50 protein-coding genes, 3 tRNA genes and 2 pseudogenes (1 of these 55 only partly in view) are annotated in these 56,412 nt (G+C 69.9%); 31 read left to right on the plus strand and 24 right to left on the minus strand.

Annotated elements, in window-relative coordinates:
• Positions 1 to 90 precede the first annotated feature (90 nt).
• A complete protein-coding gene (locus ACPEH2_RS04380) occupies positions 91 to 1,143 on the minus strand; it encodes a glycosyltransferase (protein WP_359920737.1) in 1,053 nt (350 codons plus the stop codon).
• Between the two features lie 233 nt (positions 1,144 to 1,376).
• Here ACPEH2_RS04380 and ACPEH2_RS04385 point away from each other — a divergent pair, with 233 nt between their 5' ends.
• From ACPEH2_RS04385 to ACPEH2_RS04405, 5 genes are all read left to right on the plus strand, one after another.
• Positions 1,377 to 1,925 carry a hypothetical protein gene (locus ACPEH2_RS04385; protein WP_423718309.1) on the plus strand — a complete coding sequence of 183 codons (549 nt, stop codon included), beginning with the start codon at positions 1,377 to 1,379 and terminating at the stop codon, positions 1,923 to 1,925.
• On the plus strand, positions 1,925 to 7,339 hold the full coding sequence (locus ACPEH2_RS04390; RefSeq protein ID WP_359920733.1) for a PKD domain-containing protein: 5,415 nt from the start codon (positions 1,925 to 1,927) through the stop codon (positions 7,337 to 7,339). The genes ACPEH2_RS04385 and ACPEH2_RS04390 overlap by 1 nt, the downstream gene beginning before the upstream one ends.
• 70 nt (positions 7,340 to 7,409) lie before the next feature.
• A complete protein-coding gene (locus tag ACPEH2_RS04395) occupies positions 7,410 to 8,726 on the plus strand; it encodes a hypothetical protein (protein ID WP_359920730.1) in 1,317 nt (438 codons plus the stop codon).
• 16 nt (positions 8,727 to 8,742) lie between these two features.
• On the plus strand, positions 8,743 to 10,536 hold the full coding sequence (locus ACPEH2_RS04400; protein ID WP_359920727.1) for an ABC transporter ATP-binding protein: 1,794 nt from the start codon (positions 8,743 to 8,745) through the stop codon (positions 10,534 to 10,536).
• A gap of 63 nt (positions 10,537 to 10,599) precedes the next feature.
• Positions 10,600 to 11,259 (plus strand): hypothetical protein, encoded by a 660-nt coding sequence (locus ACPEH2_RS04405; RefSeq protein ID WP_359920725.1) that lies wholly within the window; start codon positions 10,600 to 10,602, stop codon positions 11,257 to 11,259.
• Positions 11,260 to 11,292: 33 nt separating this feature from the next.
• On the opposite strand, the gene ACPEH2_RS04410 is transcribed toward ACPEH2_RS04405, so the two are convergent.
• Positions 11,293 to 13,071 carry a polysaccharide biosynthesis tyrosine autokinase gene (locus tag ACPEH2_RS04410; protein WP_359920722.1) on the minus strand — a complete coding sequence of 593 codons (1,779 nt, stop codon included), beginning with the start codon at positions 13,069 to 13,071 and terminating at the stop codon, positions 11,293 to 11,295.
• A gap of 1,345 nt (positions 13,072 to 14,416) precedes the next feature.
• On the opposite strand from ACPEH2_RS04410, the gene ACPEH2_RS04415 reads away from it, so the two are divergent.
• Positions 14,417 to 15,397 carry a right-handed parallel beta-helix repeat-containing protein gene (locus tag ACPEH2_RS04415; RefSeq protein WP_363492363.1) on the plus strand — a complete coding sequence of 327 codons (981 nt, stop codon included), beginning with the start codon at positions 14,417 to 14,419 and terminating at the stop codon, positions 15,395 to 15,397.
• Here ACPEH2_RS04415 and ACPEH2_RS04420 read toward each other — a convergent pair.
• The 7 genes from ACPEH2_RS04420 to ACPEH2_RS04450 all read right to left on the minus strand — a co-directional run bounded on the left by ACPEH2_RS04420 (position 15,334) and on the right by ACPEH2_RS04450 (position 23,635).
• Entirely contained in the window at positions 15,334 to 16,362 is a 1,029-nt protein-coding gene (locus ACPEH2_RS04420) for a DUF6492 family protein (protein ID WP_359920717.1), read from the minus strand. The two genes, ACPEH2_RS04415 and ACPEH2_RS04420, sit on opposite strands and share 64 nt — an antisense overlap.
• Positions 16,359 to 17,432 carry a polysaccharide pyruvyl transferase family protein gene (locus tag ACPEH2_RS04425; protein ID WP_311286470.1) on the minus strand — a complete coding sequence of 358 codons (1,074 nt, stop codon included), beginning with the start codon at positions 17,430 to 17,432 and terminating at the stop codon, positions 16,359 to 16,361. Before ACPEH2_RS04425 ends, ACPEH2_RS04420 begins: the two co-directional genes overlap by 4 nt.
• 66 nt (positions 17,433 to 17,498) lie before the next feature.
• Positions 17,499 to 18,731, minus strand: coding sequence for a DUF1972 domain-containing protein (locus ACPEH2_RS04430; protein WP_359920714.1), 1,233 nt, complete (start codon positions 18,729 to 18,731; stop codon positions 17,499 to 17,501).
• The gene (locus tag ACPEH2_RS04435) at positions 18,731 to 20,257 is read right to left on the minus strand and encodes a sugar transferase (protein WP_359920711.1); all 1,527 of its coding nucleotides are present in this window, start codon (positions 20,255 to 20,257) and stop codon (positions 18,731 to 18,733) included. Before ACPEH2_RS04435 ends, ACPEH2_RS04430 begins: the two co-directional genes overlap by 1 nt.
• A 270-nt stretch (positions 20,258 to 20,527) precedes the next feature.
• Positions 20,528 to 22,222, minus strand: coding sequence for an aldehyde dehydrogenase family protein (locus tag ACPEH2_RS04440; protein WP_359920709.1), 1,695 nt, complete (start codon positions 22,220 to 22,222; stop codon positions 20,528 to 20,530).
• Positions 22,223 to 22,241: 19 nt separating this feature from the next.
• Positions 22,242 to 22,502, minus strand: a complete 261-nt coding sequence (locus ACPEH2_RS04445; RefSeq protein WP_311860608.1) for a glutaredoxin family protein — start codon at positions 22,500 to 22,502, stop codon at positions 22,242 to 22,244.
• Positions 22,502 to 23,635: a glycosyltransferase gene (locus ACPEH2_RS04450; RefSeq protein ID WP_359920706.1), complete on the minus strand. Its 1,134-nt coding sequence runs from the start codon at positions 23,633 to 23,635 to the stop codon at positions 22,502 to 22,504. Before ACPEH2_RS04450 ends, ACPEH2_RS04445 begins: the two co-directional genes overlap by 1 nt.
• 169 nt (positions 23,636 to 23,804) lie before the next feature.
• Here ACPEH2_RS04450 and ACPEH2_RS04455 point away from each other — a divergent pair, with 169 nt between their 5' ends.
• On the plus strand, positions 23,805 to 24,356 hold the full coding sequence (locus ACPEH2_RS04455) for an HdeD family acid-resistance protein (RefSeq protein ID WP_359920704.1): 552 nt from the start codon (positions 23,805 to 23,807) through the stop codon (positions 24,354 to 24,356).
• Between the two features lie 21 nt (positions 24,357 to 24,377).
• On the plus strand, positions 24,378 to 25,229 hold the full coding sequence (locus tag ACPEH2_RS04460; RefSeq protein ID WP_359920701.1) for a hypothetical protein: 852 nt from the start codon (positions 24,378 to 24,380) through the stop codon (positions 25,227 to 25,229).
• A gap of 4 nt (positions 25,230 to 25,233) precedes the next feature.
• Here the strand turns inward: ACPEH2_RS04460 and ACPEH2_RS04465 are convergent, their stop codons facing one another.
• The 6 genes from ACPEH2_RS04465 to ACPEH2_RS04490 all read right to left on the minus strand — a co-directional run bounded on the left by ACPEH2_RS04465 (position 25,234) and on the right by ACPEH2_RS04490 (position 31,738).
• Entirely contained in the window at positions 25,234 to 26,082 is an 849-nt protein-coding gene (locus ACPEH2_RS04465; RefSeq protein ID WP_217529866.1) for an NAD-dependent epimerase/dehydratase family protein, read from the minus strand.
• A 37-nt stretch (positions 26,083 to 26,119) separates the two neighbouring features.
• Positions 26,120 to 26,443, minus strand: coding sequence for a hypothetical protein (locus ACPEH2_RS04470; protein WP_359920698.1), 324 nt, complete (start codon positions 26,441 to 26,443; stop codon positions 26,120 to 26,122).
• Between the two features lie 71 nt (positions 26,444 to 26,514).
• Entirely contained in the window at positions 26,515 to 27,510 is a 996-nt protein-coding gene (locus ACPEH2_RS04475; RefSeq protein WP_359920696.1) for a hypothetical protein, read from the minus strand.
• Between the two features lie 84 nt (positions 27,511 to 27,594).
• Positions 27,595 to 28,839 (minus strand): alpha-hydroxy acid oxidase, encoded by a 1,245-nt coding sequence (locus ACPEH2_RS04480; RefSeq protein ID WP_217529860.1) that lies wholly within the window; start codon positions 28,837 to 28,839, stop codon positions 27,595 to 27,597.
• A 42-nt stretch (positions 28,840 to 28,881) separates the two neighbouring features.
• Complete coding sequence (locus ACPEH2_RS04485; RefSeq protein WP_423718310.1) at positions 28,882 to 30,924, minus strand: bifunctional aldolase/short-chain dehydrogenase; 2,043 nt, start codon at positions 30,922 to 30,924, stop codon at positions 28,882 to 28,884.
• Positions 30,925 to 30,985: 61 nt separating this feature from the next.
• Complete coding sequence (locus ACPEH2_RS04490) at positions 30,986 to 31,738, minus strand: DeoR/GlpR family DNA-binding transcription regulator (protein ID WP_359920692.1); 753 nt, start codon at positions 31,736 to 31,738, stop codon at positions 30,986 to 30,988.
• Positions 31,739 to 31,789: 51 nt separating this feature from the next.
• Between ACPEH2_RS04490 and ACPEH2_RS04495 the strand changes: the two genes are divergently transcribed.
• From ACPEH2_RS04495 to ACPEH2_RS04505, 3 genes are all read left to right on the plus strand, one after another.
• Positions 31,790 to 31,924, plus strand: a complete 135-nt coding sequence (locus tag ACPEH2_RS04495; RefSeq protein WP_311860590.1) for a hypothetical protein — start codon at positions 31,790 to 31,792, stop codon at positions 31,922 to 31,924.
• A gap of 389 nt (positions 31,925 to 32,313) precedes the next feature.
• The gene (locus ACPEH2_RS04500) at positions 32,314 to 32,991 is read left to right on the plus strand and encodes a hypothetical protein (protein ID WP_359920689.1); all 678 of its coding nucleotides are present in this window, start codon (positions 32,314 to 32,316) and stop codon (positions 32,989 to 32,991) included.
• Positions 32,967 to 33,638, plus strand: coding sequence for a hypothetical protein (locus tag ACPEH2_RS04505; protein ID WP_423718313.1), 672 nt, complete (start codon positions 32,967 to 32,969; stop codon positions 33,636 to 33,638). Before ACPEH2_RS04500 ends, ACPEH2_RS04505 begins: the two co-directional genes overlap by 25 nt.
• 86 nt (positions 33,639 to 33,724) lie before the next feature.
• Here ACPEH2_RS04505 and ACPEH2_RS04510 read toward each other — a convergent pair.
• The 3 genes from ACPEH2_RS04510 to ACPEH2_RS04520 form a co-directional block, all read right to left on the minus strand.
• Positions 33,725 to 33,797, minus strand: a tRNA-Phe gene (locus ACPEH2_RS04510).
• 68 nt (positions 33,798 to 33,865) lie between these two features.
• Positions 33,866 to 33,939: transfer RNA gene (locus tag ACPEH2_RS04515), tRNA-Asp, on the minus strand.
• A 21-nt stretch (positions 33,940 to 33,960) separates the two neighbouring features.
• A tRNA-Glu gene (locus ACPEH2_RS04520) sits at positions 33,961 to 34,033 on the minus strand.
• Positions 34,034 to 34,243: 210 nt separating this feature from the next.
• Here ACPEH2_RS04520 and ACPEH2_RS04525 point away from each other — a divergent pair.
• Positions 34,244 to 35,704, plus strand: coding sequence for a peptidoglycan DD-metalloendopeptidase family protein (locus ACPEH2_RS04525; RefSeq protein ID WP_423718314.1), 1,461 nt, complete (start codon positions 34,244 to 34,246; stop codon positions 35,702 to 35,704).
• 63 nt (positions 35,705 to 35,767) lie between these two features.
• On the opposite strand, the gene ACPEH2_RS04530 is transcribed toward ACPEH2_RS04525, so the two are convergent.
• Entirely contained in the window at positions 35,768 to 36,301 is a 534-nt protein-coding gene (locus ACPEH2_RS04530; RefSeq protein ID WP_217529849.1) for an inorganic diphosphatase, read from the minus strand.
• A 265-nt stretch (positions 36,302 to 36,566) separates the two neighbouring features.
• On the opposite strand from ACPEH2_RS04530, the gene tilS reads away from it, so the two are divergent.
• The 12 genes and pseudogenes from tilS to ACPEH2_RS04590 form a co-directional block, all read left to right on the plus strand.
• Positions 36,567 to 37,595, plus strand: a complete 1,029-nt coding sequence (tilS, locus tag ACPEH2_RS04535) for a tRNA lysidine(34) synthetase TilS (RefSeq protein WP_253035016.1) — start codon at positions 36,567 to 36,569, stop codon at positions 37,593 to 37,595.
• 9 nt (positions 37,596 to 37,604) lie between these two features.
• A complete protein-coding gene (gene hpt / locus ACPEH2_RS04540) occupies positions 37,605 to 38,156 on the plus strand; it encodes a hypoxanthine phosphoribosyltransferase (RefSeq protein WP_253035017.1) in 552 nt (183 codons plus the stop codon).
• 69 nt (positions 38,157 to 38,225) lie between these two features.
• A complete protein-coding gene (gene ftsH / locus ACPEH2_RS04545) occupies positions 38,226 to 40,229 on the plus strand; it encodes an ATP-dependent zinc metalloprotease FtsH (RefSeq protein ID WP_311285104.1) in 2,004 nt (667 codons plus the stop codon).
• A 10-nt stretch (positions 40,230 to 40,239) separates the two neighbouring features.
• Entirely contained in the window at positions 40,240 to 40,830 is a 591-nt protein-coding gene (gene folE, locus ACPEH2_RS04550; protein ID WP_253035019.1) for a GTP cyclohydrolase I, read from the plus strand.
• Entirely contained in the window at positions 40,827 to 41,633 is an 807-nt protein-coding gene (gene folP / locus ACPEH2_RS04555; protein WP_359920679.1) for a dihydropteroate synthase, read from the plus strand. The genes folE and folP overlap by 4 nt, the downstream gene beginning before the upstream one ends.
• Positions 41,633 to 41,998 carry a dihydroneopterin aldolase gene (gene folB / locus ACPEH2_RS04560; protein ID WP_359920676.1) on the plus strand — a complete coding sequence of 122 codons (366 nt, stop codon included), beginning with the start codon at positions 41,633 to 41,635 and terminating at the stop codon, positions 41,996 to 41,998. The genes folP and folB overlap by 1 nt, the downstream gene beginning before the upstream one ends.
• The gene (gene folK, locus ACPEH2_RS04565) at positions 41,995 to 42,531 is read left to right on the plus strand and encodes a 2-amino-4-hydroxy-6-hydroxymethyldihydropteridine diphosphokinase (RefSeq protein WP_217529836.1); all 537 of its coding nucleotides are present in this window, start codon (positions 41,995 to 41,997) and stop codon (positions 42,529 to 42,531) included. The genes folB and folK overlap by 4 nt, the downstream gene beginning before the upstream one ends.
• Positions 42,528 to 43,019, plus strand: a complete 492-nt coding sequence (locus tag ACPEH2_RS04570) for a DUF3180 domain-containing protein (protein ID WP_359920673.1) — start codon at positions 42,528 to 42,530, stop codon at positions 43,017 to 43,019. The genes folK and ACPEH2_RS04570 overlap by 4 nt, the downstream gene beginning before the upstream one ends.
• A complete protein-coding gene (locus tag ACPEH2_RS04575; protein WP_359920670.1) occupies positions 42,964 to 43,539 on the plus strand; it encodes a PH domain-containing protein in 576 nt (191 codons plus the stop codon). The genes ACPEH2_RS04570 and ACPEH2_RS04575 overlap by 56 nt, the downstream gene beginning before the upstream one ends.
• On the plus strand, positions 43,536 to 45,227 hold the full coding sequence (locus ACPEH2_RS04580; RefSeq protein WP_359920667.1) for a PH domain-containing protein: 1,692 nt from the start codon (positions 43,536 to 43,538) through the stop codon (positions 45,225 to 45,227). The genes ACPEH2_RS04575 and ACPEH2_RS04580 overlap by 4 nt, the downstream gene beginning before the upstream one ends.
• Positions 45,224 to 45,931: a DUF2520 domain-containing protein gene (locus tag ACPEH2_RS04585; RefSeq protein ID WP_359920666.1), complete on the plus strand. Its 708-nt coding sequence runs from the start codon at positions 45,224 to 45,226 to the stop codon at positions 45,929 to 45,931. The genes ACPEH2_RS04580 and ACPEH2_RS04585 overlap by 4 nt, the downstream gene beginning before the upstream one ends.
• A pseudogene (locus tag ACPEH2_RS04590) lies at positions 45,928 to 46,137 on the plus strand (formylglycine-generating enzyme family protein); the annotation flags it as partial. The gene ACPEH2_RS04585 and the pseudogene ACPEH2_RS04590, both read left to right, overlap by 4 nt.
• A 9-nt stretch (positions 46,138 to 46,146) precedes the next feature.
• Here ACPEH2_RS04590 and ACPEH2_RS04595 read toward each other — a convergent pair.
• Positions 46,147 to 47,544, minus strand: coding sequence for an IS30 family transposase (locus ACPEH2_RS04595; RefSeq protein ID WP_359920663.1), 1,398 nt, complete (start codon positions 47,542 to 47,544; stop codon positions 46,147 to 46,149).
• Between the two features lie 44 nt (positions 47,545 to 47,588).
• Between ACPEH2_RS04595 and ACPEH2_RS04600 the strand changes: the two are divergent.
• From ACPEH2_RS04600 to ACPEH2_RS04610, 3 genes and pseudogenes are all read left to right on the plus strand, one after another.
• Positions 47,589 to 48,128: pseudogene (locus tag ACPEH2_RS04600) on the plus strand (formylglycine-generating enzyme family protein); the annotation flags it as partial.
• A gap of 120 nt (positions 48,129 to 48,248) precedes the next feature.
• Entirely contained in the window at positions 48,249 to 49,772 is a 1,524-nt protein-coding gene (gene lysS / locus ACPEH2_RS04605; RefSeq protein WP_363380818.1) for a lysine--tRNA ligase, read from the plus strand.
• A 94-nt stretch (positions 49,773 to 49,866) separates the two neighbouring features.
• Positions 49,867 to 50,583, plus strand: coding sequence for a hypothetical protein (locus tag ACPEH2_RS04610; RefSeq protein ID WP_423718317.1), 717 nt, complete (start codon positions 49,867 to 49,869; stop codon positions 50,581 to 50,583).
• Positions 50,584 to 50,590: 7 nt separating this feature from the next.
• On the opposite strand, the gene ACPEH2_RS04615 is transcribed toward ACPEH2_RS04610, so the two are convergent.
• Positions 50,591 to 51,679, minus strand: a complete 1,089-nt coding sequence (locus ACPEH2_RS04615; RefSeq protein ID WP_423718318.1) for a DUF4192 family protein — start codon at positions 51,677 to 51,679, stop codon at positions 50,591 to 50,593.
• Between the two features lie 129 nt (positions 51,680 to 51,808).
• Here ACPEH2_RS04615 and ACPEH2_RS04620 point away from each other — a divergent pair, with 129 nt between their 5' ends.
• Genes ACPEH2_RS04620 through ACPEH2_RS04630 form a run of 3 tightly spaced genes read left to right on the plus strand, consistent with a single transcriptional unit; the run spans position 51,809 to position 54,250 of the window.
• Positions 51,809 to 51,994, plus strand: a complete 186-nt coding sequence (locus ACPEH2_RS04620) for a hypothetical protein (RefSeq protein WP_217529810.1) — start codon at positions 51,809 to 51,811, stop codon at positions 51,992 to 51,994.
• Between the two features lie 42 nt (positions 51,995 to 52,036).
• Positions 52,037 to 53,506: a cardiolipin synthase gene (gene cls, locus ACPEH2_RS04625; protein ID WP_423718319.1), complete on the plus strand. Its 1,470-nt coding sequence runs from the start codon at positions 52,037 to 52,039 to the stop codon at positions 53,504 to 53,506.
• 57 nt (positions 53,507 to 53,563) lie between these two features.
• Entirely contained in the window at positions 53,564 to 54,250 is a 687-nt protein-coding gene (locus tag ACPEH2_RS04630; RefSeq protein ID WP_423718320.1) for a hypothetical protein, read from the plus strand.
• Positions 54,251 to 54,257: 7 nt separating this feature from the next.
• On the opposite strand, the gene ACPEH2_RS04635 is transcribed toward ACPEH2_RS04630, so the two are convergent.
• Genes ACPEH2_RS04635 through ACPEH2_RS04645 form a run of 3 tightly spaced genes read right to left on the minus strand, consistent with a single transcriptional unit; the run spans position 54,258 to position 55,986 of the window.
• Complete coding sequence (locus ACPEH2_RS04635; protein WP_217529804.1) at positions 54,258 to 54,488, minus strand: helix-turn-helix domain-containing protein; 231 nt, start codon at positions 54,486 to 54,488, stop codon at positions 54,258 to 54,260.
• Complete coding sequence (locus tag ACPEH2_RS04640; RefSeq protein ID WP_359920644.1) at positions 54,485 to 55,069, minus strand: hypothetical protein; 585 nt, start codon at positions 55,067 to 55,069, stop codon at positions 54,485 to 54,487. Before ACPEH2_RS04640 ends, ACPEH2_RS04635 begins: the two co-directional genes overlap by 4 nt.
• A complete protein-coding gene (locus tag ACPEH2_RS04645) occupies positions 55,069 to 55,986 on the minus strand; it encodes a hypothetical protein (protein WP_359920641.1) in 918 nt (305 codons plus the stop codon). The genes ACPEH2_RS04640 and ACPEH2_RS04645 overlap by 1 nt, the downstream gene beginning before the upstream one ends.
• A gap of 65 nt (positions 55,987 to 56,051) precedes the next feature.
• Between ACPEH2_RS04645 and ACPEH2_RS04650 the strand changes: the two genes are divergently transcribed.
• Positions 56,052 to 56,412, plus strand: the start of a protein-coding gene (locus ACPEH2_RS04650; protein WP_359920639.1) for an ATP-dependent Clp protease ATP-binding subunit. It continues 2,165 nt past the right edge of the window; only the first 361 of its 2,526 coding nucleotides appear in the window; it begins with the start codon at positions 56,052 to 56,054; its stop codon lies off the right edge, out of view.

The following is a 56,412-nucleotide window of genomic DNA, read 5'->3' on the forward strand; positions in this document are numbered from 1 at the left end:
AGCCTCCGTGTGTTCGAGCTGCAGAACTAGACAGCTCCAACTCGACACCGGAGGCTTCTCCTACGTCAACAACGATCCGGGTCAGTACAGCTAGCGGCTGCGGGCCGCGCCGCGCAGGCGCTCCACGGCCGACCGCCACGTGTGTCGCGCGACGACCGCGTCGCGGGCCGCGGCATCCGCTCGTCCTCCCCAGGCGCCGTCGATCGCGGCCGCGACGTCCCCGGCGGTCGCCGCCGGCGACACGAAGCGGGCGTAGGTGCCGACGGTCTCGCGGAAGACGGGGATGTCGCTGACGAGGAGCGGCGCACCGAACCACGCCGCCTCCACGGCGGGAAGCCCGAACCCCTCGTCGAGGCTCAGATTGATCGCCAGGGCCGCGTGCGTGTAGAGCCAGGCGACCTCATCGTCGTCGAGGGAGCCGAGGAACACGACGCGTCCCTCGGCGACGGCTGTGCGGAGCCCCTCGGGCAGTTCCGTGCTCACCCCGGAGTGGGCGGAGCCGCCGACGATGTACAGCGGCGTCCGCGGCGTGACCGACGCGGCGAGACGGGCGCCGTCGATGACCGCGGCGAGGTTCTTGCGGACGTTCAACCGCCCGACCGTGACGGCGAACTCCGCGCCCTCCGGGACGGCGCGCGGGCGGCGCGGAGCGGCATCCGTCAGAGCCGTGGGCACCCCCAGCCCCACCGCGACCGGCGCGAGGCGCGGCGCGAGGCGCGCGATCCGGCGGGCCTCGGTCTCGGTCGACGTCGACACCACCGCGGCGCGGCGGGCCCACGGCAGCATGGGGGCGAAATACAGCCGCTCGCGGCGCGAGAACCACTCGGGGTTGTCGTGGAACATCGCGTCGTGGACGAACACGACGGAGCGTCCCGACCGGGGAGCGTAGTTGTGCACGACGCTCACGTCGGCGCGCGCGGCGCGGGACAGCCGCGGGAGCTCCCAGCGGTTCGAGACGGCGTGCGGCCAGAGCCTCGTGCGCACGACCTCGGCGCCCGCGGGGACGTCCGAGGCCTCGGCATCCCGCCGCAGCGCGAGGACGAGCTCGTCGCCGGGGAACACCGCGGCCCAGGTGCGGATGAACTCCCGCTGCACGGTCCGGTTCGCCCCGGGTCCCCGGCTCCACCAGAACGCATCGAACATGACTCGCATCGTCGCCCCCCGGGGTCATCATACGAGGCCGCCGCGGAGCGCCCGCGAAGATCGCACTTGCGCTGAAGAGCGGGGGGACGTATGTTGTGCACGATCCTGCTGGGGGCGGGATCTCTCGTTGGGGAACGAGAAACGACTTTGGGGGTCGGATCCGCGTGGGGACGATTGATGCTGGGCGTGGCATACGCCGGCTGCGATGGGGGACGCTTATCGCGCTCTCGGGGATGGTGCTGCTCGCCGGCTGCAGCGCCGTAGAGGCGGCGGCACGGCCGATCGCCGTACAGGAGTCGGAGAGTCCTTCTCCCACGCCGATCGACCCGGATGCGCCGGCACCGACGCCGTCCGTCGAGGCGGATGCGCCGACGAAGGCTCCCGCCGCCGAGGTCGAGACCGGCCCGATCGACGAGCCGATCGAACTGTCGACGGGTCTGGTGATCGAACTGGACTCGGTCTCGGCCACCTCTGTGACGGCGGCGACCCCGGGCGAGGTGTCCGGCCCCGCTGTGGTCGTGAAGCTCACCGCGCGCAACGACTCGCGCGAGACGGCCGACCTCGACTCCGCGGTCGTCACCCTCACCGCCGCCGACGGCGAGTACGGCATCGGCACCACCGCCGGGCCCAACACACCTCTCGCCGGCGACCTCGAGCCGGGCGACTCCGCCTCCGGTTCGTATGTCTTCATGCTCGACCCGGCGGCGGATCGCTCCGTGACCGTGAGCGTCAACTACTCGGCCGGGGAGCCCGTCGCCGAATTCTCGGGAAAGACGGACTGATGATCCACAACGCAACGACTCGGAAGCCGTCGAAGCTGACGCGCGCCGTGAGCATCCTCGCGGCTGCGGTGCTGATCGGTACCGGGATGCTGGCAGTGTCGCCGGCCGCCCACGCCGCGGAACCCCTCTCGCCCGACCCGGCTCCGCTCCTGCAGCGCGACGCCGACGTCGCCACCGCCGACGCGCTCCCGACGGTGCAGATCGACGACGGTTACGTGTGGGCGCAGACGATGGTCGGCAACACGGTCTACGCCGCGGGTTCGTTCACGAACGCCCGGGCACCGCTCGCCGCTCCCGGCACGAGCCTGACGCCGCGGTCCAACATCCTCGCCTACGACATCACCACGGGCGCCTTGAAGCCGTTCGCCCCGCAGGTCAACGGTGTCATCAAGGCCATCACCGCCTCGCCCGACGGCAGCCGGATCTACATCGGCGGGTCCTTCAACTCCGTCAACGGCTCGACCCGCTTCAACTTCGCCGCCCTCGACGCCACGACAGGCGCTCTCGTGCCCGGATTCGCTCCGTCGGTCGGCGGGACCGGCGTCTACGCCGTCGCCGCGACGGGCAGCACCGTCTACGTCGGCGGCCGCTTCACGCAGGGCAACGGCGTCGCGCGCGCCAACCTCGCCGCCTTCAGCGCGAGCAACGGCGCATTGATGTCCTGGGCGCCCACCACCGACCTCCAGGTCGACGCGATGGTCATGGAGCCGGGCAACCAGAAAGTGATCATCGGCGGTCGCTTCTACACCGTCAACGGCGTCGGTGGCGAGCAGCGCGGCATCGGCGCGCTCGACCCCGCGACGGGTGCGACCGTACCCTGGGCCGTGACGTCTGTCATCAAGAACGGGTGGGCTGAGGGCGGCAACGCCGGGAAGAGCGGCATCTTCACGCTCGCCACGGATGCTGGTGGTGTCTACGGCACCGGCTGGACCTACGCTGACGTGGCCACCGGCAACATCGAAGGCACCTTCGCGGTTGACGCCGGCGCGGGAAACCTCCGCTGGCTCGCGGACTGCCACGGTGACCACTACGGTGTCTGGTCGACGGGCAAGGTCGTCTACTCGACGAGCCACACCCACGAGTGCGACACGGTGGGCCTCTGGCCCGAGCAGCCCAAGCGGCAGTACCGCTACATCGAGGCCTACACCGCCGATGCCCGCGGCACGCTGCCTCGGACACCGAGCGAGAGCTCGATCTACAAGAACTGGGCGGGAACGCCGTCCCCGTCCGCGTACGCCTGGTACCCCGACTTCACCGTGGGCAGCACCTCCGGGCTCGGGCAGGCGGGCCTCTCGATCACGGGAACCGGCGACTACATCTCCGTCGCCGGTGAGTTCGGCAGCGTCAACAACCAGCGGTACCAGGGCATCGTGCGCTTCTCGACGAAGCCGTCGACGGGCGCCAAGCAGGGTCCGCGCATCGCGACTGCGAGCTGGACGCCGAGCGCGCGATCGATCGCGGCTGGCGAGGCCCGCGTGCAGATCCAGGCGAACTGGGACCGCGACGACATGAACCTCACCTACGAGCTCCGCCGCAGCGGACGCTCCACCCCCGTCGCGACGACCACCGTCGCCTCGACGTGGTGGCAGCGACCGGGCATCGTGATGAAGGACACCGACGTCGTCGCCGGGCAGACCTACACCTACACGGTGGTGGCTCGCGACGGCAACGGCAACACCGTCCAGAGCTCTCCCGCGACCGTCACGATCACGTCCGCATCCGCGTCGGCGTACGCCACGACGGTCATCGAGGACAGCGCGACCCACTACTGGCCCCTGGGCGAGGACTCCGGCACCGCCGGCTTCGACTGGGCCGGGAGCGACGACCTCACCGTGAACGGCGCGACGCGCGGCGTCACGGGACAGAACCAGGCCACGCCCACGAAGGCGACGCAGTTCGCCGGCGGGGACAGCTCCTTCGCCTCGACCGCCACGTCCGAGGCGGGCCCGAACACCTTCTCCGTGGAGGCTTGGTTCAAGACCACCAGCACGTCCGGCGGCAAGATCGTCGGATTCGGGAACAACGCCGGCGGGACCTCCGGCAGCTACGACCGGCAGGTCTACCTCAGCAACGATGGTCGGTTGACGTTCGGCGTGTACCCGAACAGCGTCCAGACGCTCGAGAGCGGGCCCGGCTACAACGACGGCGCCTGGCACCACGTGGTGGCCAGCCTGTCGCCCGCCGGGATGCGGCTCTACGTCGATGGCGCCCTCGTCGGCGGCCGATCGGACATCACGTCCGCGCAGGGGTACAACGGCTACTGGAAGGTCGGTGGCGACAACACCGGCGGGTGGCCCAACCGTGGCAGCAGCAACTACCTGTCGGGCACCATCGCCGACGTCGCGGTCTACCCGACGGCGCTGAGCCTCGACGCCGTGGCTCGCCACTACGCCGCGAGCGGCCGCGGGACGACGCCCGCTGCGGCACCGTCCGACACGTACGGCAAGTCCGTCTACGCGCTCAACCCGTCGGTCTACTGGCGCCTCGATGAGACGTCCGGTTCCGCCGCGGCGGATTCGAGCGGTGCGGGTTACATCTACCCGGGTACTTACTTCGGTGGGGTGACCAAGGGAGCTCCGAGCGCGCTCGCCACCGGCGCGGGCTCCTCGATCACGCTGAGTCCCAACGGGCAGACCGGCGTCACGGGCGACAAGCAGGTCTTCAACCCGACCACGTACTCGATGGAGACGTGGTTCAAGACGACGAGCACCGACGGTGGCAAGCTGATCGGCTTCGGCAGCAGCCGCACGGGCGAAAGCGGAAGTTACGACCGCCACGTCTACATGAGCGGTAACGGAGCGATCAAGTTCGGCGTGTGGAACGGATGGGCCGGCATCATCCAGAGCGGTCCGGGGTTCAACGACGGCGAGTGGCACCACGTCGTGGCCACGCAGTCGTCCGCCGGTATGCGTCTCTACCTGGACGGCCAGCTGGTCGACCAGAACGACATCGCGACTGCCCAGAATTACAGCGGATACTGGCGCATCGGTGGCGACTCGGGCTGGGAGGGTGCGACCTACTGGACGGGTTCGCTCGACGAGGCCGCCGTGTACCCGACCGCGCTCACTGCGGCCCAGGTGTCGGATCACTTCCGCACCGGCTCCGGGCAGCAGCCCCCGAACGGAGAGCCGCGGGATGCGGCGTTCACCGCCGACGCGACAGGTCTGACCGTCGCCTTCGCCGGTACGGCGACCGATCCCGACGGGGACCCTCTGACCTACCAGTGGAATTTCGGGGACGACACATCCGATTCCGGTGCGACGGTCTCGCATCGCTTCGCTGCCGCCGGCACGTACCGGGTGACGCTCACTGTGACCGACGAGCGTGGCGGCTCCACGCAGCGCGCCGAAGACGTCACGGTCACCCACGCGGCGCCGGTCGCGAAGTTCACGTCCGCGTCCGCCGAACTCGAAGTGACGACGGATGCCTCTACGACTTCGGCATCCGACGACGCAACCCTCATCTACGACTGGAATTGGGGGGATGGGTCCGCGCACTCGACCGGCGTGACCGCGTCGCACGTCTATGAGGAGGACGGTGATTACACGATCACCCTCACGGTGACCGACAGCCTCGGAGGTACGTCGACGTCGGAGCGTTCCGTCTCGGTCGCCAAGGTTCCGGCGGCTGCGTTCGTGGCAGCGGACGCCTTCGGTCGGACCGCCTCGTCCGGATGGGGAACCGCTGATGTCGGCGGCACATGGTCGCTCCTCAGCGGCAGCGCATCGGTAGCCTCGGTCCAGGACGGCAAGGGACAGCTGACCCTGCCGGCCGGCCAGACACGCACTCTGGCGCTGACGTCGACGGTGCGCGACTCCGAGAGCAGGGTCGACTACACGCTGGTCAATGCCCCCTCCGCGGGCGCCGGCTACGTCGGCCTCGGCGCTCGTCGTATCGGATCGAACTTCTACAACCTCCGGGTGTGGCATCGAGACACAGGGGCGGTGTGGCTCGTTGCACAACGCGGCACCACAGTCATCACGTCGAAGCTGATCAGTGGTCTCACCTGGAAGGCAGGAGACAGCTTCTCGCTCCGAGTCGATGTCACCGGCACCAATCCCACGTCCATCCGCGCGAAGGTATGGAAGCAGGACGCTTCTGAGCCGACGGCGTGGCAGTTGGAGACGACTGACTCCACGGCGGGCATGCAAGAGGCCGGTGCGCCCCTCCTGCACTATGCGATGGCGGGAACGGCGACCGTCCCCGGGACGGTGAAGTTCGACAACCTGACGGTCCGCGACACTCAGAGTGAGCCTGCACCCAATCAAGCACCGGTCGCCGCCTTCTCGTCTTCGGTCGCGAATCTGACGGCTTCTGTGGACGCATCGTCGTCGTCGGATGCCGACGGATCGATCGCTTCGTACTCGTGGAACTGGGGAGATGGCTCCCCGGCTTCGACGGGAAAGACAGCGTCGCACATCTACGAGTCGGCGGGTGACCGGGTGATCACTCTGACGGTCGTCGACGACGACGGTGCGTCCCACACCGCCACAAAGACGGTGACCACCAGCTCGCCCGCACCGAATCAGGCACCGGTCGCGAGTTTCTCTTCGTCCGCCTCGGATCTGACCCTGTCTGTCGACGCTTCAGCATCGTCGGATCCGGATGGTTCGATCGCCACATATTCCTGGGCGTGGGGTGACGCGTCCGAGGACGGACTCGGCGCGAAGACCTCGCACTCCTTCTCGGCAGCGGGAAGCTACGAGGTGACCCTGACCGTCACCGATGACGACGGGGCGACTCACTCGGTGAAGAGGACCGTGACGGTCACTGCCCCTGCTCCGGCCGACGTACTCGCGCGCGACGCGTTCGAACGGACGGCGTCGAACGGATGGGGATCGTCCGACCTCGGCGGCAGCTGGACGATCAGCGACGGCGCAGTGAGCGCGGCAAGCGTGGGCGGCGGAGTCGGGAGGTTCGCTCTCAACGCCGGGAGTACGCGCACCGCGCTGCTGTCCCAGACACCGGTCCGCAACTTCACAGCCACTGCCGACTTCACGGTCGACGTGTCGTCTGCGAGCGGATCGGGTTACGCCGGGATCGTTCCGCGGCGGTCCGGCAGCAACTTCTACGCGGTGAGCGCGTGGCTCCGATCGGACGGCAAGATCTGGCTCGTCGCTCAGCGCGGCTCGACCGTCCTCCAGACGACGACGACCACCGGTCTCACCTACAAGGCGGGGGACAGCTTCTCGCTCAAGGTGGAGGCCTCCGGAGCGTCGGGCACAACCGGGCTCCGGGCGAAGCTGTGGCAGAAGGGGGCGACGGAGCCCACCGCGTGGCAGCTCGTCGCTTCAGATACGGACGCAGCGCTGCAGGCGGCGGCACCAGCCGGTCTGCGTGCCTCGCGTGCGTCGTCATCGACCAGTGCGATGACCGTCTCCTTCGATGAGTTCCGCATCTCGCCGATCGACTGACGCAACGGAGGCCGGCCGGGCTGCGGAAGCCCGCTCGGCAGGCAGGATCGAACACGGGAGAGGGGAGCACATGCCGAGCGCGATAGTCATCTCCGCGGGGCTGGCGGCGTGCATCGCCGCGGGCCTCGCCGCCGTTTTCCTCATCCGCGCGCCGCGACTGAGCTTCGTCGTGTGGATCCTCTCTGTGTTCTTCCTGCCCGTGTGGGTGGGTGTGAACGTCGGCTTCTTCATGTCCGCGATCACCCTCCTGACAGTCCTGTTCGTCGCCCTCCACAGCGGACGATTCCGGTTGTCGGGGCCCGACGCTTTCATGCTCCTCTTCACCGGGCTCGTCGTGCTGCTCTTCGCGGCGAAGCAGGTGGAACTGACGTATGCGGTCTCGGGGATCCTGGAGCTGGTCCTGCCCTATTTCTGGGGGCGGATCGTCTACGAGCGTGTCGGTTCGGCTACCGTCACCGCGTGGGTGGCTGGGGTAGCGGTGGGCGTGGCGGCGCTGGCCATCGTCGAATTTGTGACGGGGACGAATCTGTTCGTGGCCATCCCCGGTTCCGAGCCGCTCAAGGAGACATGGGCAGAGCTTCAGCCACGCGCGGGATTCGTGCGCGTCGAGGGCGCTTTCGGACACTCCATCGCGTTGGGTGGCGCACTCGCCATGTCAGCGGCGTTCGTGCTGGCGTCGCGGGCGAAGGCATGGATGAAGGCGTTGGGTCTGGCGATCGTCGGCCTCGCGGTCGTCCTGACCTTCAGCAGGATCGGCATCGTCACCTTCGTCCTGACGGTGGTTCTCTCGCTCATCCTCCTTCGTACCGTGAGCGCATCGACGCGGTGGGCGGTGGGCGGTCTCCTCATCGTCGCGGCGGCGATCCTGGTTCCGTTCCTCGACACCGTCTTCGCCGACGCGGGCGGTGAGGCGGGGGGGAGCGCGGACTATCGCGGTGGTCTGACGGTTCTGCTGAGTCAGGTGCGACTCATCGGCGGTGCTTCCGAGTGGGAGAGCCTCGTCGTCGGCGATGTCTATCTGGGCAACTTCCGGGCATCCATCGACAATGCGTTCATCGCTCTCCTGCTGCGATACGGCTATCTGCCGACGGCGGCTCTCTTCGCGGTCTACGCCGCCGCCGTCGTCCTCGCGGTGCGGTCCAGAGCTCTGTCGCCGGGGCTCGTGGCGATCGTCGCGCAGGTTCCGGGTCTGTTCGCGGTCGCGTTCATCACTCAGTACGGGATCCTGCTCTGGTTCATCGTCGGTGTGACCGTCGGGCAAATCACGGCGAGTGGACGGCCCACATCATCAGACGAAGCGCCGCGTCCGAAGTTCATGATCATGGATGGTGCCGCTCTCGGCACGTCCGCAAAGGGGAGAAGAAGTGTCGCGACGTCCGGAAAGTAAATCCAGAAGGTCCCCGATGGCGACCGCGAGGGAATCGCTGGCGGCGTGGCGACGCATCGCCCCGTTCTTCTCGAAATCTCGGGGAAAGATCGCCCTCATCTCCGTCGCCTCCGTCGTCGCGGGGCTCCTCGAGGCTGTGCTGCTCACGCTGATAGCGGCCCTCGCCCTCGCTCTCGCCGACGGTCGCGACGTGCGCGTGGGCCTCGGTGGAATCACCTGGGATTTGGCGACTCCTGTGGCGCTGGGACTGGGCATCGCCCTGGCGGTTCTGCGCGGCATCCTGCAGCTCTGGGTCGTCTACTTGCCCGCCGTCATGGGCGGGCAGGCGATGGTGGACCTGCGGACTCGGCTCTTCGATGCCTTCGTCGGCGCTGCGTGGCCGTCGAAGGCGTCCGAGCGCGACGGTGGCTTCCAATCCGTCATGCTGAACCAGGTGCGCGCGACGTCCGAAACGATCGTCCTCATCGCCGGCATCATCTCCGCTGCGTTGATGTTCGCCAGTCTGCTCGTGTCTGCGGTCGTGATGAGCCCCGTCGCGGCTGTGGTGATCACCGTCGTGTCGTTGGTGCTCTTCGCCGCCCTCCGCCCGCTTTCGAACTCCTTGCGCAAAAGCGCGACCGTCCTGAGCTCGGAGAACATCGAGTACGCGAAGACCACGCAAGAAGCCGCAGCGCTTGCCGAAGAGACGGAGGTGTTCGGAGCCGGCGCCGCTTACCGCGGTCGGTTCTACGCCCAGCTGCGAGCGGTGCAGATCCCGTCCCAGCGCGTGCGCTTCCTCTCAGCAGCGGTTCCGTCCTTGTACCAGAGCGTGGCGCTTCTGGTCCTGGTCCTGGCGCTCGGTGTGGTCGCACTCGTCGGAGCCGGCAACGTCGCGACGCTGGGAGCCGTCGTTCTGATCCTGGTCCGCGCCGTCACTTATGGACAGCGAGTACAGACGGTGATCTCCTCCGTCGACGAGAAGCTGCCCTTCGTGCATCACCTGGCTGATGCGATCGAGCGTTACGAGTCACAGCCGCAGATTCCTGGTCGACGGGGCGCAGATCACATCGGTGACTTGACGATGAGCGGCGTCGGGTTCCACTACGAGGGGGGCGCGGATGTGCTCCGTGACGTCTCCTTCTCTGTGAGGCGCGGTGAGACGATCGGCATCGTGGGTCCCTCGGGTTCCGGAAAGTCGACCTTGGTGCAGCTCCTCCTCCGGCTCCGGGAGCCCACAGAGGGGACATTCTCGGTCAACGGTATCGATGCGTCTGACATCGATCGCGAGGACTGGCGACGGATGGTGACGTACGTCCCGCAGTCGCCTCAGCTCTTCTACGGGACGGTGCGCGAGAACATCCGGTTCTTCCGTGAGGACGTCGACGACGCGGCCGTCGAGGATGCCGCGCGCCGCGCTCACCTTCACGAGGACATCCTCCGACTTCCCCAGGGTTACGACACCATCGTCGGAGCCAGGGCGTCCCTGGTCTCCGGTGGTCAGAAGCAGCGGATCTGCCTCGCGCGTGCCCTGGCCGCTCGCCCGGCGGTCATGATCCTCGATGAGCCGACGAGCGCTCTGGACGTCAAGTCGGAGGAATCCGTCCAAAGATCGCTGCAGGACCTGGCGGGGGACACCGTGGTGTTCTTGGTCGCTCATCGTCTGTCGACGCTCGCGATCTGCGATCGGGTCATGGTGATCGCGGACGGCACGATCGTCGGGCTGGACATCGCAGAGAACCTCATGGACGACAACACCTACTTCAGAGAGGTCAGCGAGATCTCGAGCCGCGCCGCCGTTCAGGGCCCTGCGCGTCAGTCGAAACGGGGGTGACCTCGTGAGCCGCATGTCTCACGAGCAGTCGCGATGCGACCGAGGGCTCACGAGGAGGGCCGGATGAGCGCAGAAGTACTTTTCGTCTGCCACGCCAACGTCTGCCGATCGCGACTGATGGAGCATGAGTTCCGAGCTGCACAGAAGGAAGTCGGCCCGGAGCGGTGGCGATCATCGAGCGCGGGTGTGGCTGCCGTGGAGGAACATCCCCCCTGTGAGGCGGTGCTTCAGCTGGGCCTTGCCTCGCCCCTTGGTGCGCGGTCGCGACGGGCGGACCGAGGCGCCGTGCAGCTCGACGGCGACGCTCTGCAGACGGCCGGACTCGTGATCACTGCCACTCGAGCGGAGCGCGCGGAGGTTGCGCTCCTCGACCCGACGATGCGGTCTCGTACCTTCACACTCCGTGAGGCCGTCGCACTCGCTCGCATCGAGCCCCTCTCAGCCCCGGTTCAGACAGGGGTGAACGCCGACGATGTTCTGGCTGCCTTCGCCGAGTCACTCGACCGACATCGCGGCAGCGTCCGTGCAGAGCAGATTTCGCCTCGCCGCCGCTGGTCGCGCCGGCGCGGGGGTGCGACCAACTTCGATCTCGACATCGCTGATGCGCACAACCGGCGTCCTCGTGATCATCACAAGGTGCTGAGCATCGTTCAGGCTCAGGCCAGAGCGCTGCACGGGCAGCTGTCGCAGTTCGCAGCACACCACGAACACCTCGCCACCTGACCGCGCGCATCAGCCGGTCGGCGCGACTGGTCCTCAGCCGGACTTCTCGACGCCTGCGGCGCGGACCGGGCTGACCGGACCGTAGTACTCGCCGGCCTTCTTGTCGTGCCGGGCGCGGTTCAGAATGCTTCCGAGGACGCGGGCTCCGGCGCCCTCGAGCAGTTTGATCGCTTTCGCCGCATTCGGCCTGCGGGTCTTCGTCGCGTCGGCGACGAACAGCACGCCATCGACGGAGGGGGCGAGGAGGCTCGCGTCCGCCACGTTCAGTACCGGAGGGGCGTCCACGACGACGAAGTCGTAGCGACTGGCCGACTGTTCCAGGAGATTCGCCAGCGCTTCAGAGGCGAGGATCTCCGCAGGATTCGGGGGAGTGCCGCCTGACGGAAGGACGTCGAGGGTCGATGACCGGAAGGGGTATTTCGCGGTGTCGAAGTCGTGCACCTTCAACAGGACGGACGTCAATCCGACCGCATCTTCGATGCCGAAGAACGTGTGCACTTGCGGGCGTCGGAGATCGGCGTCGATGAGCAGGACCCGATGATTGAGGTCAGCGAGAGTCAACGCGAGGTTCACGGCGACTGTCGACTTGCCCTCTCCGGGAGAACTGGACGTGACGAGAAGTGTCGAGACGCGAGAGCCGACATTGGCATAGGTGAGCGCAGACCTCAGGCGGCGGAACTCCTCCGCTGATCGGCCCAAGGGCTCCTGAGCGATGCCGGCGGCGCGATGAGAGAGAAGAGGGGCTCGGGTGATGACGCCGAGGACGGGTGTGCCGCTCACGCGCGCCAGGATGTCCTCGTTACGGACGCGTGTGTCGGCTGCGCTGATGATCAGGGAGACGGCGATCCCGAGGATGCCACCGACGAGCAGCCCGACCAATGCGTCGCGCGGCTTGTTCGGCGACGACTGCGAGGTGGGCACGACAGCCTCGTCGATGGTTTCGGCCACGATCGTGGGGGCGCCCGCGGCCCCCTTCGGGGAGATCTCCAGCACAACGTCGGCGAGTTCGGCGGCGATCGCGTTCGAGAGAGCCGCCGCCCGCTCGGCGTTCGTGGTGGTGGAAGTGATGCGCAGGATCACGGTGTCCTGCGGGATCGTCACGTCGATGGAGCGAGCCAGGTCACGTGGAGTCGTGTCGATTCCGAGCTCTTGGATGACCGGCTCGAGGACCCGCGACGTCGTCGCGAGCTGAGCGATCGACAGCATCTGATTCTGCGTGTACGTCGAACCCTGATTGAGATCGGACGCGCTCGCCCCCTGGTTGAGCGCGAAGTAGAGCGAGGACGTCGACTGGTACTGAGGGGTTTCGAGCGCGGACACGCCGAACGCCGATACGCCGCCGACGACGGCGAAGACGGCGATCCCCCACCAGAACTTCCGCAGCGCGTTCAGCAGCCAATGACCGGACCAAGGCGTTGTGTCCGCCATGGCTCCCCCTCCCCCAGAGTCCTCCCACTCTACCGGCGCAGAGCCCTTCACGACAGCGAACGCCGGTCTCGAGACGCCGGTGCGCTGGCGTATCGGTCGGTGCCGGAACCCCTCGAGTGATGATCCCCTGATGAGGGAGTTCTCATGCGGAGAGAGTCGGTCTAAGTGCCCTGATACCGTCAGCGGATTCTCCCCAGCAGGTTCACCCGACCTGCCCTGCTGACGGCCCCGACACCCCTGCTCGAAGAGAGACCTCATGTCCCGACGCTCCCGGCCCACAAGAACGGGTGCACTGCTCCTGGCTCTCCTCCTCGGCATGGCTGTCGCGAGTGGGTCCGGTGAGCCCGCCGCGGCCGCGACCGCGGTGTACGTGAAGGACGCCATGGCGCGATCCGTCGGGAAGGGATGGGGCATCTCCGACCTCGGGGGTTCCTGGACGACGGGGCCCGGAGCCGTGGCATCCGTTCGTGATGGCCGGGGGTGGATCTCGAGCCCGCAACCCGGACGCACAGCACGAATGTCCCTCGGCGGCACGATGCGGGATGTCGACTCCACCTTCTCGCTTTCGGTTCCCAGCGTGCCGACATCGGGCACCGGTCTGTACCTCTCCCACGGTGTTCGCGCGACGTCAGGCGGCGCTTACGTCGTCGGGGTCCGCATCATGGTGGGGGGTGTCGTCGAACTGAGCGTCCAAAAGCGGTCCGGAGTCACAGTCGGTACCTTCTCGTCGGGGCGCTTGCGGGAGAGGGTCCGGCCAGGCGGAACTGTCGATGTCCGTATCCAGGCGATCGGGTCGACGACAGTCGCCCTCGTCGCCTCCGCCCGGGTGGCAGGCTCCGCGGACGCTGCGGGGCGAACCCTGACGTACTCCGACTCATCCGCGAAGCGGATCGCAGGCGCCGGAGGGGCGGACTTCTCGTTGTATACGTCGTCATCGAGCGCGACGCTCCCGCTGGGAGTGGACGATCTGAAGATCTCGGCGCCCGGGGTCGTGCCGCCGAGGCCGGCCCCTGCGCCGGAGCCCATCCCTGCACCGGGGCCCGTGCCTGGGGCCGGACAAGTGATCGCCGGCGCGCGGTCAGCAGCCGGGGCGAGCGCTCCAGGCTCCGTCGCTTACGAGGTGCCGGCGAACGCGGTAATCGTCTCGCCCAAGGGGAACGACTCCGCGGTCGGTACGGCTGCGGCACCGGTCCGTACGATAACCGCTGCTCTGCGGAAGGTTCGCAATGGAGGAACCGTCGCACTCCGCGGCGGCGTTTACCACGAGAGCGTCATCGTCCCGCCTCAAAAGCGCGTCACCCTTCAGCCCTACGGCTCCGAAGCAGTCTGGCTGGACGGCGCGGAGACAGTGACAGGCTTCCGCGCATCCGGCGATGTGTGGGTTCGCTCCGGATGGACCCAGCAGCTGGATGCCAGCCCGACGTTCGTTCGAGGGGCACCTGATGGTGCTGCGGAGGGATGGAAGTTCATCGACCCCGCTCATCCGATGGCGGCTCATCCGGATCAACTGTGGATCGACGGTAAGCAGCTGGCACAGGTGCCATCGCGATCCAAAGTGACTCCGGGCAGCTTCTTCGTCGACGCTGCGGCGGATGAGCTCGTCGTGGGGTCGGACCCGAACGGGAGAAGGGCGGAGGCGAGCACCCTCGTCAGTGCTCTTTCCGTCCGCTCCGAAGGTTCGGTCGTCCGAGGGATCGGGGTTCGCAGGTACGCCACGAGCGTTCCGGACATGGGCACCGTCATCATCGCGGCGAAGGGTGTCACGCTGTCGAACGTCACCATCCGGGACAATTCGACCACGGGGCTTTACACCTGGTCCGAGGAGACCACGCTCTCGCGTGTGTCGGTCATCGCCAATGGGCTCCTCGGTGCAGGCGCAGCCCACGCCGACGGGCTCGAGATCCGCGGGATGCTGTCGTCGGGGAACAACCGAGAACGGTTCAATAGGGCGCCCGTCTCGGGTGCGTTGAAAATCCACAGCTCCTCGGGTGTGAGTGTGGCCGACAGCGTGTTCGCGGACAACAACGGACAAGGACCGTGGTTCGATGAATCGAACGACGGCGTGGTCTTCGCAGGCAACGACAGTCTCCGGAACACGGGCAACGGCCTCGTCTTCGAGCTCTCCGAGCGCGCCGTCATCGCGGACAACCTCGTGGCGGACAACGCGATCAACGGGATCTACATCGTGAACGCGGGTTCCGCGTCGATCTGGAACAACACAGCGGTCGGGAACGAACGGAACATCGCCGTCACTCAGGACGCGCGTCGCTCGAAGAATCCAACCATCCCGTGGATGAGCAAGAACATCGTGATCGCCAACAACGTCTCCGCTGAACCAGAAGGAACGTGCCTGGTATGCGTCGACGACTTCTCACGGGCGCTCGTGGGCGGTCAGATGGTGACGCGGGCCGAGGGCAACTTCTACCACCGCGCCTCACCCACCGCGACCCGCTGGTTCGCGATCTACTCGCGCGGCGCGGCGGGACCCTCCGAGGGCTTCTCGACGCTCGCCGACTTCACGTCCGCCACCGGGCGGGAGAAGCGGTCGGTGCTGGTCGAGCAAGCGGCATCCCCGGTTCACGACGACTACTCGCTGCGATCGGCGACGGCTTCGCGGCAGACCTCGATCGCGGTACCCGTCCCCGCTCAGATCGCGGGCGTCTCCGACCTGACGACGGGTGAGGTGAGCCTCGGCGCGCGCTTCCGGTGACCCACGGCGCGACGGACGCGCTCCATTCCGCGGGTCCACACGATCGCCGGGAGATACCGTCGGCGGAAGCGCCGGATGAACGTGCCTGCGGCGGCGGCATCCGGGAACAGGCCGAAGGTGGTCCACGCCTCGGCGATGCGGGCGAGGGTGGCGGGGTCTGCTGCGGCGAGCACCTGGCGGTGCACGGCGAACACGGCCGCGTCCTCTCGGCGGTGCTCCGCGATCGCGGCGCGGACGCCGTCGACGGATGCCGCCTTCGGCCACACTGCGGGTGCCGGGAGCGACCGGTTGTTGCGCAGCGCGGCCAGGCCCGGACCCCGCGTATCGATCCAGCCCGCGTAGAGGAAGAACTCGAGCAGCTTGCGGCGCTCGAACTCCTCCGGGAACGTGCGGCCCGACCGCCGCTCGATGTCGTCCATGACAGCGCGGACGGTGTCGGTGTCGAAGACGAAGGGCGTGGCGGTGGGCGGGAACGCGGCGACCGCCCGTTCGGTCTGGTGCGCATCTGCGCCGAGGTAGGTGAGGGTCCTCACGAGTGACTCGCGGAGCGGATGCGTCGTGTACGGGTGCGAGCGTCCGAACGCGCGACCGGTGAGGTCGACGAAATCCGCGGCGCTCGCCGCGCGCGTGAAGTGGTTCTTCGCATCGAGGACCACGTAATGAGGAGTCCGGATCCGCCGGGCGATCGCGAGTTTGGCTGCCTGTTGGCTCCGCCAGCCCCCGGTGGCGCCGGGGTCGATCAGCTCCCGCGTGCGCACGATGCGCACCCTGTCCTGCAGAGCTCCGTACTCCCGCAGGAGGCGGCGACGGGAGGGCCCGCTCAGTCCGAGGACGCTGTTGTCGAGGATGAGCATCTCCTCGACGCTGGCGGGGTCGAGATAGCGGGCCATCGAGCGGGCCTGTAGTTCGAGAAGCGGGACCTCGGCCTCGAAGACGACGGTCACGAAGGTGAGGGGCGACATCATCGGGTCGCCTCGACGAGGTGCTGTACGTCGGCGAGGAGCCGCTGCCCCCGCTGCTGCGCCTGCCGTGCCTGGTCGGCCAGGGACGGGTCGTCGACGGCGGCGAGGATCCGGTCGGCGACCTCCTCGGAGCCGCTCGCGTCCACGACGTGCGGCCAGCCGAGCTCACCCATGAGGGGCGCGAACTTGCGGGAGTAGGCCATCGCGATCGCGGGGGTTCCCGTCGACAGGGCGTTCAGGCAGGCGTGCATGCGCGCCCCGATGACGAGGGATGCCCCGGCGATGACCGCCCGGGCGTGCTCGAGGTCGCGCGGCACGACCAGCCCCAGGCGCCCTTCGTACTCCGCGTGCAGCTCGGTCGCCACCGGGACGTCGTTGTCGGGGTCGGCGGAGTCGAGGACGTGGGGGAACAGGGTGACGGAGCGGCCGCGGACGAGAAGTCCGTCGATCACCGCGCGGATCTGGCGTCGGTACGCCTCGGGGTCTCCGTGACGGGTCGACCGCCAGAGCAGTCCCGAGACGTTGAGCAGGACGTCGTGACCCCGCTCGGCCACGGGCTGGTCGATGCCGAACACGAGGTCCGTCGTCGTGAGGTCGACGGGTCGCCCGAGCGTCGCCGACGCTGCGGCGCTCAAGGGATCGCGGGCGAGCACGAGCCGGGAGCGGTGCACGTCCCGCCGAGCGAGCAGCCGCGACCGGCGCGAACCGAAGGGGCCGATCGTCTGCGGCGCCAGGACCGTCGGGACGTGTCGACGCGCCGCGAACTCGTGGATCATCGACATCGTCGTGTGCCGCGGGAGGCCGTAGATGTCCGAGAAGCTGTCGCCGGACCGGGTGTCCCAGTAGAGGTCGAACCCGTCGAGCCAGTCGCGCATGCCGCGGCGGCCGGTCACCCACTCGCGGACGAGACCACGCGGGGACCACGTGACGGCCTCGGGCTTCGAGCCGTAGTTCATGTACACGAACTCCGCCTGCGGCCAGATGCGGCGGAGCAGGTCTTTCGACCCGCGCCCGAGGGCGCGGACGCCGAGGTTCGGTGAGGTCTCATCCGTCCAGGCGAGGAGGATGCGCATGGGGTGTCCTTTCCAACCGTCGGGCCGCGGTGCCGCACACCGCGGCCCGACGCCGGGGGGTTCGGGTCAGCGGGTCGAGTCCGGCCGCCGGCGCGCGGGACGCCCGAGCAGGTGCATCGACTCGCCGCGGGCGAGTCGGACGGCGAGGTCCTCGTAGTCGGTCGCGATGTCGTCCCAACGGAACGCCTCGCGGGCGCGCTCGCGGACGATCCGCCCCATCACGGTCGCGCCGGCGGGGTCGCCCTCGAGGGTCGCGAAGTGCCGGCCGGCTTCGGCGGCATCCGCGAAGAACAGGCCCTGCTCGGCCAGCGTCTCGTGGTTGAAGCCGACGTCGTACGCGAGGACGGCCGTGCCGGCCCCCATCGCCCGCAGGAGCGACGGGTTGGTCCCGCCCACGGAGTGCCCGTGCACGTAGGTGAGAGCGTGGAAGTAGAGCGCGTCCAGCAGGTCCTGGTCGAAGACCCCGCCGAGAAAGTGGATGCGGGGATCGCCGCCCGCGGCGGCACGGATCTGCTGCGTGTACTCGGCGGCGTAGGGCGCGGAGCCGACGACGACGAGGGGCCGGGTCGCGGAGCTCCTGCGGTAGCCCTCGACGATCTCGAGCACGTGGTTCTCGGGTTCGAACCGGGCGACCACGAGGTGGTATCCGCCCGGTGTCAGGCCGAGGGAGCGGATGCCGTCGGCCGGGGCGTCCTCGAGGATCGGGGCGCCGTAGCGGATGAGCTCGGTCGGCACGCCGAACTCGCGGTCGTAGTAGTCGCGGATGCCGGGGGCGTCGGCGATGAGCGCGTCGGCGGTGCGGACGCCGAACTCCTCCGCCCAGCGGTAGTACGCCTTGCCGCGCCGGCCCCACTTCGACCGCTTCCATTCCAGGCCGTCCATGTGCAGGGCGGTCGGGATGCCGCGGGCGCGGAGCGCCGGCAGGAACGGCGAGTTCGCCGCGTTGAAGACGAAGGCGGCATCCGGTCGGCGGCCGAACACGGCGTGCACGGCCGAGAGCCCGGTGTGGCTCAGCGTTTCGAGCTGCTTCACCCGGAGGGCAGGCAGGTGGATGACCTTCATGCCGAGGTACTCGCGGGCGCGGCTCTCGGAGCCCCGTGTGTACACGGTGACGCCGTGTCCGCGCTCGACGAGCCGACGACCGATCTCCTCGACCGCGGTCTCGAAGCCGCCGTACGAGGCCGGGACCCCGCGGGTGCCGATCATCGCGATCTCGAGCGTCCGCGTGGCGCGGGGCCGCTCGTCCTGGGTGAGGCGGACCGGCTCGCTGTCGAGCCGCCGCGGGATTTCGATGACCATCAGTACGCTCCCTCGGTGGTGACCATGACCTTGGCTGTCCGCCACATCAGGACCAGGTCCGTCATGACGGTCCAGTTCTCGACGTAGCGGAGATCGAGCCGGACGCTCTCCTCCCAGGAGAGGTCGCTGCGTCCGCCGACCTGCCAGGGGCCGGTGATGCCCGGCTTGATGTAGAGGCGGCGCGACACGGTGCCGTCGTAGGCGATGACCTCGGACGGCAGCGGCGGCCGCGGACCGACGACGCTCATGTCGCCGCGCAGCACGTTCCAGAACTGCGGCACCTCGTCGAGCGAGAACGACCGCAGGAACCGGCCGACCCGCGTCACCCGCGGGTCGCGCCGGAGCTTGAAGAGGGGCCCCGAGCCCTCGTTGTGGGCGAGGAGCGCCGCGAGCTCGGCCTCGGCATCCACCCGCATCGTGCGGAACTTCAGCATCGCGAACTCGCGTCCGTCGCGCCCGACGCGCGCCTGGCGGAAGAAGACGGGACCGCCGTCGTCGGCCGTGATCGTGATCGCGATCACGAGCGCGATCGGTGCGAACAGGACGAGGGCGGCGAGCGACACGAGGATGTCGAGCGCCCGCTTCACGTAGTAGGCGGCTCCCTCGAAGCTCGGGATCTTGACGTGGATGAGCGGCATCCCCTCGACGGGCCGCAGCGACATGCGCGGCCCGGCGACGTCGGTGAGGCGGCTCGAGATCACGAGCTCAGCGGCGGTGCCCTCCAGCGCCCACGCGAGCCGCTTCACGTACGCCGGGTCGCCGGCGGGCTGGCTCGCGACCACGATCGTGTCGCTCTCGTGGATCGCAGCGGCACGCAGGACGGCGTCGTCGCCGCGCGTGACCGGGTACACGACGTCGTCGACGGTGAGCGAGTCCCGGTCGTCGTCGAGCAGGGCCACACCGACGACGAGGTATCCCAGCTGGCCGGCCGGTCCGAGCGACCGGATCGCGTACTCCACGTCGTCCCGCGAGCCGACGACGACGGTGCGCGAGGCGTACCGGCCCTCGGCGCGCTGGGCGATGAGCCATCGTCGCCATGCCCACCGCGAGGCGAGGAGCGCCAGGGTGCCGAGCGGCAGCGCGGTGAACAGCTGCGCACGGATGCCGTGCCACTCGAACACCACGAAGACGATCGCGAGCAGGCCGAACGCGAGCCCGGTCGCGTGGGCGACGCGCGCGTACTCCGTGGGCCCGGTCCCGACGACCGTCGTCGACCGGGTGTTGAAGAGGCCGAGCGAGATGAGCCAGATCATCGCGGTCGCGACCGCGATGATGACCCGGTTCCGGACGGCGATGTCGGAGGGCGCAGCGGCGGTGAGCGAGACGATGGTCGCGAAGGTGCAGGACACCGCCACGACGACGGCGTCGTTCACGCGGAGCCGCGTGCGGAACCGGCGCTCCCACTGCAGGCGGCCGACGAGCGCCGCCGAGGCACGGGGCGCCTCAGCGGTCGAGGTGCGCGGCGCCGTCTTCGGGCCGAGCCCGGGCAGCGTGAGACCCGGCGCGATGCCGTCGACCGCGGTCACCGAGCGTCCCCACACACATCGGTCAGCTGCCGCATCATGCCCCCAAGCAATGTGCGTCACTGCATCCGCCCCCAAGGCGGCTGCATGTTCCCCAAGCGAGCTTCGCGGTCCCCCAAAGACCTCCGCGCGACCCCCCGGCCGCGCGATCCACTCGGAGGCAACTGTAGCGCGCACCGGGCGAGCGTGCGAGTGCGATTCGTAAACTCGGCGTCAGCCGATGTTCATCCGCCCCGCCGTCGCCGCCCGCCGCGGCCGGTCACGCGGCGGGGGTCAGGCGCCGAACGCCCGCACGAGGGTGAGGAGCAGCGGTCCGACCCGGCCGTCCATGCGGAAGCGCGCGAACCCCTCCGACACGGCCCGCCCGGTGCGTGAGGTGACGAACCACGGCGGTGTCGGCAGGACCGAGAACCGGCCGCGTCCGAGCGAGCGCGGGAAGGGCCGGAACGGTCCGCGGACGACCGTCCGCTCGACCCCGTCCAGCAGTAGCGCGTTGTGCACCACGCCGATCCCGCTGGGCGCGTCGTCGATCGTGCCGTCCGGGTACGCGCCCCAGGTGGCGGTGGGGGTGAGGAATCCGAAGGCGGTCCACGCGTTCACGGCCACGGTGCCGTAGCGCAGGCGCGCGAGGGCGTCCTCGAAGCCGGCGCCGAGATCCCGCAGGGTCGCCGGGTCGATGAGGACATTGGCGCCGAGGGTGCCGGTGAGCCGGTCGTTCGCGTGGGCGACCGCCGCGTCGAGGAACGCGGCCCCGGTGCCCGGGAGGTCGATGACGCCGAGCACGGGCGCGAAGTACTCCGTCGTCTCGATCTCGCCGCCGCCCGCCGCGATGGCGCGGGTGTCGCCGGCGAACCACGCGGCATCCGGGTACACGTCCCTCACGCGCTGCAGTCGGTCGGCGGCGTTCGGGTACCAGACGGGACGCTGCGGCGTCCGCCCGAAGGCCCGGTGCAGCTCGCGCACGAACTCCTCGCGCTGGTCCCAGTCGCGGCTGAGCAGCACGACCTGCCCGGCGATGCAGTTGTGCCCGCTGTTGTGCAGCCGCATCGTCGCGACGTGCTCCGCCTGGAACCGCAGGTCGGCCTTCGACCAGCGCCCCGGCACGACGATGATCGGCGACACCCCGCCGAGCTCGGCGGTGATCGGCACCCGCAGCCGGTCCTCGCCCGTTCCGACGATGGCGCGGAAGGTGGTCTCGGATCCCGTGATGTGGACGTGGTCGATCCCGGGATGCCGCGTGAGGTACGCCCCGACGTCGCCGCCGCCGCTCGCCACGGCGACGAGGCCCGCGCGGATCAGCGGTGCGAACGCCCGCTCGAACACGGGCACCAGCGCGTCCTGCGTGGGGTTCACCTTCAGGAGTGCGACGCGCCCTTCGGCCAGCAGTTCGTACAGCACGTCGAGGAACGGGATCGAGGTGACGTTGCCGGCCCCGAGGACGAGACCGACGCCGCCGGCGCGGTGCGGATGCCGCGACGCGAGGCCCGCGGCATCCCTCGCCTCGTGCGGGGTGACGCCGGGCTGCAGCCACACCTCGGTGGTGTACCCCGACAGCAGCAGGCGGTCCGAGGCGTTCAAGGGCGAGGAGTGCACGACGGTGCGTCCGCCGGGGCCGGTGCCGAGGCGGACGCCGGCGAGCGGGCTGCGACCGCGCGCGAGGGCGTCGAGGCTGGCGGCGTACGCGTCGAGCGCGACGAGCGCCGCGTAGGGACCGGCGAGCCACTCCTCACCGGCGAGCGGATGCCGTGGGTCGAGTCCCTTGCTCTCAGCGGCGACGCGCGCCCACTCCTCCGCGACCGCGCCGACGGCCGCGCGCACCTCGCGGAGCAGGTCGCGCCGGGCGGCGGCGGGGAGCGCGCGCCAGTCCGCGGAGCCGGTGCGCAGGCGCGCGAGCGCCGCGTCGAGGGCGGCGCGGGTGTCGGCGTCGGGGGAGCGGTCCCGGGGCGCGGCCGGTGACGTCGTCGTCATCGTCACGGCGCGGGTGGGCTCAGATGAGCGAGAGTTCGCGGAGCTTCGCGGCGACGTCGTCGTTGCTCGGCTCGACGTGGTGCGTCGCGTCGGGGTAGACCACGACGGGGATGTTGGTGCGACCGGAGATCTCGCGGGCGACATCGGCGGCGTCGGGCTCGGCCTCGAGGTCGATGTAGCGGTAGTCGACTCCGAGGCCGTCGAGCTGCGCCTTCGTGCGGCGGCAGTCGCGGCACCAGTCGGCGCCGAACATCGTGATCTGAGCGGACGTGTCGGTCATCACTCCAGCGTACGCCCGCCCACCGCCGTGGGCGCGGCGTCGGGTTGCGCCGCGCGGCGCCCGGATCTGCGGGGGGCGTAGACGACGAGGGCGTGGAAGACGAAGCGCAGCACGAAGGCGGCGACGAGGGTGAGGGCCGCGGCGAGGACCGCCGGGATGTGCGCTCCCTCGACGAGGATCGACAGCACCGGGATGCGGACGATCGCCTCGAGCCCGTTGAAGCTGAACGACTTCAGGAACCGGGTGAGCATGCGCCCGGATTCGGAGCGCATGTCGGCGAAGACGAGGTACTCGAGCAGCAGGAAGTTCGTGATGATCGTCACGACGCTCGCCACGACGGCGGCGGGGACGTAGTCCATCCCGAGGCGGATGAGGCCCCACATGATCACGAGGTTCGCGATGGCCCCGAACCCGCCGACGAGCGCGAACGCCGACATCCGGCCGAAGCGCAGCATCGCGAGCTGGGTGAGGAAGCGGACGCCCTGCGTGAACGTCGCCTTCGAGGTGCCGGCGTGGCGCTGCGCGAAGTCGAAGGGCACCTCGTCGACGCGCAGCTGACGACGGGCGAGCACCTCGAGCAGGATCTTGAAGCCGCGCGGGCGCAGGGCGTCGACGTCGACGGCGTGCGTGTCGAGCAGGAAGAACCCCGTCATCGGGTCGGTGCAGTTCGCGAGCTTGCGCGGGAACATCGCCTTCGTCAGCGCGGTCGAGGCGCGCGAGACGGCGGTGCGGGTCGCGTCGGCGAGTCCCTTCGAGGTGCCGCCCGACGCGTACCGCGAAGCGACGACGACGTCCACGTCGCCGCGTTCGGCGCGCTCGATGAGGCGGGGGATGTCCTCGGGGGGATGCTGCAGGTCGCCGTCCATGACGAGGCACCAGCGGGAGCTCGCCGCCTGGAACCCGGCGACGACGGCGCCGCCGAGGCCGGCGACCGGCTGCTCGCGGTGGAGGAGGCGGACGGGGAAGCGCGACGTGCGGGCCGCTGCCGCGATGATGTCGGCCGTGTCGTCGGTCGAGTCGTCGACGAAGACGACCTCGAAGACGCGGCCGTCGAGCGTGTCACCGATGCGCCGCAGCAGCTCGACGACGTTCGGACCCTCGTTGAAGGTCGGAACGATGATCGACAGATCCATGGCGGGGCTCGCGATGCTCGGCGGGCACGGGACGTCTCAGCCTAATGGCGCCTGCCCGGGCGGGACTGAGGATGTCCCCGGCGAACCTCCTGTGAGGGCTGGGGGCGGGCGTCTTCCGACTGACGGGTGCGGCCGATAGCCTGGCCGCATCCGGCGAGGGGAGTGCGCGATGAGCACGGAGGGAACAGCAAGGGCGGTGGTGAGCGGCATCCGCGGTGCCCTCCTGATCGGGGGTGTGCTGGCGGTCGTCGTCGGCATCCTGATCCTCGTCTGGCCGGGCAAGACGGCGATGGTCGTCGCCGGGATCATCGCGGCGTGGGCGGTCGTCGCCGGCATCGTGAACGTCGCCATCGGGCTGCTGTCGCGCACGGCGGGCTCGTGGGCGCGTGTGGGCCACATCGCCCTCGGCCTGATCTTCGTGATCGGCGGTGTCGTCGCCTTCTCGAACCTCGGGATCGCGGCCGAAACGCTCGCGACGTTCCTGGGTGCGTTGGTCGGCATTTTGTGGATCGTCGAGGGTGTCGTCGCGTTGACGACCCTCCGCGGCGCCCGGTCGCGCGGCTGGACGATCGCGTTCGCGGTTCTCAGCCTCGTCGCGGGGGTGGCCATCCTCTTCGCGCCCGTCTGGGGCGCGCTCGTGCTCTGGCTGTGGATGGGCGTCTCGCTCATCCTGCTCGGCGTCATCCAGATCGTCCGGGCCTCGCGGCTGCGCACGATCTGACCCCTCTGCTAGACAGGGGGGATGATCTGGGGGGATGCCGGTGACACCCGAGCGCGCCGGGTGCGGAGCGGTCTCGTCCTCACCGTCGCGGCGCTGGTCCTGACGACGGGGTGCGTCGCGACCGCGACGGAGGCCCGGAGCGTCGCGGAGGCGGCGATCGAGCCGACCCCCGAGGCGAGCCCCGACCCGACCCCGGTGGCGACCCCCGTGGTGATCCCCGGCGACGGGCCGATCATCGTCGGCGAGCAGATCGTGTCGGGCGTCGGCCCTCGGACCGAGGAGCGGGTGCCGCTGGCCGTGCCCGCGGCCGCGCGTTCCGTACTCGTCGACCTCTCCTGCGACGCCCCGTCGCACTTCATCGCCGAGCTGGGCGACGCGATGATGCTCGGCCAGGCGCAGCTGTCGGGCGAGTGCGACGGTTCCCGCACCCTGGCCTGGCCCTGGACGTACGGATCGTCGGGGATGCTGTGGCTGTCGATCGGGCCGGAGGTCGGGTGGACCCTCGCCGTCACCTACTCGTCCGAGCCGTTCGTGCAGGATGCCGACCTGGTCGAGGAGTGCGAGGCGTACTCGCAGGTTTACAGCCAGGTCTCGAACGCCGACGACGGCTACGGCTTCTACGCCGCGTTCGGAGCCGACGAATGGAACACGCGGGTGGATGCCGCGGCACGGGCGGCCGCCGCGCTCGCCGACGCGTCGGACACGTCGCTCGCCGACGGCTTCGCCGCCATGCGCGACGTGCTCGCGGAGCGCTCGCCGATCCCGGGTGGGATGACGGAGGTGCAGGAGTTCTGGGAGGTGCACCGGCCGATCGCCGAGACCTGCGCGTGGAACCACACCGAGATCGCGGTCTACGCCGAGTTCGGCGGCTGACCTCTCAGCTCACGTGGTCGCGCCAGGAGTGCTGCGGCCGGTAGCCGAGCAGGCGCTGCGCCTTCGCGGTCGAGAACAGCGAATCGTGCGTGCCGAGGTCGCCGCGCGTCTCGGCATCCGGGAACACCTCGGCGACCAGCTCGTCGTTCGGGCGGCTCATGACGGTGTCGGCGGCGGCGATGAGGAAGTGGTCGAACCCGGCGGGCGCGACCTCGAGGGCCCGCGCGACCGCCTGCGCACCGTCGCGCGCGTCGATGTAGCTCCACAGGTTCCACTTGCGGCCGCGGGCGTCGGCGTCGAAGGAGGGGAATTCCGCGTAGTCCTCCGGCACCATCACGTTCGAGAACCGCAGGGCGGTGATGGATGCCGCCGGGTACCAGCGCGTCAGCTGGATCGCCATCTGCTCCTCGAGGTGCTTCACGAGCGAGTACACCGACTCGGGGCGCGCGGGGTAGTCCTCGTCGACCGGGATGTAGGGCGGCGGGACGTCGAACGGCAGCCCCTGCACGGTCTCGCTCGAGGCGTAGACAATCTTCGTGATGCCGATCCGCAGCGCCGCCCAGAACACGTTGAACGTGCTCGCGATGTTGTTGTGGAAGGTCGCGACGTCCGAGCGGATGCCGGGGGCCGGGATCGCCGCGAGGTGCACGAGCGCGTCGATGCCGTCGTGCTGGTCGCCGACCCCGGTCAGCGCGTCGATGACCTGGCCGTAGTCGGTCAGGTCGACCTGGACGAAGCCGGGTCCGCGCCGGCCGCTGGCGTCGAAGCCGATGACCTCGTGACCGGCGGCCCGGAGTTCGCGGACGACGACCGTGCCGAGCTTGCCGGAGGACCCTGTGACGGCGATGCGCATCCCGCCAGCATGACACGCGGGAAGGGCGCGGAGGCCGTCACCACCCGTGGGTGTTGAGCCACTCCCGGCGGTGGGAGGTCTCGGCATCCGTCTCGTGCGGATCCGACGTCTCGTGCGAGGTGAGCCTGCCGTCTTCGAGGGGGACGAAGCGATGGCACACGGGGCAGAGGGCGCGCCCATGGGGCCAGCCGTCCGCGAGCACTGCGGCGGGCTCGCCGGGTTCGCCGGAGCCGGTGCAGCGGGCGGGGTCAGCCGTGGCATCCGTCCACATGATCGTGCGGTGACGGTGCAGGCCGGGGTGGTCGAGCGGGCGCGTGCACCGGCGGCCGTCGTTGCGGCTGCGACAGAAACGGACGGTCACCCGTCGATGATCTCACCGCCGGATTCCTCGATGGCGGTCATCCGACGCAGTGGTGCCGGCAGCCCGCGCGACTAGACGATCGTCGCGTACGGCGCGACCGGGAGCCCTGCCTCGAAGGGGATGAACCACGTGTCGACATTCCCGGCGGGGTCAGCGTCGTCGTTGACTGCTCCCAGGAGCTCAGGGTCCGTCAAGCGGTCCCGGAGCACGCCGAAGAACTCGTCTCGGACGTTCACGTCCTCGTCTGCGATGAGGGCCTCCGCGGTATCGATGAGGTAGTCCATCGCCAGCGCCTCGGCGACCGTCGCTGCGCCCTCCCAGCCGGCAGCAAGCTTGGTGGTGACCCCCGCCATCGTGACCGCGAACCGGCGGAAGAAGAGCGGCGTGTACTCCTCCGCGGACCGCTCAGGAAGAGAGCTCTCGAGCAGGGTTCCCGAGCGCGGCTGGTTCGCGCGGTATTCCCGCATCACCTCGTCCAGGTCGTCGAAGAGTGAGTCCATGACTTCCCGGCACGCAGTTGCAAGCACCCCACAGGCGACCGCCCACTCGAACCCGAACGACGCGATGCCGTCCGCGTCCATCTCGTCGTCGTCGTCGAAGGGCGGAGGCCCGACCGATTCGACGACCTCCGCCGCGCGGGGGAGGTAGACGAGTGCGTCCTCCGTGATCCCGTAGACGGCCATGACCTCCTGCAGGCTCTCGCCCTCGTGGCCGAGCATGGAACGAAGCGCCGTACGCGCGTCGAGGACATCCTGATCGTCGAGGTCGAACGCGTTGACGTCGTCCGCGTCCTCGTGCATCTGGTCGGGAAGGTCCACCTCCACCTCGACACCCAACTCCGTCATCCGCAGCGGTGATCCTTCCGGGATGAGCGCTTCGACGTCGAGAAGGTGGGCGATGGCGTGACGGAGGTCCTCGGTGATGTGGCCCCGGTGCGCGTCCGCGTCCATCTGGTCGTCGCCGTCAGGGACGGTCCGCATCGCCTGGGCGATGACGTCCAACCCGGAGTCGTACTCCAGGTGCACGTGGAGGTTGGCGACGGCCTGAGTCGGGTTGGGAGAGGTCATGCCGGGAGCCTAGTGAGGGCCGCCGACGCTGCCACTTCGCTCGGCCGGGCTACCTGCCGCCCGTCGGCGCGAGCGGGGCCGGGCTCAGGCGTCGGTACTGGGCATCGGCGCGAGGCGGGTGAGCTGGGTCACGTGCCGCGGCTCGAGCTCGGCGATCGAGGCGACGCCGAGGAGCTTCATGGTGCGCTCGATCTCGCTGCGGAGGATCTCGATCGTCTTGTCGACGCCCGCCCGGCCGCCCGCCATGAGGCCATACAGGTAGGCGCGGCCGATGAGGGTGAACTTCGCGCCGAGCGCCATCGCGGCGACGATGTCGGCGCCGTTCATGATGCCGGTGTCGACCATGACCGTCGCGTCCTTGCCGACCTCGCGCACGACGGTGGGCAGCAGGTGGAACGGGATGGGGGCTCGGTCGAGCTGGCGCCCGCCGTGATTCGACAGGATGATGCCGTCGACGCCGTGGTCGATGAGGCGCTTCGAGTCCTCGACGTTCTGCACGCCCTTGATGACGATCTTGCCGGGCCAGATCTCGCGGATGACCTTCAGGTCCTCGTAGCTGATCGTCGGGTCCATCGCGGCGTTCAGCAGGTCGCCGACCGTGCCGCCCGTCGCCGACAGCGACGCGAACTCGAGCTTGGGCGTCGTGAGGAAGTCGATCCACCACCACGGCCGCGGGATCGCGTTGACGATCGTCCCGAGGGTGAGCTGCGGCGGGATTGAGAACCCGTTGCGCTTGTCGCGCAGGCGCGCCCCGGCGACGGGGGTGTCGACGGTGAACTGCAGGGTGTCGAATCCCGCCTCGGCAGCGCGCTTCGCGAGTCCGTACGAGATCTCGCGGTCGCGCATGACGTACAGCTGGAACCAGTTGCGCCCGTGCGGGTTCGCGGCCTTCACGCCCTCGATCGAGGTGGTCCCGAGGGTCGAGAGGGTGAACGGGATGCCGGCGGCCCCCGCCGCGCCCGCGCCCGCGACCTCGCCCTCGGTCTGCATGAGGCGGGTGAAGCCCGTCGGGGCGATGCCGAAGGGGAGCGTGGATGGGCCGCCGAGGATCTCGACGGAGGTGTCGACGTTCTCCGCCGGGCGCAGCACGTCGGGGTGGAACTCGACGTCCTCGAACGCCTGACGGGCGCGGGCGAGCGAGGTCTCGCCCTCGGCGGCGCCGTCGGTGTAGTCGAACGCGGCCTTCGGGGTGCGGCGCTTCGCGATCTTCCGCAGGTCGGCGATCGTGTACGCGGCATCCAGTCGGCGTTTCGTGCCGTTGAGCTCGGGCTTCTTGAATTGCATGAGCTCGAGCAGCTCGACGGGCTTCGGGAATTGACGCTGCACCATGGGGACCATCTTCCTCTGGAGTGATTCGACCGCGGGCCGTGTTTAACGCAGGAAGGCGGCGGCGACGCCGGAGTCCACGGGGATGTGCAGACCGGTCGTGCGCGAGAGTTCGGGGCCGGTGAGGACGTAGACCGCGTCGGCGACGTTTTCGGGCACGACCTCGCGCTTGAGGATCGTGCGGTTCGCGTAGAACTGACCGAGGTCCTCTTCCTTCACGCCGTACGTCGCGGCGCGGTTGGCGCCCCAACCGGCGGCGAAGATGCCCGATCCGCGGACGACGCCGTCGGGGTTGATGCCGTTCACGCGCACGCCGTGCTCGCCGAGCTCGACGGCCAGCAGGCGCACCTGGTGGGCCTGGTCGGCCTTCGTCGCCGAGTACGCGATGTTGTTGGGCCCGGCGAAGACCGAGTTCTTCGACGAGATGTAGATGACGTCGCCGCCCATCTTCTGCTCGATGAGCGCCTTCGCCGCCGCCTTCGCGACGAGGAACGACCCCTTGGCCATGACGTCGTGCTGCAGGTCCCAGTCCTTCTCGGTGGTCTCGAGCAGCGGCTTCGACAGCGACAGTCCGGCGTTGTTGACGACGAGGTCGATGCCGCCGAAGGCGAGGACGGTCGCGTCGATCGCGGCCTGCACCCCCGCGGCATCCGCCACGTTCGCGGCGACGCCGATCGCGACGTCGGTGCCGCCGAGCTCTGCTGCGGCGGCCTGCGCCTTCTCGAGGTCGAGGTCGGCGACGACGACGCACGCGCCCTCAGCGGCGAGCCGCGTGGCGATCGCCTTGCCGATGCCGGATGCCGCGCCGGTCACGAAAGCGGTGCGCCCTTGATGCGTCTTGGGCTTCGGCATCCGCTGCAGCTTCGCCTCTTCGAGGGCCCAGTACTCGATGCGGAACTTCTCGGCGTCCGAGATGGGGGAGTAGGTCGAGAGCGCCTCGGCGCCGCGCATGACGTTGATCGCGTTGACGTAGAACTCGCCGGCGACGCGGGCGGTCTGCTTGTTCGCGCCGTAGCTGAACATGCCGACGCCGGGGACGAGGACGATGAGCGGGTCGGCTCCGCGGATGGCGGGAGAGTCCGCCGTCGCGTGCGCGTCGTAGTACGCCTGGTAGTCGGCGCGGTAGGCCGCGTGCAGCTCGTGCAGGCGCGCGATCGAGTCCTCGACGCTCGCCGAGGCGGGCAGGTCGAGCAGGAGCGGCTTGACCTTCGTGCGCAGGAAGTGGTCGGGGCAGCTCGTGCCGAGCTCAGCGAGCGCCGGTGCCTTCTCGGACGCGAGGAAGTCGAGCACGACGTCGCTGTCGGTGTAGTGGCCGACCACCGGCTTGTCGGTCGAGGCGAGCCCGCGGATGGTGGGCGCGAGGGCCGCGGCCTTCGCGCGGCGCTCGGCGTCGGGCAGGGCCTCGAAGCCGGAGCGGATGCCGCCGAAGGGCTGCGGGGCACCGTGGGCGTCGATGTAGGCCTGGGCGGTCTCGATGATCCAGAGGCTGTTGCGCTCCGACTCCTCGGACGTGTCGCCCCAGGCGGTGATGCCGTGGCCGCCGAGGATGCACCCGATCGCGTCGGGGTTCTCGGCCTTGATGGCGGCGATGTCGAGACCGAGCTGGAAGCCGGGGCGGCGCCATGGGACCCACGCGACCTTCTCGCCGAAGATCTCGCGGGTGAGCTTCTCGCCGTCGGCGGCGGTCGCGATGGCGATGCCGGCGTCGGGATGCAGGTGGTCGACGTGGGTGGCATCCACCAGTCCGTGCATGGCGGTGTCGATCGAGGGGGCGGCGCCGCCCTTGCCGTGCAGGCAGTAGTCGAAGGCGGCGACCATCTCGTCTTCGCGCTCGACGCCCGGGTAGACGTCGACGAGCGCGCGCATCCGGTCGAGACGGAGGACGGCGAGTCCCTCGGGCTTCAGGGTGCCGAGGTCGCCGCCGGAGCCTTTGACCCAGAGGAGCTCGACGGGCTCGCCGGTGACGGGGTCGGTGTCGGTGCTCTTGGCGGAGGTGTTGCCGCCGGCGTAGTTGGTGACTTTGGGGTCGGATCCGAGGCGGTTGCTGCGCGCGATGAGTCCGGCGGCGGCCGTGGGCGTGGAAGACATCGACTCTCCTGCGAGGCTCAGACGTGAAAGATGTTGTGAAACCTTTCACAATCTAACAGAGTCAGCGGATGTCGACCAGATCCCGGAACGGCGACAGCCGGTCGTCGGCAGGGTCCAGCTCGGTGACGAGCAGGTCGACGTCGCTCCATTCGAGGGCGCGCGCGACGGCGAGGCGTTCGAGCTTGGACGAGTCGGCGAGCACGACGGTCTCGTCGGCGTTCGCCGAGAGGACGCGCTTGACCTCGGCTTCCTCGAGGGTCGTCTCGCTGGTGCCGAAGGACGGGTCGAGGGCGGCGGCGCTCGTGAAGAAGCGGTCGTAGTGGAAGCGGGCGGCGCTCTCGCACGCCTGTGCGCCGACGAAGCTGCCGGTGCGCGGTTCGAGGCGCCCGCCGAGGAGGATCGCGTCGATGCCGGGCCGGACCTGGGCGGTGCGGAGGTTGTCGTACGAGTTGGTGACGACGAGCAGCTCGTGGCTCTCGTCGAGGTTCGCCAGGAGCGCGCCGACGGTGGAGGAGGCATCCATCGCGGCGGCACCGCCGCGGGGGAGCAGGTCGTGCGCCTTGCGGGCGATCTCGGCCTTCGCGCCGCCGCGGGTGGCGATGCGCTCGCCGAAGCCCTGCGGCACGATGGCGGCGACGGCGCCGCCGCGCACGCGCCTCGCGAGGCCGTCGCGCACGAGGTCGTCGAGGTCGCGGCGCACCGTCATGACCGAGACCCCGAGCGCGTCGGCGGCGGGTTCGAGGCGGATGCTGCCGGACTCGGCCAGCATCTCGACCAGGCGCGACCGCCGTTGAGCACTGAGGAGGGGCGGCATGCGATCAGGGTAGCCGGGCTGGTCTTGTCGCCCCGCGCTTAGGCTCGATCCGTGAGCGAGCGTCCGGCGGTCAGGTGCCCCACCTGCGGCGATCCGCTGCGCTTCGAGATCCTCGACGACGAGCGGTTCACGGTCGCGTGGTCGTGCCTGAACTGCGGGCTGGTGCGGGTGACGGAGCCGCGGTGAGGGTCAGCGCAGTGACATCGACGTGTCAGGATGCGCGGGCATGAGCAACGACGAGCCCGACTGGACGATCCGCATTCCCGGCTCCGAGGGGCGGCGCTTTACCGAGAGGCAACAGGCACTTCTGGATCGACTCGTGCGCGAGCTGGCAAACTCCCGAGGGGACCGCTCGAGGCGTCCGAGCTGGAGATCAGGGCGTCGGCGATCGTCCGCGAACTCGCCGTGTCCGGACTCGCGGCCGATCAGATGGCCGAGAATAGTCGTCTCCGTCCGGCGTTCGTGCGCACGCTCCTTGCGGGCGGTGGATCTCCCGGCTCCGACTGACAAATGTCACGCTCATCGGTGATGCGTCGGCACTGCCGCGAAAGTCGCCGGCGGCGTGGGATGGATGCATGCCTTTTCGCACATCCATGGTCCCCGTAGCCTCGTCCGCCCTGCCGTTCTGGCGCCGGCCGGGCCACCTCATCCGGACGAACGCGCGCGCCTACGTGCTCCTCAACGTCGCCGCATACGGCCTCGTCCTCGTCGGTTTCGCGCTCGGGCTGCTTTTCCCCGAGCTGAACACCGCCCGCGCGGACGCGCTCGAATCCGACGGCACGGCCGACCTGGTGAGGTCGGTGGTCTCCTCGGCTCCCCTCTTCGCCCTGCTGATCTTCGCGGTGAACCTGTTCCGCCTCAGCCTCGCCACCATCGTGCTGCCATCGCTGCTGGTCCCCTTCGCGGGTCTCGCGCTGTTCGGGTGGTGGGCGGTGGAGACGGGGGTCACGCTCGTGCAGACCACGGCCGTCGGCTGGGTCGCGCTCATCCCTCACGCGCTCACCGTCCTGATCGAACTGCAGGCCTACGTCCTCTTCCTGCTCGGCGCGTGGATCCTGGGCCGCAGCTGGCTGCGTCCGCGCAGTGTCGGGGTGCAGCGGCACCGGGACGGGTATGTCCGGGGACTCGAGAGCATCGGCCTCTTGGCAGTGCCGGCGCTGATCCTCCTGGTCGTCGGAGCGATCTGGGAGGCGTACTCCCTGCTGTACCTGGTCCATCCGCTCAGCCAGTGGCTGCTCGGTGGTGCTGCCTGATGGCGACCTGGCGGCAGCGCATCGCCGAACGGCGGGTCCGCGCGGGGGACGGCCGTCCCCTCGATCCCTACCGGTGGTGGCAGGCGCACGGCAGGTCGACGTTCGCCATCACGATCCCCGGTGCGAACGGATCCACGTCCGTCTTCACGGTCGACGTTCGCCAGTGGGGGGACCGGGATGACGGCGAGGTGCGGGCGCGGCTCTACCGAGACGGCGCGCTGGATGCCGTCTCCCGGCTGCCGGCACGATTCGCCGTCCCCGGCGGCCACATCGAGGTCGCCGCGAACTCCTTCGGGCTCCGACGATGCCACTTCGTCTCGACGGAAGGGGAGGAACGACAGTTGACGCCGCACCCGCGGTCCGCAGAAGGACGGCGCGCGGCGCTGCACCGGCGGCATCCGTTCCTCAGCCATGTGATCGGCGTCGTCGCATCGGTCCTCGTCGTCGCCGGAGTCGGCATCGCCGTGCCCCAGTTGGTCGAGACGATCTCGCACATCGAACTGTTCGCGCAGCACCTCGGCACCTTCACGTCGCCCATCCGGCTCTCCGCGGAGGCGAACATCGCCGTGACGCTCGTTCTGGCAGCGGCAAGCACCGAACGGGCACTGCGGCTGAGGTCGAACTGGCTCGACGAACTGGCCGGATGACGCGGACCGACGCCAGGGCAAAGCAAAACCCCCGCCATGTAGAAGCTAGGCGAGGGTTTCTGGGACCGTTGTAACGACGGTCCGTGTGGCTCCGACGGGCGTCGATCCCGTGACCTCACGATTTTCAGTCGTGCGCTCTACCAACTGAGCTACAGAGCCTCATGGCTGCAGAAGAGCCATGTCCTAGACGAAGAGCCCTCTGAAAACAAAGGGCTCGTCGCTCGGAGCGACCCTGACGGGACTTGAACCCGCGACCTCCGCCGTGACAGGGCGGCACGCTAACCAACTGCGCTACAGGGCCATGCTTATTAAATTGTGGGAGTGACCCCAACGGGATTCGAACCCGTGCTACCGCCGTGAAAGGGCGGCGTCCTAGGCCGCTAAACGATGGGGCCGAGCGAACCCGGGGGCTCACGCTTACCGAGGGTCAAGCATATGCGATCCCCGACGAATGTGCGAATCGAGGGCGCGCCAGCATCCTCCGCCGCGAGAACCGGGGCACGATGGCGATGCCCGTCCGCACTTTTCCTGTGACGGATGTGAACAGTGTTGCTACTGTGATGGGCGGATCAGCACGCCATCTGGCCGAGGGAAGGGTGTGTCCAGTGACCGATCTTTCCGAGGCGTCGGACGTCGATTGCGGCTGCGCGCCCACCGCCGAAGAGGCACGGGGCTTCTCGCGCATCAGCCGGCGCAACGCCTTGGGGCTCGGCATCCTCGGGGTGGCCGCGGCATCCACCGGTCTGGGCTTCGCCCTTCCCGCCTTCGCCGCCACCTCGTACCCGAGCTGGGACGACGTCGAGAAGGCCCGCAACAACGAAGCCGCCAAGGGCTCTGAGATCACCCGCATCCAGAACCTCATCTCGTCGCTTCAGAACGACGTCGCCGCCAAGCAGGCCGAAGCCGAGCGCCTCGGCGTCGAGTACCAGGACGCCGTCATCGCGTTCGAGGACGCCGCCGCCCGCGCCGACGCGCTGCAGGCCAAGGCCGACGCCGAGGAGGCCCGCGCCAAGGAGTCCGCCGCGAAGCTCGGCGTCCTCGCCGCGCAGCAGTACCGCTCCGGCAAAGGCGACGCGACCCTCGAGCTCATCTTCTCCGACTCGTCCGCCAGCGCCGACGAGCTGCTCGGACGCCTCGGCACCATGGACCGCCTCGTCGACGCCAACCGCGACGTCTACGCCGAGGCCGTCGGCGCCCGCGACAGCGCGAAGAGCCTCGCCGCCCAGGCCCAGGTCGCCCGCGACGAGCGTGACAAGCGCAAGGTCGAGGCCGAGCAGAAGATGCAGGCTGCGCAGGATGCCGCGCAAGCCGCGCAGGCCGCCCTCGCCGCCCAGAACGAACACCGCGAAGTCCTCGAAGCGCAGCTCGACGCCCTCCGCGACACCACGGCCAAGACGGTGGCCGGGTACAAGGCCGGCGTCGAAGCCGCCCGCAAGGCGCGCGAAGAGGCCGCCCGCAAGGCGCGTGAAGAGGCCGCCCGCAAGGCTCGCGAAGAGGAAGCCCGACGCCTCGCGGAGGAGAAGCGTCGCCGGGAAGAAGCAGCGGCCGCCGCTGCCAACAAGCCCAAGCCGAGCACGGGGGGATCCTCCGGCGGCGGCTCATCCGGCGGCGGAAGCAGCAGCGGCGGCAGTGGCGGAGTCGTCCAGTCGTCCGGGTGGGTGCGTCCCGCCCACGGCTGGATCAGCTCCTGGTTCGGCACGCGCGGCAGCATCTGCGGTTCCGGTGGCTGTACGGCCAGCGGCCACCGCGGCATCGACTTCGCCAGCTCCTGCGGCTCGCCGATCTACGCCGCGGCATCCGGCACCGTGGTCTTCGCCGGTTACAGCGGAGCCTGGGGCAACTACATCCAGGTCCGCCACAGCGACGGCACCGTCACCGGGTACGCGCACATCATCAACGGCGGCTACAACGTCGGCTACGGCGACCGCGTCCGCGCCGGTCAGACGATCGCCTACATCGGCAGCACCGGCGCCTCCACCGGATGCCACCTGCACTTCGAGGTCTACCGCGGCGGTGTCCGCATCGACCCGGCGCCCTTCCTGCGCGCCCGCGGCATCAGCGTCTGACGCCCGCGCCCGGAAACGAAGAGGGTCGGATGCCGCGCGGCATCCGACCCTCTTCGTTTCACGTCAGAGCGTGTTCGGCGACTCGCCCTCACCCTGCGTGCGGGTCTCGCCCTCGTGCTGCTCGAAGCGCTCGAACGCCTCGCCGACCAGGCGCTCGGCCTCAGCGGCGTTCGCCCACTCGTCGACCTTGACCCACTTGCCCGGCTCGAGGTCCTTGTAGCGCTCGAAGAAGTGGCCGATCTCACCCTTGGTCCACTCGTCGATGTCGTCGACGTCCTGGATGTGAGCCCAGCGCGGATCCTTCGCCAGGACCGCGACGACCTTGTCGTCGCCGCCGGCCTCGTCGCTCATCTTCAGGACGGCGACGGGGCGGACCTTGGCCAGCACGCCCGGGTAGATCTCGCGGTCGAGCAGGACCAGCACGTCGAGCGGGTCGCCGTCCTCGCCGAGCGTGTTCTCGAAGAAGCCGTAGTTCGCGGGGTACCCCATCGGGGTGAACAGAACGCGGTCGAGGAAGACGCGGCCCGTGCCGTGGTCGACCTCGTACTTCACGCGGCTGCCGCGCGGGATCTCGATGACGGCGTCGTACGCGCCCATGCCTGTGCTCCTTTGAATGTCCGGTGGGATGCGCCGACCAGCCTACTGGCGCCGCTGCGTGTGCCGAACTCCGGAAGAAACGCCGCGAACAGCCGTCTTCGGCCCCTGTTGCCGCCGTTTCACCTGCATTCGGTACGCCGCCGCGCACCGTCTTCGGTCCCCGCGGTCATGGCGGGCGACCAGCGGCTGCGGAATCACGCGCGAGCCCCGACAGGCCTCGGCGCCGCAGACTGAGTACGGGACACCGGCCGGATAGCGTGGAGCCGTGCCGTCCCTGAACCCCGCCGTCGCCGAGGTCCGTCGCGCCGTCCGCGCTGCCCTGACCGGGCTTCCGGAGGGCGCCGTCGTCTTCGTCGGGCTGTCGGGCGGCGCCGATTCGCTGGCTCTGGCCGCGGCCGTCGCGTTCGAGGCACCCAAGCTCGGACTGCGGGCCGCCTCGGTCACCGTCGACCACGGTCTGCAGCCGGACTCGGCCGAGGTCGCCGCCCGCGCCGCGCGCGCGGCCGCACGCCTCGACCTCGACCCGCTCGTCGTGCGCGTCGAGGTCGGTGCCGACGGCGGACCCGAGGCCGCCGCACGCGATGCGCGGTACCGCGTGCTCCGGGATGCCGCGCGCGACGCCCGCGCCGCCGCGGTGCTCGTCGCCCACACCCTCGACGACCAGGCCGAGACCGTCCTCCTGGGGCTCGCGCGCGGATCGGGGGCGGGCAGCCTGCAGGGGATGGCGGCGGCATCCGATCTCGACGGCGTGCCGCTGCTGCGGCCCCTGCTCGACGTCCGCCGCGCGACGACGCGGGCCGCCTGCGCCGCACAGGGCCTCGAGCCCTGGGACGACCCCCACAACGAAGACGCGCGCTTCACCCGTGTGCGCGTCCGCGAGCGGGTGCTGCCCGTGCTCGAGGCCGAGCTCGGCCCGGGTATCGCCGAGGCGCTCGCCCGGACGGCCGCGCAGCTGCGGGAGGACGCCGACGCCTTCGACGAGATGATCGACGAGACCATCGAGGACATCGTCGAGCACGCCGAGGCCGGCATCGCCGTCTCGGTCGCCGCGCTCGCCGCCAACCCGCCGGCGCTGCGCCACCGCATCATCCGGCACGTCGTCGCGAGCGAGTTCCACGCCTCGCTGACGCGCACGCAGACCCTCGAGGTGGCGCGGCTGGTGACGGACTGGGCGGGGCAGGGTCCGATCGACCTGCCCGGATGCCGCGCCCGCCGCATCGGTGCGATGATCGAGTTCACGGGAGCCGAGGCCGGGACGGGCGCCCGATTCCCGGCATCCGATCGCGAACTTTAGACTTCTGCAATGCGCGCAGCCGAGATCGCCGACCAGCTCACCGATGTCCTCGTCACCGAGGAGGAGATCCAGGCCAAACTCGAACAGCTCGCGCGGCAGGTGGAGGCCGACTACGAGGGCAAGGATCTGCTGCTCGTGGGCGTGCTGAAGGGCGCGGTCATGGTCATGGCCGACTTCGCGCGCTCGCTCAAGCGCCCGATCGAGATGGACTGGATGGCGGTCTCGTCGTACGGCGCCGGAACGAAGTCGAGCGGTGTCGTGCAGATCCGGAAGGACCTCGACACCGACATCTCGGGCAAGCACGTCCTGATCGTCGAGGACATCATCGACTCGGGCCTCACCCTCAGCTGGCTGCTCGAGAACTTCGCGTCACGCGGCGCGGCGTCGATCGAGGTGCTCGCGCTGCTGCGCAAGCCCGAGGCCGCCAAGGTCGAGATCGACTGCCGCTACGTCGGCTTCGACATCCCCGTGGAGTTCGTCGTCGGCTACGGACTCGACTTCGCGGAGAAGTACCGCAACCTCCGCGACGTGGCGGTCCTCGCACCCCACGTCTACGCCTGATTCCGCGCGGTACGCCGAAAACGAACGCACAGACCCCGCATAGCCCTGCGGGGGTAGCCTGAACGCACCATGAACGTCAAGAAGCTCTCCCGCAACCCGTTCGTCTACGTGGTTCTCATCGGCGTGCTCTTGATCGTCGGGATGACCCTCATCACCAACCTGACGGGTGCCCGCAGCATCACGACGCAGGAGGGCCTGAAGCTCCTCGGCGGCGACACCGTGACGCAGGCGACCCTGACCGACGGTGACCAGCGGGTCGACCTCACCCTCAGCGAGCCGTTCGAGGGCGCGACGAACGTGCAGTTCTACTACGTGGCCGAGCGCGCCGACGCGGTCGTGCAGGCGGTGGACTCGGCCGCTCCGAAGGACGGCTACAACGACGTCGTGCCGCAGACGAGCTGGTTCGGCAGCCTCATCTCGATCCTCCTCCCCATCCTCATCCTCGGTCTGCTCTTCTGGTGGCTGCTCTCGAGCGCCCAGGGCGGCGGCAGCAAGGTCATGCAGTTCGGCAAGTCGCGCGCCAAGCTCGTGACGAAGGAGACCCCGACGGTCACCTTCGCCGACGTCGCCGGGTCTGACGAGGCGATCGAGGAGATGCAGGAGATCAAGGACTTCCTGAAGGACCCGGCCAAGTTCCAGGCCGTCGGTGCCCGCATCCCCAAGGGCGTCCTGCTGTACGGCCCTCCCGGAACAGGTAAGACCCTGCTCGCGCGCGCCGTCGCCGGCGAGGCCGGGGTGCCGTTCTACTCCATCTCGGGTTCGGACTTCGTCGAGATGTTCGTGGGTGTCGGCGCGAGCCGCGTCCGCGACCTCTTCAAGGAGGCGAAGGAGAACGCGCCCGCCATCATCTTCATCGACGAGATCGACGCCGTCGGCCGCCACCGCGGCGCCGGCATGGGCGGCGGTCACGACGAGCGCGAGCAGACGCTCAACCAGATGCTCGTCGAGATGGACGGCTTCGACCCGAAGGTGTCGGTGCTCGTCATCGCCGCGACGAACCGTCCCGACATCCTCGACCCGGCTCTGCTGCGTCCGGGCCGTTTCGACCGCCAGATCGGTGTCGACGCCCCCGATCTGAAGGGGCGCCAGAAGATCCTCGAGGTGCACGGTCGCGGCAAGCCGCTCTCGCCCTCGGTCGACCTGTCGGTCGTGGCGCGCAAGACCCCCGGCTTCACGGGTGCAGACCTCGCCAACGTCCTCAACGAGGCAGCCCTGCTGACGGCCCGCTCGAACGCGCAGCTCATCGACATGCGTGCCCTCGACGAGGCCATCGACCGCGTGATCGCCGGTCCGCAGCGCCGCACCCGCGTCATGAAGGACAAGGAGAAGCTCATCACGGCGTACCACGAGGGCGGCCACGCCCTCGCCGCCGCCGCGATGAACAACACCGACCCCGTCACGAAGGTCACGATCCTGCCCCGCGGCAAGGCGCTCGGCTACACGATGGTGCTGCCGCTCGACGACAAGTACTCCGTGACCCGCAACGAGCTGCAGGACCAGCTCACCTACGCGATGGGCGGACGTGTCGCCGAGGAGATCGTCTTCCACGACCCGACCACCGGTGCCTCGAACGACATCGAGAAGGCCACCGGCATCGCCCGGAAGATGGTCACCGAGTACGGCATGACCACCGACGTCGGACCGGTCAAGCTCGGCTCGTCGTCGGGTGAGGTCTTCATGGGCCGCGACATGGGCCACGGCCGCGACTTCAGCGAGCGGATCGCCGAGCGCGTCGACGCCCAGGTGCGCGGACTCATCGAGCAGGCGCACAACGAGGCGTACCAGGTCATCAACGACAACCGCGAGATCCTCGACCGGCTCGCGCTCGCGCTCCTCGAGAAGGAGACCCTCGACCACCTCGAGCTCGCCGAGATCTTCAAGGACGTCAAGAAGCTCCCGCCGCGCCCGCAGTGGCTCTCGAGCAGCGAGCGTCCCGTCTCGACGCTGCCTCCCGTCGAGGTCCCGCGCCGCGCCGAGGCGCCGGTCGCGGCGAACACCGAGGCCGCGCAGCCGGCCGCCGAGACCTCTCCCGCGCGCCACGCGACGGGGCAGGCTCGACCCGCGACGGCCTGAGGCGGCCCGCATGGCGGTCGACCGCGAGCGCGTCGCCGAGCTGGTCCGAGAACTGCTCGTGGCCATCGGTGAGGATCCGGAGCGCCCGGGCCTGAAGCTCACCCCGCAGCGCGTCGCCGACGCGTACGCGGAGTTCTTCTCCGGAGTGGGGGAGGATGCCGCGGCCCCCCTCGCGCACACGATCTCGGTGACGCGGGGGCCGGCCCCCGACACGCTGCCCTCGGGCGCGGTCATGCTGCGCGACATCCGCTTCCAGTCGATGTGCGAGCACCATCTGCTGCCGTTCGCGGGACGCGCGCACGTCGCGTACCTGCCGGGCGAGCAGGTGGTCGGTCTCGGCGCACTGCCCCGGGTGATCGACATCCTCGCCGCTCGGCCGCAGGTGCAGGAGCGCCTGGGCGAGCAGATCGCCGACGCGATCGCCGGCTCGATCGACACCCGCGGGGTGCTCGTCGTGCTCGACGCGGTGCACGAGTGCGTGACGATGCGGGGCGGGCGTCAGACGGCGGCATCCACCGTCACCGTGGCGGCCCGCGGCGCGTTCACCGAGGCCGCGGCCCGGGCCGAGGCGATCGCCCTGCTCACGGGTGGCCGCACATGACCCTCGTCATGGGGGTCGTGAACGTCACGCCGGACTCGTTCAGCGACGGCGGACGCTACGCCTCGCGCGACGCGGCGATCGCGCACGGTCGCGCGCTGCGTCTCGACGGTGCGGACCTGCTCGACATCGGCGGAGAGTCGACGCGACCGGGCGCCGAGCGCGTCGCGCCGGCGGACGAGCAGGGCCGCATCCTGCCCGTCGTCGAGGCCCTCGCCGAAGACGGCGCGACGATCAGCGTCGACACGATGAACGCGAGCACCGCGATCGCCGCCGTCGCCGCGGGCGCGCGGATCGTCAACGACGTGTCGGGCGGCCTCGCCGATCCCGACATGCTCCCCGCCGTCGCAGCCACCGAGGCCGACGTCGTCCTGCAGCACTGGCGCGGGCACTCGGCCGACATGTACCGCACCGCCGTGTACGACGACATCGTCGCCGAGGTGGTCGGCGAACTCGGTGAGCGCGTCGCCGCCGCCCGGGCGGCCGGCATCCCGGATCACCGCATCATCGTCGACCCGGGCTTCGGCTTCGGCAAGACGCCCGAGCAGAACTGGCTGGTCGTGCGCGGCCTCGCCCGCCTGATCGGCGAGGGTCACCGGGTGCTCGTCGGGACGAGTCGCAAGCGGATGCTGGCGGTCGCCGCCGCCGGCGCGGGCATCGAGCTCGCGGGCGAGGACGACCTGGACCTCGCGACCGCCGTCACGAGCGTCCTCGCCGCGCAGGCGGGGGTGTGGGCGGTGCGCGTGCACGACGTCGCCGCCACGCGTCTCGCGCTCGCGGTGCGCGCGGCGTGGGAGGGGGAGTGATGACCGACGAGATCGCGATCACCGGCATCCGTGCCACGGGGTATCACGGCGTCTATGACCACGAACGCCGCGACGGTCAGGAGTTCGTCGCCGACCTCGTGCTCTCGCTGTCGCTCGCGCCCGCGGCGGCCAGCGACGACGTCGTCGACACCGTGCACTACGGCGAGGTCGCCGAACGGGTCGCGGCGCTGCTCGCGGGCGACCCGGTCAACCTCATCGAGACGCTCGCCGAGCGCATCGCGACCGCCGTGCTCGCCGGGTGGCCGCTCGTCCAGACTGTCGCCATCACCGTGCACAAGCCGGCAGCTCCCATCCCCGTCCCGTTCGGCGACGTCGCCGTGACCGTCCGGCGGTCGCGCGCATGAGCCGTCGGTTGGCCGAGGGGACACCGCCGCGCGAGCCGCGTGCCGCCGGCCCCGCCCATCGCGCGGTCATCGCCCTCGGCGCGAACCTGGGGGAGCGGGCCGCCACGATCGCCGAGGCCATCGCCGACCTCGGCCGACTGCCGCTGACCGAACTGGTCGCCGCCGCCGAGCCGATCGAGTCCGTCGCCATCACGCTGGGCGGACCGGATGCCGACGCCCCCCGCTACCTCAACACGGTGGCGATCGTCGACACCCGTCTCGCGCCGACGATGCTCCTCGGCTATCTGCACGCCATCGAGGGGCGGCACGGACGCGAACGGCGGGAGCGGTGGGGGAGCCGCACCCTCGACCTCGACCTCATCACGTACGGCGACGTGCGCTCCGACGACCCTGCGCTCGTCCTGCCGCACCCGCGGGCGGCGGAGCGGGACTTCGTCCTCGACCCCTGGCTCCGCATCGATCCCGACGCGGTGCTCCCCGGTGTCGGCCGGGTGGCCGACCTGCGCGCCGCCCTCCCCGGAGGTGCGTCGTGACGCGCACGAACCCCCTCCTGCTCGCGGCCATCGCCGTGGTGTCGGGTGTCGCCGGTTTCTTCGTCGACCAGGTGCTGACGGGGATGGGGCAACCCAGTTTCACCCCGTCGCCCCTGCTGCCGATCCTGCTCGTCGCACTCGCGGTGGCGGTCGTCGCGGCGGCGATCCCGGTGCGCCGTGCGACCGTCGGGGCGGCGGCGCCGGTCGATCCGTTCCGGGCGCTGCGGATCGCGATGATGGCGAAGGCGTCGAGCATCGTCGGCGCCCTCGTCGCGGGATTCGCGGGCGGCCTCCTCGTCTTCGTCCTCACACGACCGGTGTCACCCTCGTTAGGCTCGACGGGTGCGGTGATCGCCGCACTGGGGGGCGGGTTGCTCCTCGTCGCCGGCGCCCTCGTCGCCGAACACCTGTGCACCATCCGGAAGGACGATGATGACGACCAGCCCGGACCCGACGAACCCGATTACGGACTCTCCCACTCCGACTGACGACGCGACCTTCTCGCGGATCTTCGAGCCGCGCGGCGCGAACCGCCTGCCGCTCGGCGACGGCACGTGGCGGCAGTTGTCGCGCAAGTACGTCCTCGGGCAGGTCATCGGCAACCTGGTGCTGCTGGTACTGATCGCCGCGGCGGTCCTCACCCTCTGGCTCATGTTCCAGGCGACCTGGCCTCTCATCCCCGGCTCGATCCTCTTCGTCATCGTCCTCGTGACGTTGATCGTCACGCCGCGTCAGGCGCGCTCGATCGGGTACCAGCTGCGCGAGGACGACCTCGTCTTCCGCCGCGGCATCCTGTGGCAGCGCATGGTGTCGGTGCCCTACGGTCGGCTGCAGCTCGTCGACATCACACACGGCCCGCTGGATCGGATGCTGGGCATCGCCCAGCTGAAGCTCGTCACCGCCGCGGCATCCACCGGTGTGACGATCCCCGGACTGCCGCAGAAGGACGCCGAAGCGCTGCGCGACACCCTCATCGAGGTGGCCGAGACCCGGCGGACCGGCCTGTGAGCGACCTCGACCCGCAGCCGGCCGCTCCGGCGGACGTCGGCGTGCCCGCGCCGCCGCCCGCCGCGGTGCGGTCCGAGATGAGCGACGGCGAATGGCACCGGCTGCATCCGCTGTCGCCGCTGCTGCGCGGCGGGCTGACGCTCCTCGTCATCATCGGCATCCTGATCGCGAACCTGCGCGACCGGCTCATCTCGTTCTTCCTGCCGGAGGGTTTCCGGTGGGACGAGGAGGACCCGGTCGACTTCGTGCTGCAGAACGGCATCGCCGTCCAGGCGATCGTCGCCGTGGTCGTCGGGCTGATCGTGCTGGTCGCCCTGTTCTGGATGGCGTGGCGCTTCCACACCTTCCGCATCACGGGCGACGAGGTCGAGGTGCGCAGCGGTGTGCTGTTCCGCACGCACCGGCGCGCACCCCTCGACCGGGTGCAGGGTGTGAACCTCACCCGGCCCGCGCTCGCCCGGCTCGTCGCGCTGGCCAAGCTCGAGGTCGTCGGCGCGGGTCTCGACGCGAACGTCAAGCTCGAGTACCTGTCGACGGCGAACGCCGAGACGGTGCGCGGCGACATCCTGCGCCTCGCGTCCGGACACCGGACGAAGGATGCCGCGGCCCGCACGGCGGCCGGCGGTCCGCTCACCTCGCGGGTGACGGCGGGGATCTCCGAGATCATCGACGGCGTCGAGGACGACGGCACCGAAGCGGAATCCATCGTCCGCGTGCCGATGTCGCGCCTCATCCTGGCGGGGCTGCTGTCGGGATCGACGATCAGCTTCGTCCTCGTGGTGATCGCCGTGATCGTCGGGCTCGTGCTGCAGCCGGTGTGGATCGTCCCGGCGCTCGGCGCCTCGATCCCCACCGCCATCGCCTTCGGCGCGTACGCCGTGCGCCGCTTCGTCCGGACGGTCCGCTACTCGATCGCACCGTCGGCCTCGGGCGTCCGGGTGACCTTCGGGCTGCTCACGACGGTGACCGAGACGCTGCCGCCCGGCCGCATCCACGCCGTCGACGTCCGTCAGCCGCTGCTGTGGCGTTGGGGCGGGTGGTACCGCATCCGCATCAACCAGATCTCGGGACGTTCGGCGGGCGACACGTCGGCGGCGCAGATGGGCGACGTGCTGCCCATCGGGACGCAGGCGGACGTCGAGCGCGTCCTGCGCCTGCTGCTCCCGTCGGTCCCGATCGATGCGGCGCTGCTCGACGCGGGCCTCCACGGCCCTGCCGCGGGCGACGGGTACACGACGTCGCCGGCTCGCGCGCGCGTGATCGACCCGCTCACCTGGCGACGCAACGGCATCCTCGTCCTGCCGCAGGCCGTGCTCGTGCGCACCGGGCGCCTCTGGCCGAAGCTCACCATCCTGCCGCTCGCGCGCCTGCAGTCCGTGCGCATCTCGCAGGGTCCCCTCGACCGCCGGCTGGGCCTCGCCGGGCTCACCGGCCACACTGTGCTCGGCCCGGTGTCGGGCACCGTCGCCTCGCTCGACCACGAAGAGGCGTACGCGCTCTGGAACGACATCACCGCGGCGGCCGTGGCTGCGGCATCCGCGGAATCGGTGAGCCCGGCTGCGGATGAGGAGGATGCCGCGGGGGTGGATGCGGCGGGGTCCGCGCCGGACACCGCCGCGCCCGTGTCCGCGCCCGACACCGCCGCGCCCGTCGTCGCACCCGCCCGACCGGAGGACGAGCAACCGTGACGCGGGACGGCCGCCTCGGCGTGGGGGTGATCGGCGCGGGACGCGTCGGTCCCGTGGTCGGTGCCGCCCTCGCGGGCGCCGGGCATGCCCTCACCGGCATCACGTCGGGTTCGGACGACGATCGCGTCGACGCGATCCTCCCCGACCTCCCCCGGCTGAGCGCGGAGGAGGTCGTCCGCCGCAGCGAACTCGTCGTCCTCGCCGTCCCGCACGACGAGCTGCCCGCCCTCGTCGCGGGCCTTGCCGAGGTCGGGGCCTGGCAGGTCGGGCAGATCGTGATGCACACCGATGCCGCTCACGGCATACAGGTGCTCGGTCCCGCCGCGTCGCGCGGCGCGATCCCCGTCGCCATCCACCCCGCCATCGCCTTCACCGGCACGTCGACGGACCTCCGCGCTCTGAAGGACGCCTACGCGGCGGTGACCGCACCGGCCGCCGTGATGCCGATCGCGCAGGCGCTCGCCGTCGAGATGGGGTGCGAGCCCGTCGTGGTCACGGACGCCGAGCGCGCCGCCTACGGCGAGGCGATCGCCACCGCCACGACGTTCTCCTCGTCGATCGTGCGGCAGTCCGCCGACCTGCTCCGCGCCGCGGGTGTCGAGGATCCGTCGCGCTACCTCTCCGCCCTCGTCCACACGACGATCGACCGCGCGCTCACCGAGACCGCCCCCTCGATCGGCGACGGTCCGACGGTGCAGCCGTGAGCGACGTCGAGCTCGCCCGCATCCCCGCCGGGCGGGTGGAGCTCCACGACGCGCGCCGTAGAACACGCTGGACCGTCGAGCTCGAACCGTTCGAGATCGGGGTCTATCCCGTCACGGAGGAGCAGCTCTCCGAGGTGCTGGGGATCGCGGCATCCCATCCGCGGCGTCCCGCCGCCGAGGTCAGCTGGCTGCGCGCCGTGCGGTTCTGACCAGGTTCAACCGGTCGTTGCAACATCGCTCTGTTGGAGCAACAGTAGCTGCTCGTTGAATGCCTCGGCGGGGGTCTTCCAGTCGAGTGTCTTGCGGGGCCTTGTGTTGAGTGCGTGAGCGACGGCTTCGATCTCCTCGGCCGACCAGCAGGACAGGTCGGTGCCCTTGGGGAAGTATTGACGCAGCAGCCCGTTGGTGTTCTCGTTCGTGCCACGCTGCCAGGGCGATTGGGGGTCGGCGAAGAACACCGGGATGCCCGTCTCGACCGTGAACTTTGCGTGAGCAGACATCTCTTTGCCGCGATCCCAGGTCAACGACCGTGCCAGTTGGGCGGGGAGCGTCGACATGATCCTCGCCAGCGCGTTCTTCATCGTGATCGCGCCGTAGCCGGCCAGTGCGGGGCCGTTCTTGGGTGTCTCCTTGTGCCGATAGCCCTCCTCGCGTGGGAGGTGGACCAGCATCGTGAATCTGGTCGTGCGGTCTACTACGGTGCCGATCGCTGAACGCTCGAGCCCGATCAGCAGGTCTCCTTCCCAGTGGCCAGGGACCGCGCGGTCCTCAGCTTCTGCGGGACGTTCGCTGATCAGCGTTCCGGGAGTGACGTGCGCCCACGTCTTCCGGCGTGACCGCTCCCGCGGCGCGCGCAGCGCACGGCCCGTGCGCAGACACCAGACGAGCTCGCGTTTGAGCGCACCGCGGCCCTGAATGTAGAGCGACTGGTAGATCGCCTCATGGCTGATGCGCATGGACTCATCATCGGGGAAGTCAGCCTTGAGCCGGTTGCTGATCTGCTCCGGACTCCACGCCGTGGACCACCCGCGGTGCTTGCGGTGCGGCTTGTTGATCCCCGTGAACCGCGGAGGCTCGGGACCGACGATCACCTTGCCATCAGGCGTGGTGATCTGCCCCGACAATCGGTCCTGGACGTAGGTATGCAACCGCACGTTCGTGACCAGCTTCGCCGCCTTCGGGCGCTTCGCAGCCATGTCGGCCTTCCACTGCGCAACCGATGCTCGATACCCGCGACTTCCGTAGCGGACGGCCGCATTCCGGCGCAGCTCACGGGAGATGGTCCCCGGGTCACGGCCTATGGTTCGGGCGATCTCACGCACCCCGCTTCCCTGAGCACGCAGGAGCGCGATCTCCTCACGCTCAGCGAACGACAGGTAGCGTCCGGTTGGCGTGAACTTCAGATCAAACGGAGGCATGCCGCCAGCGTTGCGGAACCACCGCTGACCGACGGCTTGCGCCACGCCGACCACCGCAGCAGCCTCGATGGGCAACAGCCCCTTCGCGATCCCCGCCCAGAATGCTGCCTCGATATGCCGTGGGAACTTCGGATGCCCCGGCGACCGAAGCTTCGGTCGCTCCGCCCGATCTGCTGCCTGCTGACGACGAACCATCTGACACCTCTGCGATCACGAGGTGTTGCGACGACCAGTTGAATCGGCCCTGCAACGCGCTGTCGGAGTGGGAGGGCCTCGACCCCGCGTACGGCGTCGACGGCGAAGAAGTGCGGTGGCACGTCGACAGCGACGGCTTCCGGCTGCCGACCGAAGCCGAGTGGGAGTACGCCTGCCGCGCCGGCTCGACGGGCCCGCAGTACGGCCCGCTCGCCGAGATCGCGTGGACATCGGCCGACGGGGTGAGCGCACCTCAGCCGGTCGGCGGCAAGCTGCCGAACCTCAACGGGCTGTTCGACACGCTCGGCAACGTCTGGGAGTGGTGCTGGGACTTCCTCGACACGGAGCGCTACGACGACTACCGCGTGTTCCGCGGCGGCGGGTTCGCCGACGACGCGTGGAGCGTGCGGGCCGGCACCCGCCGCGGCGGGGGACCGCGGATGACGCACGACGACGTCGGGTTCCGCGTCGCGCGGGGCGGTTTCGACGCCGTCGACGCCGCGCAGGGGTGGTCGGCCGCGGCCGACGCCGAGCGCGCCGCGGGCGGCGACCCGCGTCCGCCCGGCTGGACCCCTCGCCGCTGAGCCCGGTCGACCCGCTCGGCTGTTCACGGACGGCGGCCACCGGCATCCGCTCTCGCCGCGGAAACCGCACAGGGCCTCGCCGATAGACTGAAGGGTCGAATCCCCGAGGAGCCTTCTGCCATGACCGACGCGTCCGCGCCCACGCCCGCCGAGACGACCGACGAGGACATCTTCGAGCAGAAGGCGGTCCGCCTCGCCAAGCGCGAGCGCCTGTTGGCGGAGCGGACGGATGCCGCCGGTGGCGCCTACCCCGTCGCGGTCCCCGTCAGTACGACGATCCCCGCGCTGCGGGACCGCTTCGCATCGCTCGAGGCGGGAGAGGAGACCGGCGAGACCGCCTCGGTCGCCGGCCGCATCGTCTTCAGCCGCAACACCGGCAAGCTCTGCTTCGCGGCGCTGCAGTCGGGCGACGGCAGCCGCATCCAGGCGATGGTCTCCCTCGCGGAGGTGGGCGAGGAGTCGCTGCAAGCGTGGAAGGAGCTCGTCGACCTCGGCGACCACGTCTCGGTGACCGGTCAGGTCATCTCGAGCCGGCGCGGCGAACTGTCGATCATGGTCACCGAGTGGGCGATCGCGGCCAAGGCGCTGCTGCCGCTGCCGAACCTGCACTCCGAGCTGAGCGAGGAGAGCCGGGTGCGCTCGCGCTTCCTCGACCTCATCGTGCGCGACACCGCCCGCGAGACGGTGGTCGCCCGAGCGAAGGTCAACGCGTCGCTTCGTCGCACCTTCGAGGCGCACGGATTCCTCGAGGTCGAGACTCCCATGCTGCAGGTGCAGCACGGCGGCGCTGCGGCCCGTCCGTTCGTCACGCACTCCAACGCGTTCGACACCGAGCTGTACCTGCGCATCGCGCCGGAGCTCTTCCTCAAGCGCGCCGTCGTCGGTGGCATCGACCGCGTCTTCGAGATCAACCGCAACTTCCGCAACGAGGGCGCCGATTCCACCCACAGCCCCGAGTTCGCCATGCTCGAGGCGTACCAGTCGTACAGCGACTACAACGGCATCGCCGACCTGACGCAGGAGCTCATCCAGAACGCGGCGATCGCCGTCGCGGGCTCGACGACCGTGACGTGGGCGGACGGCACGGAGTACGACCTCGGCGGGCAGTGGGACCGCATCTCGATGTACGAGTCGCTGTCGGATGCCGCCGGTCGCCGCGTCACGCCCGAGACGTCGTTCGAGGAGCTGCAGGCCCTCGCGGCCGAGGCGGGCGTCGAGGTGCCGGAGAAGATCGCGACCCACGGCAAGCTCGTCGAGGAACTGTGGGAGCACTTCGTGAAGGGCGGTCTCGAGCGTCCGACGTTCGTCATGGACTTCCCGCTCGACACGTCTCCGCTCGTGCGCGAGCACCGCAGCATCCCGGGTGTCGTCGAGAAGTGGGACCTCTACGTTCGCGGCTTCGAGCTCGCAACGGGCTACTCCGAGCTCGTCGACCCCGTCATCCAGCGCGAGCGTTTCGTCGAGCAGGCGAAGCTCGCCGCGCGCGGCGACGACGAGGCGATGCGCGTCGACGAGGAGTTCCTGCGGGCGCTCGAGCACGGCATGCCGCCGACCGGAGGAATGGGCATGGGCATCGACCGCCTGCTGATGGCGATCACCGGCCTCGGCATCCGCGAGACGATCCTCTTCCCGCTCGTCAAGTGACCCGCCGCCGTTCCCGGGGCCACATCATGTGCTCGCAACGACCGCACATGTTGTGAACGGTCCATATCGTGTGTTCTCGTCCGGAGCACATGATGTGGACGCCTGGGGCAACAGCGGCGCGGAGTCGACGATCCACGGTCTGCTGACGGCGATCGCGCTCGACGCCCATCCCGACGTGCGCGAGCGCGCCGTCGCCCCCACCGAGGTGACCGACCGCGAGGGTCTGTCGTTCGTCGAGGCCGAGGATGCGGTCTCGACCACGGGCGAGATCGACACCCCGGAGTCGTGGAGCGGCGAGTCCAGCTGGTCGGGCGATCGGCTGACGCTGTCGCGAGGTGACTCGGCGGTCTTCGACCTCGCCGGGACCGGCGGCAACCGGTGGGTCGAACCGGTCGTGTTGTCGGAGGTGCGCGAGCGCACCGCGTCGACGTGGCGCGCCGGGCGGCTGCCGCTCGGCTCGCTGCAGCTCACCGGACCGGCGCAGGGCATCTCGCCGACGGCGGGCGCGATGCACCCGCACACGCTCACCCGCGCGCTCCCGAAGGGCGAGGACCGGCTGCGCGTCGACGTGTCGCGGGGCGACCTGCAGCTCGACGGGCTGCTCGTGCGCCCGATCGTCTCGCGCCTCGAACTCGGCGGCGACGGCGAGGGCATGCTGCTCGTGCACTCCGCCGCGCGTACGCCGCAGCGGGTCTCGGTCGGCACGGGCGACGTGTCGGTCTACGACGCGCGGGGCCGCGAGGTGCGGGTGCGCCCGGGCGGCGGCACCGTCACGCTTCCGGCCGGAGGGTTCGCGATCGTGGAACGCTGACGACCGCTCAGCGGCGGAACGCCCAGTCGGGCAGGTGCGAGGACTGCACGAAGCTCATGAGGATCTCGGCGAGCCCCAATCGGGGATCCACCTCGAGAGCGGCAGCCGCGTACCTGCCCGCGTGCGTCGAGCGGCCGAGTGCCCACGCGAGCCACCCGGCCGTCGCGCAGGCGCCCGCGCGCTCGTCGGCCGGAAGCCGCGCGGCGACCTGGCGCACGAGCTCGAGCGCTCGCAACAGGCGCTCCGGGTCGGGGCGCGGACCCTCGCCCCACAGGACCTCCGCGAGGTCGATGGGGTACTCGTCGCCGTCCTCCCACCGCCGTTGCGCGTCGAGGGCGTCGTCGCCGCGGTCCTGATCGCCCGACCATTGCACGATGGCGACGTCGCGCAGCGACGGCCGCGACAGGCACCACCCCAGGACGGCGACGCGCATCGGGTCGAGGGCCGCGGCATCCCACTCGAGCATCTCCTCGTAGAGCGCGGGCAGATCGTCGAGCGCGCAGGCGGCCTGCAGAGCGGCCGGATCGACCCGCGTCTCGGCACCGAGGGTCGACGGGATGCCGCACAGCACCGTGAGCGCCGACTCGAGCGATGCCAGCGCGGCCGCCGTACCGGCGACTTCGGACGCGTCGACGAGCGGCAGGTCGGCACCCGACGACTGGTCCGACGCGGGCGCCCGGTGCTCGATCAGCGCGAGCGGATGACCGCCGCGCGGCAGCGTCGGTTCGAGGTGCGACCACCAGCCGTCGGCGGCGACGGTGAGCGCATCGACGACGTCGAGGCCGCAGGCGCGGGCGGTCCGCCGCAGCGCGCCGATGAGATCCGCGCCGGGCAGCGCGGAGTCGGCGGACTCGTCCGTGTAGACGACGGCGACGAAGCCCTCCACGCCGGTGACGCGGCAGGCGAGCCCGACGACGGTCGAGGCGACCGCATCGAGGTCCGCGTCGTCCGGGGGAAGGTCGACGCGCATCACGCCGAGACTGCGCCCGGAGCGCAGGGGGATCACGACGAGGCTCTGCGTGGGCGTGTAGTCGAGCAGGCGCGGAACGAGGCGGAGCAGGTGTGCGGCATCGGCCGCGGCGACAATCGTGGACATGGGCCCAGCGTCCGACCCGACCGGATGCCGGTGGCTGCTGCCCGCGCGGATTCGGGACGGACCGCGGATCCGGCCGCCTGGGGAGAAGGCCGTGCGCCCCGGCCTCGCCGGCGACATTACGATGGAGGGGTGGACGAGTACTGGGGTGCGGTGGTCTGGGGTCTGATCCCCACGATCGTCGTCGCGGGCCTGCTCGGCTTCGTGCTGCGCAGCATTCTTCGGATGGATCGCACCGAGCGAAAGGTCTACGCCAAGGTCGAGGCCGAGGAGCGCCGCCGTCGCGGCCTGCCGCGACCCGACGAAAACGCCGGTTGACGGGCCGAACGATAGGCTGAGCCCACAGTTCCGGGGGGCCGCGTGATCAGCATCAGCGTCGACTGGACGTGGACGTGGTGGATCGTCCTCGTCCTCGCGTTCGACATCTCCGTGCGCATCCTCGCGGTCTTCATCATCCCGAGGAACCGGCGCCCCACAGCGGCGATGGCGTGGCTGCTGGCGATCTACTTCATCCCGGTCATCGGCATCCTGCTGTTCCTGCTCATCGGCAACCCGCGCCTGCCGCGCAAGCGCCGCAAGGAGCAGGAGGCGATCAACCGGGCTTTCCGCGAAGCGAGCGAGGACCTCGACTTCGGCACGCTGCGTCCCGACGCGCCGGTCTGGTTCGAGCAGCTCGTGGGCCTCAACCGCAAGCTCGGCGCCTTGCCGATGGCGGGCGACAACGGCGCGCAGATCATCTCGGACTATCAGGGCAGCCTCGACACGATGGCGGCGGAGATCGATCGTGCGAGCCGATACGTGCACGTCGAGTTCTACATCCTGCAGTCCGACGGGGCGACCGACGAGTTCTTCTCGGCTCTCGAGCGGGCGACCGCTCGCGGGGTCACGGTTCGCGTGCTGCTCGATCACTGGGCGAACCGCTGGAAGCCGAACTACAAGGCGACGATCTCGCGCCTCGAGCGGATGGGTGCGCAGTGGCGGCTCATGCTGCCGGTGCAGCCGTTGAAGGGCAAGTACCAGCGCCCCGACCTGCGCAACCACCGCAAGCTCGTCGTGATCGACGGTGTCGTCGGCTTCATCGGGTCGCAGAACGTCACCGATCGCAGTTACAACCTGAAGACGAACCTGCGTCGCGGCCTGCAGTGGGTGGACATGATGGTCCGCGTCGACGGCCCGGTCGTGGCATCCCTCTCCGCGGTCTTCGTGTCGGACTGGTACGGCGAGACCGGTGAGGTGTTCGCGGTCGAATCCGACTTCTCCACGGATGCCGGGACCGGCGACCTCGACTGCCAGATCGTCCCGAGCGGGCCCGGCTTCGAGTACGAGAACAACCTGAAGCTGTTCCTGAGCCTGATCTTCGGCGCCACCCGCAAGATCGTCATGGTCAGCCCGTACTTCGTCCCCGACGAGGGACTGCTGCTCGCGATCCAGACGGCGTGCCACCGCGGCGTCGAGGTCGAACTGTTCGTCTCGGAAGAGGGCGACCAGGCCATCGTCTATCACGCGCAGCGCAGCTACTACGAGCAGCTGCTCGCGACGGGCGTGAAGATCTGGATGTACAAGAAGCCCTACATCCTGCACTCCAAGTCGATGTCGATCGACGACGAGGTCGCCGTCGTCGGGTCGAGCAACATGGACATGCGTTCGTTCGGTCTCAACCTGGAGGTGACGATGCTCGTGCGCGGCGCCGAGTTCGTCGAGCAGCTGCGCACGGTGGAGGACCTGTACCGGGGGATGTCCCGCGAGCTGACCATGGAGGAGTGGGAGAAGCGCCCGATTCGCTCCGTGGTCCTCGACAACCTCGCACGGTTGACCTCAGCCCTGCAGTGAGACGGCCCCGCAGCTGTGGACACTTCTCGGGTGTCCGCCACTGAGGAGGAGACCCCCATGCGTATCCGTCTGTTCGCCGTGCTCGCCGGATCGTTGGTCGTCGCCGCCGCGCTCGCCGCGTGCGCCACACCCGCGGCGGGTGATGCGGCCCCCGGAGGAGGAGCGGATGCGGTGGCGCCGGCGCCCCGCGTGGACGCCGGGTGGCTCGATGGGGGAGCGACGATCGGGGTCGTGACGTACGGCGGGCCGATGTGCACGGCAGACGTCGAGGACGTGCGCCTCGAGGGCGGCGTCGTCGTTGTGGGTCTGCAGCGGTCCGCCGAGGCGCTCTGCCTCGACGATGCCCGGATCCTGGAGGTCCCGGTGCCCGAGGGAGTGGATGCGAGTACCGACCAGCGGGTCCGCGTCGAACTCGAGGACGTGCGCACCGACATCGACCTGCCCGCGTACGCCGGCGGCCCTGTCGAGGCGTACGCGCCGTCCGCCTCGTGGATCGGCGACCGCGTGATCGCGCTCCGGACGTGGGGGTCGTCGTCGTGCCCGCCCGTCGTCGAGGACACGCGTGTCGCGTCACCGGCATCCGTCGTCGTTCGCTTCGAGACCCCGCCCGCTGATCAGGTCTGCACGATGGACATGGCGCCGCAGCTCACGCTCGTGCAGCTCGACCCCGACGCGGTGGTCGACCGCGAGGCGACGCTGAGCTTCGGTGTGCTCGACGCGGCCGAGACGGTGCCGATCCGCTGACGCGGCTTCAGTCCGCGCGCACGAGGAGCTCGCCGACCTCGCAGTCGAGGGCGCGGCAGATCGCCGACAGGGTCGAGTACCTGATCGCGCGGGCGCGGTCGTTCTTGAGGATCGACAGGTTCACGACTGAGACGCCGACGATCTCCGACAGGCGCGTCAGCGTCATGTTCCGCTCCGCGAGCAGCTCGTCGAGTCGACAGTGGATGCCGGTGAGCTCGTCCTCTTCGGCGGGTGTCACACGAGTCCCTCAGTGTCGCGCTGCAGACGCTCGCCCTGCGCGAAGGCACCGGCCAGCACCGCCGCCGCGACGGCGACGAGAATGACGGGCAGCAGGGGGAGCAGATCGAGCATCGACAGCGTTTCGAATCGGATGCCGAGTGATTGCACGGCGTGCTGACGCCCCATCCCGTCGACGATCGGCCAGGCGAACGCCGCGACCGTCAGGGTCGCGGCGATCACCGTGAGCGCACGTGTCGCGCCGCCCGCGAAGACACGACCCCGGCGCACGGCGAAGGCGACGCGCATGAGCGCTGCGGCCACGATGATCGCGGCGACGGCGGCGATCAGCACCGCGGCGATCATCCAGGCCCGACCGCCCGCACCGAGTTCCGGCGCGCGCACGACGACGGCATCGACCGCTGCGCCGGCCGGGAGTCGGAGGACAGCGGATGCCTCATCCGCCCCGACCGTCACAGCGGGGCCCGCCGGGCTCACGATCTCGGTGATCCGATAGACCGCGACGGCCAGTGCCGTGAGGGAGGCGGCGACGCCGTAGACGATGAGGTCGAGTGCGCCGGCGGTCCGGGATGGCGCCGTCATCACACAAGCCCCTTCACGTCGTTCTGCAGGCGAGAGCCGTAGCGGAGGATCGCCCCCAGGACGGCGAACGCGAGGCCGACCGCGATCGGCCAGAAGGGGAACGTGACAAGCACGGTGGGAGAGGGGAACCACGCGTCGAAGGCGTTGTCGATGCCCGGGAAGTCCCCCGACCACGAGCCGCTTCGCGCTCCGAAGAACTGCATGGAAGCAATGGTTCCCGCGATGTCGCCCATCACCTGAGCGGCGATGCCGCCGAGCATGATGACCGCGCCCGTGGTGACCGCCATCTTCGCGACGACGGGGGCGAAGGCGGCGCCGACGAGCAGTCGAGAGCAGGCGATGGCGACGAACACGGCGACGAAGCCGGGAATGCCCCACGCGAGCGCTTGGCTCAGCGCCCAGAGCACGCGAGCGGTCGGGTCGAGTTCCTCAAGGGTCAGAGTCACCTCGGTGAAGCCTCCCGACACCCGTCGAGCCGTATCCACATCGAGGGTCACGGTGTCGGGCAGCTGCGGCCAGAACTCGCGGATGGGCATCGTGATGGCCACGCCCGGAGCGAGCAGCGCGGTCAGCAGTGCGATCACCGCGCCTATCGCGGCGAATCCTGCCCACACGATCGCGACGACTCGCGTGACACGAACCAGCGTGGTGGGATCCTGCCCTGCTCGCTGCTTCTTCGCGGTCGCCAGCGCGAAGGCCAGGATCGTCCCCACGATCAGGACGACGACGAGAACCGCCCCGACGATCAGCATCCACCGTGCCATGTCACACCAACCCTTCTGTCTCGCGCTGCGGTCGCCGGGCGGCTTCCGGCCAGCCCCCCCATAACGACATTCGTTGTTATCGAGAAACGTTATGCCCGCGGATGCCGCGGCCGCAAGCCCCGGCTTCGGTATGCCCACGGCGAACACGGGCATACCGGCATCCGAGCGTCGTTAGCCTCTACGTAAGACGCCGCCAGTGCGTCGAGTGGAGGTGGACGATGTTCGAGAGATTCACAGACCGTGCACGTCGTGTGGTGGTGCTCGCCCAGGAAGAGGCGAAGATGCTGAACCACAACTACATCGGCACGGAGCACATCCTCCTCGGCCTGATCCACGAGGGTGAAGGCGTCGCCGCCAAGGCCCTCGAGAGCCTCGGCATCTCGCTCGACGCCGTGCGCGAGCAGGTCCAGGACATCATCGGACAGGGGCAGCAGCAGCCGACGGGTCACATCCCGTTCACGCCGCGCGCCAAGAAGGTGCTCGAGCTGTCGCTGCGCGAAGCGCTGCAGCTCGGCCACAACTACATCGGCACCGAGCACATCCTGCTCGGGCTCATCCGCGAGGGTGAGGGTGTCGCCG

This window comes from Microbacterium sp. NPDC064942 (assembly GCF_049545525.1).
Lineage (GTDB): Bacteria > Actinomycetota > Actinomycetes > Actinomycetales > Microbacteriaceae > Microbacterium > Microbacterium gawkjiense.

Bases quoted from the DNA above. Each gene is read 5' to 3' on its own strand.
- ACPEH2_RS04380 (WP_359920737.1), bottom strand. From the start codon at position 1,143: ATGTTCGATGCGTTCTGGTGGAGCCGGGGACCCGGGGCGAACCGGACC.
- ACPEH2_RS04385 (WP_423718309.1), top strand. From the start codon at position 1,377: ATGGTGCTGCTCGCCGGCTGCAGCGCCGTAGAGGCGGCGGCACGGCCG.
- ACPEH2_RS04390 (WP_359920733.1), top strand. From the start codon at position 1,925: ATGATCCACAACGCAACGACTCGGAAGCCGTCGAAGCTGACGCGCGCC.
- ACPEH2_RS04395 (WP_359920730.1), top strand. From the start codon at position 7,410: ATGCCGAGCGCGATAGTCATCTCCGCGGGGCTGGCGGCGTGCATCGCC.
- ACPEH2_RS04400 (WP_359920727.1), top strand. From the start codon at position 8,743: ATGGCGACCGCGAGGGAATCGCTGGCGGCGTGGCGACGCATCGCCCCG.
- ACPEH2_RS04405 (WP_359920725.1), top strand. From the start codon at position 10,600: ATGAGCGCAGAAGTACTTTTCGTCTGCCACGCCAACGTCTGCCGATCG.
- ACPEH2_RS04410 (WP_359920722.1), bottom strand. From the start codon at position 13,071: ATGGCGTCCTTCACGTACACCGCGGTCGCGGCCGCGGCGGGCTCACCG.
- ACPEH2_RS04415 (WP_363492363.1), top strand. From the start codon at position 14,417: ATGGGCACCGTCATCATCGCGGCGAAGGGTGTCACGCTGTCGAACGTC.
- ACPEH2_RS04420 (WP_359920717.1), bottom strand. From the start codon at position 16,362: ATGATGTCGCCCCTCACCTTCGTGACCGTCGTCTTCGAGGCCGAGGTC.
- ACPEH2_RS04425 (WP_311286470.1), bottom strand. From the start codon at position 17,432: ATGCGCATCCTCCTCGCCTGGACGGATGAGACCTCACCGAACCTCGGC.
- ACPEH2_RS04430 (WP_359920714.1), bottom strand. From the start codon at position 18,731: ATGGTCATCGAAATCCCGCGGCGGCTCGACAGCGAGCCGGTCCGCCTC.
- ACPEH2_RS04440 (WP_359920709.1), bottom strand. From the start codon at position 22,222: ATGACGACGACGTCACCGGCCGCGCCCCGGGACCGCTCCCCCGACGCC.
- ACPEH2_RS04445 (WP_311860608.1), bottom strand. From the start codon at position 22,502: ATGACCGACACGTCCGCTCAGATCACGATGTTCGGCGCCGACTGGTGC.
- ACPEH2_RS04450 (WP_359920706.1), bottom strand. From the start codon at position 23,635: ATGGATCTGTCGATCATCGTTCCGACCTTCAACGAGGGTCCGAACGTC.
- ACPEH2_RS04455 (WP_359920704.1), top strand. From the start codon at position 23,805: ATGAGCACGGAGGGAACAGCAAGGGCGGTGGTGAGCGGCATCCGCGGT.
- ACPEH2_RS04460 (WP_359920701.1), top strand. From the start codon at position 24,378: ATGATCTGGGGGGATGCCGGTGACACCCGAGCGCGCCGGGTGCGGAGC.
- ACPEH2_RS04465 (WP_217529866.1), bottom strand. From the start codon at position 26,082: ATGCGCATCGCCGTCACAGGGTCCTCCGGCAAGCTCGGCACGGTCGTC.
- ACPEH2_RS04475 (WP_359920696.1), bottom strand. From the start codon at position 27,510: ATGACCTCTCCCAACCCGACTCAGGCCGTCGCCAACCTCCACGTGCAC.
- ACPEH2_RS04480 (WP_217529860.1), bottom strand. From the start codon at position 28,839: ATGGTGCAGCGTCAATTCCCGAAGCCCGTCGAGCTGCTCGAGCTCATG.
- ACPEH2_RS04485 (WP_423718310.1), bottom strand. From the start codon at position 30,924: ATGTCTTCCACGCCCACGGCCGCCGCCGGACTCATCGCGCGCAGCAAC.
- ACPEH2_RS04490 (WP_359920692.1), bottom strand. From the start codon at position 31,738: ATGCCGCCCCTCCTCAGTGCTCAACGGCGGTCGCGCCTGGTCGAGATG.
- ACPEH2_RS04500 (WP_359920689.1), top strand. From the start codon at position 32,314: ATGCCTTTTCGCACATCCATGGTCCCCGTAGCCTCGTCCGCCCTGCCG.
- ACPEH2_RS04530 (WP_217529849.1), bottom strand. From the start codon at position 36,301: ATGGGCGCGTACGACGCCGTCATCGAGATCCCGCGCGGCAGCCGCGTG.
- hpt (WP_253035017.1), top strand. From the start codon at position 37,605: ATGCGCGCAGCCGAGATCGCCGACCAGCTCACCGATGTCCTCGTCACC.
- ftsH (WP_311285104.1), top strand. From the start codon at position 38,226: ATGAACGTCAAGAAGCTCTCCCGCAACCCGTTCGTCTACGTGGTTCTC.
- folE (WP_253035019.1), top strand. From the start codon at position 40,240: ATGGCGGTCGACCGCGAGCGCGTCGCCGAGCTGGTCCGAGAACTGCTC.
- folP (WP_359920679.1), top strand. From the start codon at position 40,827: ATGACCCTCGTCATGGGGGTCGTGAACGTCACGCCGGACTCGTTCAGC.
- folB (WP_359920676.1), top strand. From the start codon at position 41,633: ATGACCGACGAGATCGCGATCACCGGCATCCGTGCCACGGGGTATCAC.
- folK (WP_217529836.1), top strand. From the start codon at position 41,995: ATGAGCCGTCGGTTGGCCGAGGGGACACCGCCGCGCGAGCCGCGTGCC.
- ACPEH2_RS04575 (WP_359920670.1), top strand. From the start codon at position 42,964: ATGACGACCAGCCCGGACCCGACGAACCCGATTACGGACTCTCCCACT.
- ACPEH2_RS04595 (WP_359920663.1), bottom strand. From the start codon at position 47,544: ATGGTTCGTCGTCAGCAGGCAGCAGATCGGGCGGAGCGACCGAAGCTT.
- lysS (WP_363380818.1), top strand. From the start codon at position 48,249: ATGACCGACGCGTCCGCGCCCACGCCCGCCGAGACGACCGACGAGGAC.
- ACPEH2_RS04615 (WP_423718318.1), bottom strand. From the start codon at position 51,679: ATGTCCACGATTGTCGCCGCGGCCGATGCCGCACACCTGCTCCGCCTC.
- ACPEH2_RS04630 (WP_423718320.1), top strand. From the start codon at position 53,564: ATGCGTATCCGTCTGTTCGCCGTGCTCGCCGGATCGTTGGTCGTCGCC.
- ACPEH2_RS04640 (WP_359920644.1), bottom strand. From the start codon at position 55,069: ATGACGGCGCCATCCCGGACCGCCGGCGCACTCGACCTCATCGTCTAC.
- ACPEH2_RS04645 (WP_359920641.1), bottom strand. From the start codon at position 55,986: ATGCCCGTGTTCGCCGTGGGCATACCGAAGCCGGGGCTTGCGGCCGCG.